We start from the raw sequence: 55576 nt of genomic DNA on the forward strand, positions 1-55576 counted from the left end.
TCATCCTCTAAAACCAGCTATAGATCGTAGGCTTGGTAGGCCATTACCCCACCAACTACCTAATCTAACGCGGGCCGATCCTTTGGCGATAAATCTTTCCCCCGAAGGGCTTATAGGGTATTACTCACCGTTTCCAGTGGCTATTCCCTACCAAAGGGTACGTTCCCACGCGTTACTAACCCGTCCGCCGCTCACCCCGAAGGGCGCGCTCGACTTGCATGTGTTAGGCCTGCCGCCAGCGTTCGTTCTGAGCCAGGATCAAACTCTCAAGTTAAAATGCCGTTACCGGCATTCCATGACAGTCGAACCTCTGCACATCTTTGGTTGCGCTACCGCCTATCCGGCTACTTGAGCACGTTTAAGCGACACCCTCGGCCGGCTAGCCAAGAATACAACCAAAAGTCATCTGTCTGATGTACATCCGTTCCAAAAGAAACGTTGCACCACCAAACAGTGAAGCTGACACTCTATCATCGGGCATAAACCCTAAGAGCGCGATATACAGACATTCAATCCGTCGAAACGAACCAAACCGCCCACATATCTCTTCAGTCATCCATCAATGTCAAACAGCACTGACACCCGAAGGCCAAAAACAAGACCGATGCGCCAATCCCTCAGCGCGCCCGCCCCGCTCATTCCTCGAATGCCGCCGTCTCTCCAGCGTGTCCGGCCGTCTCTCCGACCCGTCCGCAGCACCTCAGCGCCGCCGGTGAAGGGGGTTCTAGGCCCAACCAAAAAGAGTCGCAAGCACAAAAATACAAAAATAGAAAAAAATTGAAAAACAATCTATATGTCTGATTTAATTATACTTTATGGCCTTCGAGTCTAGGAGAACGAGTAGCTGCAGGCTCACCGTTTCGAAATAGTCCAAGCAACCGCTATTCGGGGCCTCGCCAATCCTACCGGCGAAGCGTGACCGCCTGCTCCCCGGCCCCGCCCTTAGGCGGGGCCGGGGTCATTCAGAATTAGATGTCGAACTTCACGCCCTGAGCAAGCGGCAGGTCAGCGGAATAGTTCACGGTATTTGTTTGTCGGCGCATATAAGCTTTCCACGCGTCCGAGCCACTCTCTCGACCGCCACCAGTTTCCTTTTCACCGCCGAAAGCTCCGCCGATTTCGGCCCCTGAGGGGCCGATGTTCACATTGGCAATGCCGCAATCCGACCCCGCCGCCGACAGGAACTGCTCAGCTTCGCGCATGTTCAGTGTGAATACACAAGAGCTGAGGCCCTGAGGGACGTCGTTCTGGATATGAATCGCCTCTTCGAAACTATCATAACCCATCACATAAAGGATCGGCGCAAAGGTCTCGGTCTTTACGGTGGCGCTCTGTCCCGGCATTTCGACGATCGCGGGTTGCATGTAGACACCACCCGCAGGCATGCCCTCGGTGACACGCGCGCCGCCAAAGACAACACCGCCTTCAGCCTGGGCCAGTTTCAGCGCCGCAGTCATCGCGTTGCCAGATGCCTCATCCACCAGCGGCCCAATCAACGTGCCTTCGGTCAGCGGGTTGCCGATCGGCAAACCTGCATAAGCCTTCTTCAAACGCGCGACCAACTCGTCCTTGATCGAGTTATGCGCGATCAAGCGGCGCAGCGTGGTACAGCGCTGACCCGCGGTTCCCACCGCCGAGAACACGATGGCGCGAACCGCCATTTCCAGATCGGCCGAGGGGCCAACAATCATCGCATTGTTGCCGCCCAGCTCCAGAATGCACTTGCCGAACCGTGCCGCCACAATGGGCGCCACGGCACGACCCATGCGCGTCGAACCGGTGGCCGAGATGATCGGCACGTCCTCGCTCTCGACCAATGCCTTGCCCAGATCGGCCCCACCGATCAGGGTCTGCAACAGCCCCTCGGGCGCGTCGCCGAACCGTGCGACCGCCCTGTCAAAGATCTTCTGACAGGCGAGCGCCGTCAGCGGGGTCTTTTCCGAGGGTTTCCAGATCACCGGATCGCCGCAGACAATCGCCAGCGCTGCATTCCAGGACCAGACGGCAACGGGAAAGTTGAAGGCCGAGATCACGCCGACCGGTCCGGCCGGATGCCAGGTTTCCATCATCCGGTGACCGGGGCGTTCGGATGCGATGGTCAGCCCGTAAAGCTGCCGCGACAGGCCGACGGCGAAATCGCAGATGTCGATCATCTCCTGCACTTCGCCCAACCCTTCGGAGGTGATCTTGCCCGCCTCCCAACTGACCAGCGCGCCCAGCGCCTCTTTCGAGGCGCGCAGTTCTTCGCCCAGCAAGCGGATCAACTCACCCCGACGCGGCGCAGGTACACTGCGCCAGATCTTGAAGGCCGATTTGGCCCGGTCCAGCACCGTTCCCATTTCGGACAACGGCGTTTCGTGCACCTCGCCCAGAACACGGCCATCAATCGGAGAGGCGACGCGGATGCTGCCCCCGGTCAGATCGGCGGCACCAAGGCCCAGTTGCTGCAATACGGTTTCAGCAGTCATGACGATATCTTTCATGTTTCAAGCAGCCTTGTTCTGTGCAGTCAGATCGCCCGCCCGATAGAGGCGGCCGAATTCGGTTTCGAGGAAATCGGCGAACTTGACCTGTTCCTGCCGGACAAACCCCTTGGCGGGCAGCGTTCCGGTCCGCATCAGGTCGACCACGCCCAGCACACCGGCGGCGGTGGTGATCTGGATCGCGCTCCAGACCTGGCCGTCGATGACGCGAGAGTAGGACTTGTTGATCAGGCTCTTTTCACGCAGCTGGCCGCCGATCCGCCCCTTGGCGGTGCAATAGACCAGCACCACATCCTGATCGGTGCGCGGCAGCGCCGTTTCGAAAATGTCCTTGAGCAGGTCGCGGCGACGCTCCAGACCCAGATCGTTCAGCAGCAGGCGCAGGATATCGCGGTGACCCGGATAGCGGATCGAGCGGTACGAGACCGCGCGCGCCTTGCCGTCCAGCGTCTCGGGCAGCGTGCCCAGCCCGCCCGAGGTGTTGAAGCATTCGTACTCCACCCCGTCATGGCCGAGGATCTCGTAATCCTCCAGCGGCGCGGTCTTGACCAACTGGCCATTCACGATGGCATCGCAAGGGTTGCAGTATTCATTGATCAGACCGTCGGTGGACCAGGTCAGATTGTATTTCAGCGCGTTGGTCGGATAGAGCGGCAGTGCCCCCACCCTCATATGCAGGCTGTCGATCTCGTCGAATTCAGCCGCCAGCGCCGCCCCGGCGATGCCGACAAAGCCCGGCGCCAATCCGCATTGCGGCATGTACGCGGTCTGGCTGTCCTCGGCCAGGGCGCGCACCGCATTTGTTGCGGCCACATCCTCGGTCAGGTCGAAGTAATGGGCGCCAGCGACCTTGGCCGCCTTGGCGATGACCGGCGTCAGAAAGAACGGTGCGGCCGAAATCACTGCATCGAACCCGCCCAGCGCCTTGGCCAGCCCGGCCTCATCCTTGGCATCCACCTGTTTGGTGGCAACCCCCATCCGATTCAGCACCGCCAGCGCGGCCAGATCATGATCGGCCACGGTGACCGAATAATGGGATGAAGTCTTGAGCAAAGCGGCGATCATCTGGCCGATCTTCCCGGCCCCGACGACACAAATATTCCAGCGCATGGCACGTCTCCTTGATACTGACATCAGGATGGCGTGGCGGCTGTTCGATCTGTAGGGAGCAGAGTGTCGAAACGACTCGGATATCCGTTGTTATGACGGGTTTCTTGACATTATGTCAGGTTCGATCAATCCGCCGCCCAAAGACCACAAATGTATTTGTGCGCAAGATGCCGGGAATGGCCCCAACTTCGTCGACCAGAATGTCCAGATCCTCGATCCGGGGGGCCTCGGCCGAGAGCAGCAGGTCGTATTCGCCATTGATCGACAGGCAGAGTTTGATCTCGGGATAGGATTCGAGCCGCTTGACGATGCGCGTGGTCTCTTTCTGCTGCACTTCCAGCAGCACGACGACCTGAACCTTGCTTTCATCCTGGGGTTCGCGCAGCACCACGGAATAGCCCGCGATCACGCCGCGCGCCTCCATCCGGGTGATGCGTTCGTGCACGGTGGTGCGGGCCACGCCCAGGCGCGCGGCGATCTTGGTGGTCGATTCGCGCGCATTGTGTTGCAGCGCCGCGACGATCTGACGGTCAAGCTGATCCATGCCACTTCCTTGCCCCGCCGGATGGGGCGGCGCAAGGATTATCACGTATGGCTTACAGTTCCAGAATGGTGCTGCCGGTGGTCTGGCGCGCTTCAAGTGCGCGATGGGCATCGGCCACCCGATCCAGCGGGAAACGCTGGTCGATCCGGATCTTGACCTCGCCGCCCGTCACCTTGCCAAACAGACGCCGCGCCATCGCCTGACAGGCGGCATGGTCGGCAATATGGGTAAAGAGCGTCGGGCGGGTGATCTTCAGACTGCCCTTTTGACCAAGGATACCAATGCTGATTGGCGGCACCGGCCCCGAGGCATTGCCAAAGGAAATCATCATGCCCAGTGGCTTGAGGCAGTCCAGCGACCCTTCGAACGTGTCCGCGCCGATCGAATCCATCACCACGTCGACACCCTTGCCATCGGTCAGCTCTCGTACCCGATCGGTGAAATTCTCGGTCCGGTAATTGATGACATGCGTCGCGCCATGCGCCTTGGCCAGCGCGCATTTCTCGTCGCTGCCCGCTGTGCCGATCAGGGTGATGCCTTCGGATTTGGCCCATTGGCAGGCGATCAGGCCAACGCCGCCCGCCGCCGCATGGAACAGCACGGTATCGCCCCGCGACAAAGGCGTGGTGCGATGGAAGAGGTAGTCGACCGTCAACCCCTTGAGCATCATCGCGGCCGCCTGATCGAAGGAGATCTCGTCAGGCAGCGGGCAGACCTGCGCCGCCGGCATCACCCGCGCCTCGGTATAGGCCCCCGGAGGGGTGGCGGCATAAGCGGCCCGGTCGCCCGGTTTCAGATGAGTGACCCCCTCGCCCACCGCCTCGACCACACCGGCCGCCTCCATCCCTAGCGCATGGGGAAGCGCCAAGGGATATAGCCCCGTGCGCTGATAGACGTCGATAAAGTTCAGCCCGCAGGCATGATGCCGGATACGCAATTCTCCCGGCCCCGGATCCCCCACGGGCAGGTCACGCAATTGCAGAACCTCGGGGCCGCCAAAGGCCTCGATCACCACGGTTTTTGCCGTCTCGCTCATCTGGGTCCTCCCTCGTTCGGAATAACCCTAGCAGGCGCGCCCGCCGGGACAAGCCGGACGGGCGGGGTTTCAGGCGACCTTGAGAACGATCTTGCCGATATGGCCCGAACTTTCCATCCGCGCATGGGCGGCGGCGGCCTCGCTCAGGTCGAACTCGCTGTCCATGACCGGTGCAACCCGCCCCGCGTCAAGCAGCGGCCAGACCGCCTCGCGCAGGTCGCGGGCGATATCCGCCTTGGCCAGATCGCTTTGCGGACGCAATGTGCTGCCGGTCAGGGTCAGCCGCTTGACCATCATCAGGGCAAAGTTCAGCTCGACCACAGGCCCCTGAAGGAAAGCGATCTGCACCAGCCGTCCATCCTCGGCCAACGCCTTGACATTGCGAGGAATATAATCGCCGCCCACCATGTCGAGGATCAGATCGGCGCCACCCTCGGCCCGCATCACCTTGACGAAGTCCTCGTCGCGATAATTGATTGCCCGCTCGGCACCCAGGTCCAGGCAGGCGCGGCATTTGTCATCCGATCCGGCCGTGGCAAAGACCCGCGCGCCAAAGGCATGTGCCAGCTGAATCGCGGTCGTGCCGATCCCGCTGGACCCGCCATGCACCAGAAACCGCTCGCCCGCCTTGAGCCCGCCACGGGTAAACACATTGGACCAGACGGTGAAATAGGTCTCGGGCAGGCAGGCCGCCTCGCGCAGGGCCATGCCTTGCGGCACCGGCAGGCAATGGGCGGCGGGCGTGACCACATAGTCGGCATAGCCACCGCCGGGCAGCAGCGCGCAGACCTTGTCGCCCACGGCGACATCTTCGGCGCCGGGACCCACGGCGATCACCTCGCCCGAACATTCCAGCCCGGGCAGGTCGCTGGCACCGGGTGGCGGATCATAGGCCCCGGCCCGCTGCAACGCGTCGGGCCGGTTCACGCCGGCATAGGCGACCTTGATCAGCACCTGGCCATGGCCCGGTTCGGGCCGCGGGCGCTGGGTCAGCTGCAGAACCTCGGGCCCGCCGGGCTTGCTGATTTCAACCGCACGCATCTGCTGGGACATGGAAACTCCTGTAGTTTGCTATTTGCAATCATCGCGGCCGTGCGCTCATCAAGCGCTTGCGGGCGTTCTTCGCGCGTCAGCCCAGCGAGCCGGGCAGATCATCCTTGGCCCGTGGCGCCCGCATCTGCGAGGCCAACCAGTTGGGACCAGCCAGAAACGGTTTCAACAGCGGGTTCTTCTGCACATCCGCCTTAAACTTTTCGAACTGCATCACATTGTCGATGCGCCGGTCGAGGAATTCCCAAGTCGCCTCGTGCGCCGGGCTCTCATCCCCCAACCAATAGAGCACGGTCGCCGAATAGACCGCCGATAGCGTTGCACGTTTGGTATACCAGTTCACGTCGTCCGAGGTATCGCCCAAGGCGGTCCAGATCGCATCGCAGGTCTGCCAGATCGCCTTTGCCCCTTCGCCCGCATGGGCGGGCAGGGCAAAGAGGGTCACACCACGGCGCACCGCCTCTTTGTCCTCGACCGCCTCAAGCCGGAACCGCACCGCCGTCGCAATCCGATCGCGGAATCGGAGGTCCGAAAGATCTTCGGAGGCCAACCGCTCCAGCATCGCCGCATCGCCCCGCGCATGATAGGCCAGCGCCAGATCGACCGCCCCACGCGGGCAGATGGCGCGGGCGAAATCCATGTCCAGCCCGGCATCGGCGACCGCCGCACGAAAGGTTTCCTCGGTCCAGCCGTCAAAGGCGACATGGGCCAGCGCCGCATCCAGCAGGCGGTTCCGGGCCTCTTCATAGGTCAGGGACATGGGTGATCTCCTTGTTCTGATCCCTATCTAGACAACTTGGTCCCGCTTTGCTATACGGCGGGCTCCTGCAAATCCTTGCAACTCAACTTAGAAAGGTGGTGAAAACCACATGCAGGTTAGTGTTCGCGACAACAACGTCGATCAGGCGCTTCGTGCCCTGAAGAAAAAGCTGCAGCGTGAGGGTGTCTTCCGCGAGATGAAGCTCAAGCAACATTTCGAGAAGCCGTCCGAGAAAAAAGCGCGCGAGAAGGCTGAAGCGATCCGCCGTGCCCGTAAACTGGCACGCAAGAAAGCCCAGCGCGAAGGCATGCTCTAAGGCATTCGCTCTCGTCCAGCTTTGGATGACACTATTTGACGACCCCCGTGGCCCGGCCTCGGGGGTTTGTCGTTTTTTGGGGTTTTGACCGTTTTGTACGGGCCCCGGCATCACATTTCAGCCGCTCTTGCCGCGTCGTCTCTGGTGCAAAAGACCTGACGCGCCGCGCGAGATTGGGCTAGGCTGGGCGCATTCGATCAAGGAGGCGCCGGATTTGGCGGAGGTTCAACCCGAGTTCACATCGCGATTGCCGCGCTGGCTGGCGTGGTATCTGGACTATGGCCTAAGTGGGCACGGCGAGCGCGAGAAACGGCAACGTTTTATGTGCAACGCGACCATGATGTTTGCTTCATTTGCATCATTTCTACACGTGTTGGGATTCGTCGCTTTGACGAAACTGCCGTGGCCTCCGATTGCTATCTCGACACTTATCCTTCTTCTTTTTTTCCTGTTGCCATTCTTTCTCTATTTGAATGTTCCGCTATTTACGATCTTCTTCACCTCGGCTCTTACCGGCTTGTTCAGCTTTCAGACCTTTCTTCTGGGTTCTGGAACCGGCATGCACCTCTATATATTCACTGCTCCGATGATTTTGCTTCCGCTCTTGGGCCCGCGTCGCATTGCCCTCATTTTTGTGGCAACGATTATTTCGATTTTCTGCATTCAGATTGCGTTGTTTTTTGCAAGAGAACCAATTCTAGAAGAAGCAAAAGACCCGCTGTTTTCGAGTGTGATGCTATTTGCAGCCTCGGCATGGACCGCTGTGTTGTTACTGTTGATTGGGTATCTAGCCTTTTCCCGCGCCGAACGCGCCGAAGACGCCCTCGAAGCCGAACACGCCCGCTCCGAGGCCCTGCTCTACAACCTGCTCCCCACAGAGATCGCCGCCCGGCTCAAGGACGCCCCCGACCAGACCATCGCCGACAGCCTCGACCACACCGCGATCCTGTTTGCCGATATCGTCGATTTCACCCCGCGCTCGGCCCGGATGGCACCCGAGGAGCTGGTGAGCTTTCTCAACCGTATCTTCTCGACCTTCGACGAATTGGCCACCAAGCACGGGCTGGAAAAGATCAAGACCATCGGCGACGCCTACATGGTCGCTGCCGGTCTGCCCCAGCCGGTCGACTGCCCCGTTCATCGGGTGGCCGAAATGGCGTTCGACATGCTCGCCGCCCTGCGCGCCCTATCGGACGAGATCGGCGAGGCGATCGAGATACGCATCGGCCTGCACGCTGGCCCCGTGGTCGCGGGCGTGATCGGGCACCAGAAGCTGTTCTACGACGTCTGGGGCGACACCGTAAACACCGCCAGCCGGATGGAAAGCCACGGCCAGCCTGGCCGTATCCAGGTCACCGCCGCCGCGCGTGAGGCGCTGAAGGACGCCTATGACTTCGAACCGCGCGGGGCGGTCGAGATCAAGGGGATCGGCAGGCTGGAGACCTGGTGGCTGACCGCGCGCGGGGCGCCTATCGCTGACGCATGACGCCGAGGCCGCGCCGACGGACGATGCGGCGACCGCGCATCGTCTCGCGGAACAGGATCAGAAGGCCCGAGCCAACGATCAGCAAGAGCCCGATCCAGGTGGACATCAGCGGCAGCACCCCGAACACCACATAGCCCCATAGCACCGCCCAGGGCAGGTAGGTGTATTCGAACGGGGTGACGACGCTGGCCTCGGCCATGCGATAGGCCTGGCTGAGCGCGAAGAAGCCGATGCCCGAGGTCACGCCAAGTGCCGCCAGCGCCAGCCAGTCCATCGGCGCGGGTGCGATCCAGTCGCGGTAGAGGAAGGCAAGGCTCGGGTGCGGCGAGGCAGTCTCGAGTCCCGAGAACACCAGCCCCAGCACGGTGCCGCCGACGATATAGACCAGCAGGGTCACCAGCGTCATGGTGCCACCATTGGTGCGGTTGCCCAGTCGCCGGGTGGCGATGATCGAGACGGCATAGAACAGAGCCGCCGCCAGTGCCAGCAGGGCTGCCGGTTCGAACACCGCCGCCCCCGGTTGCACGATCACCAGCACCCCCGCCATGCCGAGAAGCACCGCCAGCCAGCGCCAGATGCCGATCCGCTCGCCCAGGAACACCGCCGCCAACAGGGTGACAAAGATGGGGGTGGAGAAGGTAATGGCGGCGGTCTCGGCCAGACCGATGGCGGCCAGCGCCATGTAATAGACGAGATAGGAGGAAAACGCCGCCACCGCACGGGTCAGTTGCAACGGCCACGACCCGATCTTGAGTGGCCAGAGCGCGCCTTCGTAACGGGCCATCGCAAGCGCAACCGGCAGGGCAAAGACCGAGCGCCAGAACACGATCTGATGCACTGCGAAATCGTTGCTGAGGCTCTTGATGATCACGTCCTGGATCGGAAAGATCGTGGTGGCGAGCAGCAGGAACAGGATACCTCTCAGCGTGGTCGCGCCCTCGGGCTGGTCCGCCCCCGCGGAGAGATTCGGATCGGCGGCGGTCATCGTGCATGTCTCCTGAGGCTACCGTCATCACGCCCCAGATCGAATCGCCGGTCTTGTCGCGGGGCGACAGGAGGGTCGCGAACCGGCCCCGTCCTGGCCGCCGGAGCCGGTTTTCTGCCGAACACAGGGTCGTGCGCGCGCGACGCTCCGCCGGGGCCGGATACGGGGTGTTGGCCGTGCACCTTCCCGCGCAGCGGATCGGCATCCTCTGGCAAGGCGGCGCCGCGAATCCCCCTTGGAAGCTGTCCGTCTATGCCGCCGCGCGCTCCTGCGCCAAGACGTAGCCACTCAACACAGCAACAGGACTTTTGACCATGTCACAGGCAAGTACTCTCGAAAGAGAAATGCTGGAACTTATCAATAACGAGCGGACATCGCGGGGATTGAACCCCGTCCAGCTCGAACTCAAGCTCAACGACGCTTCCGAGGATCACAGCCAGTGGATGCTGGACCGTGATGTGTTCTCGCATACCGGCGTCAATGGCAGCTCGCCGGGGGATCGTATCGAAAAGACCGGTTTCAAGTTCGAAGGCAACTCGATCTGGGCCGAGAATATCGCCTGGCAGAGCGAGCGCGGCGCGCCGGGCCTGTCGGATGATGTGAAGAACCTGCACGAATCGCTGATGAACAGCCCGGGACATCGGGCCAACATCCTGAATCCCGATGTGACACTGGTGGGGATTGGCATCGAGCGCGGTGAATTCGAAGGCTATGACGCTGTCATGGTGACTCAGAATTTCGCGCGTACCGATGCCGAGGTGGAATTGGATACAGGTGCGCCGACGCCCGCGCCCGAGCCGACGCCTGAACCGACACCTGAGCCGGAGCCGACACCCGAGCCGGAGCCGACGCCCGAGCCGGCGCCGACACCCGAGCCGGAGCCGACGCCCGAGCCGGCGCCGACGCCCGAGCCGGCGCCGGAGCCCGAGCCGACGCCGGAACCCGAGCCGACGCCGGAACCCGGAAACGCTTGCGACGGGGGCGATGGGCCGGATTTGATCATTGCCGATAAGGCCGGCGGACAGGCCCGTGGCAATGGCGGCAACGATATCATGATCGGTAGTCGCGGCATGGACATCTTCTGGGGTGATGCGGGCGATGACATCATGATCGGTGGCCACGGCAAGGACAAGCTTGCTGGGGGTGACGGCGATGACATGCTCTTTGGCGGCCGGGGCAAGGACATGCTCGCCGGTGGCAAGGGAGATGACTTCATAGCCGGTGGTCGCGGCAAGGACGTGATCGATGGCGGCGAAGGCGACGACCACATGCTGGGCGGCGCAGGGGCGGATACCTTCCACTTCTCGACCGGCAAGGATGTTGCACGCGATTTCGGCGCGAGGGGGCAAGCCGATCAGATCGATCTGGGCAAGGCCGATGGTATCGCCGATTTCGATGATCTCAGGGCTAACCACCTGACCGAGGTGGATGGTGATGCGGTGATCACCGATGCGGCGGGCAACAGCCTGACCCTGTGCGGTGTCCAGATGGACATGCTGGACGCGCAGGACTTCCTGTTCTGATCAATCCTCCCGCGGTGCCGGTTCCCAGCGAACCGGCACCGTGATCGGACCTCGGAAGGCCCAGCCGCCGAACCGGGCCTCGCCATCCAGTGCGAGGCCCGGAAACCGCTTGAAGAGGAGCGGCAGCGCCACTTCTCCGATCAGCGCTTTTGATGCCCAGGCCCCGGCGCAGAAATGCGGCCCGGCGCCAAAAGAGATCGCCGCAGCAATATCCTGATCCAGGTCGAAGCGGTCTGGATTGGTGAAAACGCTTTCGTCGCGATTGCCCGATCCGAACATCAAAAACACCCGGTCCTCGGGCTCCAGTGTCACACCCTGTACCGTGGCGCGCTGTGCCACCCGGCGCGGCGACATGCCGATGGGCGATATCCAGCGGGCATATTCCTCGAACGCGCGCAGCCAGGCCACCGCGCCCGACCGCAGCCGGGCCAGCGCCTCCGGGTGGCTGAGCACCGCCCAGGCGGTGCCGGCGATGGCATCGCGCGGCTCGTTCTGGCCGCCGGATATGGCCAGCTTGATATTGGCGCGGGTCTGCGCGTCGCTGAGGCCCGCGCGGCGCTGGACCGAGAGCAGCGAATGGTCCGGGGCGGCATCCAGCACCGGGATCATCGCGTCGATATGGGCGTCGATCGAGGCGGTGCAGTCGTGACAGCGCGCCTCGACCGCTGGATCACCCGCGTAATTGGCGCAGCCGTCGATCATGCCCTGACTGACCCGATCCATCTCGGCGGCGGTCATGTTGGTCAGCCCGGTGATCACCTTGAGCGCCTCGGCCGAGACCGGCATGGCATAGTCGCGCACCAGGTCGCAGGCGCCGCGCGGGGCCAGATCATCCAGAACCCGCTCGGTGGCAGCGCGGAACTGCGCGGTCCATACCTGTTTCACCGTCTTGGGCGAGACCGTGGGAAAGATCGCCTTGCGCTCGGCCATATGCGCCGCGCCATCCTTGCGCATCATGTTCTGGCCCATCAGCACGGTCATCAGCCCCTGCGGCTGGTCCGAGGAGAACACCTCGACCCGCTTCTCCTGCTCGAAAATGTCATCGCGCCGGGTAATCAGCGTTGCGCCCAGTTGCGGCACATAGGCGATGGGCGCCTCGGCCCGCATCCGTTTCAGATCGGGATAGGGATCGGCCCAGAAGGCGCCCGGGTCGATCTCGTAGACGGGTGCATCCGACATGGCGCGACTCCCTGTTGTCATGTCAACATATGATCACTCTGCGCAGAGCCTGTTGTCGTGTCAACACAAACGCATTACGGTGCAACGGCATCAGGATCAGGAGCCCATGACCACCGACCTTTCCGACGACCTGTTCCTTGTCCACCCCGACGGAACGGCGGATGGCCCCGCCGCCGCAACGCTCAGTTTTACCCGCTCGCCCACGGTCCTGCTCACCTTTGCCGGTAACCGGTTCACTCGAGCGGCAGCGCGGCATTACCAGTCCGAATTCGGCATCGGCGCGATGGACTGGCGCATGCTGGTGATGCTGACGCGCGAGCCGGACAGCTCGGTCTCGCATGCCGCGCGCACCATCGGCATCGACAAGGCGGCAGTGAGCCGCTCTTTGCGACGTCTGGAAACGCTGGGGCTGGCGGCGGCCCGAGACGGCGACGAACGGCGCCGCCACTGGACCCTGACCGAGGCTGGGCGCCGGATGCATGGCCGTATCCTCGACAGCGCGCTGGAGCGCCAGCGCCGCCTGCTCGACGGCTTCACGCCAGAGGAGGTCGACGCGCTCACCACCTATCTGCGGCGCATCCTCGACAATATCGAAACGCTGGGCGCCACCGACCCCTAAACGCGCCCGCCTCTTCATTTCGCTCAAAATACTCCGGGGGGAGCGCCGCAGGCGCGGGGGGCAGAGCCCCCTGCCCGGCCTATTCCAGCGCCTTGACAAAGGTTGCGGTCAACCGTTCGTCCAGCATCGCATGCGGCGGCGCCGAGGTGCCGTAGTGCAGTTCGGCCAGCGCCACGATACTGTTGAACAGCACCACCGAACCACCGTCGGGCGCGGCATGGACAAAAAGCTTCTGGCAGAAGGCGTCGACCCCGATTGAGGGGAACTTGGCCATGGCCACGCCACCGGGCGCCGGGCCGCCAAAGAGCAGCAGCACTGCGGGCGGCAGATCGACGCCAAGCGCCGCCGCCTCGGCGGTGAAATCGACCTCGCCGAACCAGACGGTATCGGATTGTGCCGCGACGATGGCGCGCAGGCGGGCAACGGTTTCAGGTACGTCATGGGCGCTTTGCAGGGTGAGAATGCCGTAACCGTCGGCCAGACCTTCGGTCGGCACCGGCACCGGCTCGACCCCGTCCAACCCGTCAAGCGCCGGGGCCAACGCGGCATCAAAGGCGGCCAGCGCCTCGGTATCGTCGAGGCCATACCGACGTTTCAGGAAATCACCGGATGTATAGCTCACCTGCACCGCGTCCGCCCCGGCATAGGTCAGCGCCCGGAACGGCAGATCAAGCCCGGTGCTGAGGTCCTGCGCCAACAGGGCCGAGTTGACTGCGGCGTCCGAGAACAGTTGGACCCGAGAGGGCGGCATCTCGACCCCCGCTTCGGCAGCGAGGCGGGCGTGGTCGATATCGACAACCGGTTCAAGGCCAGCTCGGCTCACACCCGCAGCAATCTGTTCGAATGTCCGATCCACGGCCTCTTGTGCCGGCGCCGCAAATGCCGGCGCCAGAAATGCCCCAAATGCCAATCCAACGATGGCCACCTTGCTTGCCTGAAACATGCGCGTTCTCCCGGTTTGATCGCTCCGATCCGCCTGTGGCGGTGGCGCGAGTTGACAAGGACATTCGAGGCAATGAAACGCTCTGGGTCAATACACCTTTGGAACGTAAAGCTCGTCCGGCAGCACCTGGCGCTCGTAGTCGGGGTTATAACGGCGGTCGGGCAGCGTGACCTTTTCGTGCGGGATGTCCTCGTAGGGTATCTTGGACAACAGGTGCTCGATACAGTTCAGCCGCTCGCGCTTCTTGTCGTTGCCCTCGACGATATACCACGGCGCTTCGGGGATATTGGTACGCGCGAACATCTCCTCCTTGGCCTTGGTATACTGTTCCCAGCGGATCCGGCTCTCCAGGTCCATGGGCGACAGTTTCCACTGTTTCATCGGGTCATGCACCCGCATCAGGAATCGCAGCTGCTGTTCCTCGTCGGTGATCGAGAACCAGTATTTCAGCAGGATGATCCCCGACCGCACCAGCATGCGCTCGAATTCGGGAACGTCCTGGAAGAATTGTTCGACCTGATCCTCGGTGGCAAAGCCCATCACCCGCTCGACCCCGGCACGGTTGTACCAGGACCGGTCGAACAGCACCATTTCCCCGCCCGAGGGCAGATAGGGCACGTAGCGCTGGAAATACCACTGGCTCTGCTCGCGGCGCGACGGGGCGGGCAGCGCGACCACCCGTGCAACACGGGGGTTCAACCGCTGGGTAATCCGCTTGATCACCCCGCCTTTACCGGCCGCGTCGCGGCCTTCCATGATGATCAGCACCTTGGAATTCGTATGCTGCACCCAATCCTGCAGCTTGATCAGTTCGGCCTGAAGCCGCAGCAGGTTGCGAAAATAGACCTGACGGTCGAGCAGATCGGGGCGCTGATCCTTGTAGATCCGGCGGATTTCCATCGACAGCATCGGCTCGCTGAATTCGATCTCGAAATCCTCGTCCAGCGAATCCTCCAATTCGGCCTCGAGCCAATCCAAGCTGGGGTCGTCGGATTCATGGGTCAAAATGCGCTCCTCTCAATACAGTTGCTCCGTCTGCCCTTGCTGGGCGCGTATGACCCTTGCATGTCACAAACAGATGGCAATTTCGTTGCGGGAAATCAAAAACCGGCCACTGTTGGTGCAAATATGCGCCTGCTCCTTGCGGATGCAAGGGTGCTGCAATGCTCAGACCGGTAGCGCCGTTGTCTTGAAGACGGTTCGAAGTGCGAACGAGCTTTGCATCTGCGCCACCCCCGGCAGGCGGGAGAGGTGCTGGCGGTGAATGCGGGCGAAATCCTCGGTGTTTTCGGCCACCACCTTCAGGATGTAATCCGCCGTGCCGGCCATCAGGTGGCATTCCAGCACATCGGGGATGCGGGCCACCGCTTTTTCGAAGGCGTCCAGCACTTCGTCGGCCTGACCTTGCAGGGTGATCTCGACGAAAACCGTGGTGGGCAGGCCCATCTTGCGGGCATCCAGCAGGGCCACGTAGTTGCGGATATAGCCCTCGGATTCCAGCCGCTGGACCCGCCGGTGACAGGCCGAGGGTGACAGGTTGGCCTTGTCGGACAGTTCGGCATTGGACATCCGGCCCTTCACCTGAAGGGCGGTGAGAATCTTTCGATCTGTCGCGTCCAGGCTCATTGGCGCACATCCTTTGCAACACTTGGCTCAGAGTTCGAAGAATATCCCGAAAACTCTCGAAATGGCGAGTGGAGTTTCACAGAAATTGTTTCCCGTATCTGCCACATATTTGGGCAGATTGCGAACGGAGGACGCAGAAATGAAAATCGGATGCCCCAAGGAGATCAAACCTCAGGAGTTCCGTGTCGGCATGACCCCGAATGCAGCGCGCGAGGCTGTCTCGCACGGGCATGAGGTCATCATCGAAACCAATGCCGGTGCCGGTGCCGGGTTCGACAACGCCGCCTATGTCGATGCCGGCGCCCGGATCGTCGACACCGCGGAAGAGGTGTTTGCCACCGCCGACATGATCGTCAAGGTCAAGGAGCCGCAGGCCATCGAGCGCAAGATGCTGCGCGAGAACCAGCTGCTGTTCACCTATCTGCACCTGGCACCCGATCCGGACCAGACCCATGACCTGCTGGCCTCGGGCGCGACCTGCATCGCCTACGAGACAGTGACCGACCGCAATGGCGGCCTGCCGCTGCTGGCCCCGATGTCCGAGGTTGCCGGCAAGCTGGCGCCGCAGGTCGGCAGCTGGACCCTGCAAAAGGCCAATGGTGGCCGTGGTGTGCTGATGGGTGGCGTACCCGGTGTGGGCCCGGCCAAGGTTGTTGTGATCGGCGGTGGTGTTGTCGGCACCCATGCGGCACGTGTGGCCGCTGGCATGGGCGCGGATGTGACCGTACTGGACATGTCGCTGCCGCGTCTGCGCTATCTTGACGACACCATGCGTGGCGAGTTCAAGACCTCGTATGCCTCCAAAGGCAACACCGCCGAGCTGGTGTCCGAGGCCGACATGGTCATCGGTGCAGTCCTGATCCCCGGTGCCGCGGCGCCCAAGCTGATCAGCCGCGCGCAACTGTCGACCATGAAGCCGGGTGCCGCCCTGGTCGATGTGGCCATCGACCAGGGCGGCTGCTTCGAGACCTCGCGCGCCACCACTCATGCCGACCCGATCTACGAGGTCGACGGCATCATGCATTACTGCGTGGCCAACATGCCGGGTGCGGTCGCGCGCACCTCGACCATCGCGCTGGGCAATGCCACCATGCCGTTCATGCTGGCGTTGGCCAACAAGGGCTGGAAACAGGCCTGCGCCGACGATGTGCACCTGCTCAACGGTCTGAACGTCCATGCCGGCAAGCTGACCTATTACGCGGTCGGCGAGGCGCTGGGTCTGGACGTCGTTTCTCCCAGTCTGATCGTGAAACAGGCGGCCTGATCGTCTGATCCCGATTGGTTCTCACTCCCCCCGTCGGCCCCGGCCGGCGGGGTTTTTCTTGGTCACGAGACGCTCGGCATGAAACCAGACAGATTTCAAACGGCAACGAGGTTCTCGGGCGCATGTGAACCAGGATTCAAAATCTCACCCCTTGATCCTTTTGCTGGTCACTGGCGCTCATGTGTTCGCGCGCGCGTTTTTCGGCCTCGACAATCTCGTCATAGGTCATCTCGTCTTGGATCTCTTCGAGGAAATCTGCCGTGTTACAGCCGTTCGCGTTTGAAATAAGGTACCACATATAGGCAATGGTGCAGTTCTTCGGGACGCTATCACCTACCGCATAGATATGTCCGATCAGGTATTGCGCCTGGGCATAATCTTGTCTCGCTGCCAAATGATACCATCGCAACGCCTCTTGCGCGTCCTGTTGCACATGGTCCGTGCCCCAGTGATACATTTCACCGATGTTCGTCTGGGCATGGGCGTATCCCTGGTCGGCGGCACGCAGATACCACCGCTTGGCCTCTGCCTCGTCTTTGTCCACGCCAATGCCCATGGAGTAGGCAATGGCCAGTGCGGTCTGTGCCCGCGCATTGCCCTGCTCCGCCGCGAGGCGAAACCAATGTGCTGCTTCCCGAGCTTTACTCTTGTTGAACAAGGCGCTGTCTGAGATCAGCGTGCCCAATCCGCATTGGCCGCTGGCATTGCCCTGCTCGGCGGCCAGTCTGTACCATCTCTCCGCCTCTGCCTCGTCCCGATCTGAAAAGCTGATCAGCGGCAAACGTGCGCTTTGCCGGTACTTGTTGTGTTTCATATCGCCAAGATTGACCTGGGCGTCTGCATTCCCCTGCTCAGCAGCCATTCGGTAAAGGTCTTCTGCCTTGGCCTTGTCACGAGGTGTTCCAAGGCCTCTCCAGTACATGTTTCCAAGAGCGTTCTGAGCGGCGCTGTCTCCCAGCTTCGCAAGCTCGGTCAGCAATTGAAACGCGGTCGGAAAATCGCCCTTGTTGCAGGCGCCCATGGCCTTGAGAAAGCGATAGGTGTTACCCTGGGTATCTGGATCTTCCATGAAGCCTGCTCTTTCGTTCTTTGCCTCCAGGCATGAAAACGTAACTTGATGGGAAATCAAAATGAATCCGGCGCTTGACGCGCTTCATCTCCATTTCAACAAAAGCTCTGCATGGCAGAGCAATGCCAGATCAAGCGATCTTCCTCACATCAGAGAGGCCGCCGGCAGATCAGAACATTCCCATCGCCAGACCCGCACCCAGCGCCTGACCCAGGTCGCGGCATTGATCAAGCTCGGCTTCGGGAATGTGCTTGGGCGCCAGAATCGCCTCGGGCGTTTGCGCATGGGTGCACAGGATCAGCGGCGGCTGAACCTCTTTCAGGCGCCAGCCGGTGGCGATGCGCGCCACCTGCCGGGCGGCGTTCTGCCCGTCCGATCCGGCACAGATCATCTGCGCATAGGCACGCCCCTCGATCCGTTCCAGAACGGGGTAGTAGCAGCGGTCAAAGAAATCCTTCATCACGCCCGAAATCGCCGCCAGGTTCTCGGGGCAGCAGAACACATAGCCACTGGCGCGCAGCAGCTCCTCAGGGCCTGCCGCCTCGGCAGTCAGCAGCGTTGTGGCCAACTCGCTCTGCGCGCCTGCGGCGCAGGCTTCGGCCATCTGGCGGCTGCCGCCGGTGCGCGAGTGATAGACGATCAACAGCTCTGCCATAGCTCACACCCGGTGATAGGGGCCGCCGGCCAGGATGGTCGCGGCGCGGTAAAGCTGCTCGGCCAGCATCACCCGAACCAGCATGTGCGGCCAGACCATTGCGCCGAAAGAGATCGAGAAATCCGCCTCGGCCCGCAAGCCGGGATCAATCCCATCGGCGCCGCCGATCACAAGCGCCAGATCCTGACGGCCCGTGTCGCGCCAGTTGGCCAGCCTGTCCGCGAAATCTGGCGAGGATAGCTGTTTGCCACGCTCGTCCAGGGTACACAGAACCGCGCCCGACGGCATCGCCTTGCGCAGCAGTGCCGCCTCGGCGCCCATGCCGGCGTTCTTCTTGTCCTCGACCTCGATCACGCGCGCGGGCCCCAGGCCCAGCGCGCGACCGGTTCTGTCGAACCGGGTCAGGTAGTCGTCGATCAGGGATTTTTCCGGTCCGGCCCGCAAACGGCCGACCGCGAGGATGCTGACACGCATGGGTCATTCGCCCACCGGCCCCGGGATCAGGGCCGGGCGGACGCCTTTAGTTGGCCGATGTCTTGGCGCCCTGCGGCATCCACATCTTTTCCAGCTGATAGAACTCGCGCACTTCCGGGCGGAAGATATGCACGATCACATCGCCGGTATCGATCAACACCCAGTCGCCGGCATCCTTGCCCTCGATCTTGGAGTTGAGGTCGAAATCTTCCTTCAGCCGCTGCACCAGCTTCTCGGCCATGGCCGAGACCTGACGGGTCGACCGTCCCGAGGCGATGACCATGTAATCGCCCATCGAGGTCTTGCCCCGCAGGTCGATCTGCACGAGGTCTTCGGCCTTGTCATCGTTGAGAGAGGTCAGAATGCGGTCCAGCAGCTGTTCGCTGGTATAAGTGCCTTGGGCCATCATTTTGGCCCCTGCATGGGCGGGCATGGCCGCCTCTGTATGAGGTAACAGGACATCGTCCTCCTATAGGGCGCGCCGACCGATCCCCGGCGCTGGGTCAGGTAGAATTTAGCAACCCGTCTGTGACTTTTCAATGAATCGCCATACGGTATGCATGGTACTGGGGTCAATCGGCACCACCCTGTCCGGCTACCGGGACAGGCGTGGCCGCATCCTCCAGCATCCGAACCTCGCGTTGTGGGAAGGGAATCGAGATACCCTCGGCCTGGAACGCATCCCAGAGTGCCAGGAACACATTGCCGCGAATATTGGTCAGACCAGCGGTCGGGTCGGTGATCCAGAAGCGCAGCACGTAGTCCACACTGCTGTCGCCGAAGCCAACGATATGGCAGACCGGGTCGCGCCCGCTTCCGGCCAGGACCCGCCCGACGGACCGCGCGGCGGCAATAGCGACCGCGCGCACCTTGTGCGGGTCGTCGCCATAGCTGGTACCGAAATTCAGGTCGAGCCGGACAAACTGGTCCGAATGCGACCAGTTCACCACCTGGCTGGTGATCAGATCCTCGTTCGGGATCAGGTATTCGCGCCCGTCGCGCGTGACCACCGAGACATAGCGCGCGCCCAGCGCATTGATCCAGCCAAAGGTCTCGCCCAGCGAGATCACGTCCCCCGGCTTGATCGAGCGGTCCATCAGGATGATGATGCCCGAGATCAGGTTCGACACCACCTTTTGCAGGCCAAAGCCGATGCCGACACCGATTGCACCGGACAGAAAGGCCAGCCCGGTCAGGTCGAACCCCAAGGTGCGGATCGCAACGATGAAGACCCAGCCATACAGCAACACCTGCACTGCCTTGGCCAACAGCACCTGCATCGAGGGCGAGATATCGTCGTTGCGGGCCAGCGCGTTCGATGCGCCCTGCGACGCCAGCCGAACCAGTACCAGCAACGCGCCGACCAGCAGCACCGCCTTCATCACTCCCAGTACCGAGATATGCAGCGCGCCGATCTCGATCGATATGCCATCGAGGAAGCGGGCCACATCGTCGGTCAGGTTCAGTGCCACCAGCGTGGCATAGACCCACATCGACCAGCGGAAGACCAGCCGGATGGTGCGATTGCGCACCGCCCGCGCCACCAGCGCGATCACCAGCAGCGCCGTGGCCAGAGTCGCCACCACCCCGATCACATAGCTGCGCGAAGGCCAGGTCATCTGTTGCATGACCAAATAGGTCAGCCAGCTCAAAGCCACGAAATAAAGCAGCGACAGCCGCCGCATCAGCAGCACCAGCGTTCTGAGCCGCCACTTAGGCCAGCCCTCGCGCGAGCGGGCCCAGGCATCCCAATGGGTGCGCGTCAGCAGCGAAAGCAGCAGCGCTGCGCCGATCAGCAGCGCGATGATCAGCAACTGGTACTGGCGCCAGCCGGGCGTCAGGAAAAGACCAACCAGCCTGTGCCCCTCGGTCAGCAGGGTCGCGATCAGTTCGTCCAGCGTGGCCGGGAGAATGTCTTCGTTCATATATAGGCTCCGCCGCCAGCTTGGCAGGCTTGCCGCCGGAAACGCAAGACCTTGCGAGACTCGGGACGGCCATGTATCTGGACAGAATGACACCCCACGACGCCCCGACCATGGACCTGCAAGACCGCGCCCGCCTGCGCGAGCGGTTCTTTGGCGCGACCCGTTCGGTCCTCGCCCGCCTATAGGCCGGGTTCAGCCACGTCTTTACAGCCATTTCTCTAGAACGGGAGAGGACACATGTCCCCCAAGACACTCTATGACAAGATCTGGGATGCCCATCTGGCCCACGAGGCCGAAGACGGCACCTGCCTTCTCTATATCGACCGTCACCTCGTCCACGAAGTGACCAGCCCGCAGGCCTTCGAAGGTCTGCGCATGGCGGGCCGCAAGGTGCGCGCGCCGGATAAGACCATCGCCGTGCCGGATCACAACGTGCCCACCACCGAGGGTCGCGAAGACCCCGCACAGATGACCGAGGAAAGCCGCATCCAGGTGCAGGCGCTCGACAAGAACGCGCGCGATTTCGGCATCCATTATTACCCGGTCTCGGACATCCGTCAGGGCATCGTGCATATCGTCGGCCCCGAACAGGGATGGACCCTGCCGGGCATGACCGTGGTCTGCGGTGACAGCCACACCGCCACCCATGGCGCATTCGGCGCGCTGGCCCATGGCATCGGCACCTCCGAGGTCGAACATGTGCTGGCCACCCAGACGCTGATCCAGAAGAAATCCAAGAACATGAAGGTGGAGATCACCGGCAAGCTGAACCCGGGCGTCACCGCCAAGGACATCACGCTGGCCGTGATCGGCAAGACCGGCACTGCCGGCGGCACCGGCTATGTCATCGAATACTGCGGCGAGGCGATCCGCGACCTCTCGATGGAAGGCCGCATGACCGTCTGCAACATGGCCATCGAAGGCGGCGCCCGCGCTGGCCTGATCGCACCGGACGAAAAGACCTTTGCCTATGTGCAGGGCCGCCCGCATGCGCCCAAGGGCGCCCAGTGGGAAGCCGCACTTGCGTGGTGGAAGACGCTCTATTCCGATGACGACGCCCATTGGGACAAGGTGGTGACGATCAAGGGCGAGGATATCGCCCCCGTCGTGACCTGGGGCACTTCGCCCGAGGACGTTCTGCCGATCACCGCGACCGTCCCCAACCCCGAGGATTTCACGGGGGGCAAGGTCGAGGCCGCGCGCCGCTCGATCGAATACATGGGCCTGACCCCCGGCCAGAAACTGTCGGATATCGCGATCGACACCGTTTTCATCGGCTCCTGCACCAATGGCCGGATCGAGGACCTGCGCGCCGCCGCCGCGATCCTGAAGGGCAAAAAGATCAAGGACGGCATCCGCGCCATGGTCGTACCCGGCTCGGGCCTTGTCCGCGCCCAGGCCGAGGAAGAAGGCATCGCCGACATCTTCAAGGAGGCCGGTTTCGAATGGCGCCTTGCGGGTTGTTCGATGTGCCTGGCGATGAACCCCGACCAACTGGCACCGGGCGAGCGCTGCGCCGCGACCTCGAACCGCAACTTCGAGGGTCGTCAGGGCCGCGGCGGTCGCACCCACCTGCTCAGCCCCGCGATGGCCGCCGCCGCTGCCATTACGGGAAAGCTGACGGATGTGCGGGAAATGATGTAGGCTTCGCTCATACTTCATTTCTAGGGAGAGAATGAAATGAGTGACTGGCTGAAACTGATGCTGCTGGGCCTCTTGTCGGTCGTGTTCGGGGTTATCGTCCTCGGCGCGCCGGTGGTGGCCTCGGTGGCGATCACCACCCTGACCGGGATCATGCTGCTGATCGGCGGCGGGCTTCAGGTCGTGGGCGGCTTTACCGTCGAAGGGGCGGGGAACAAGATCCTGTCGATCATCATGGGCATCATCATGGTGTTCCTCGGCTGGTCGTTCCTGTCGAACCCGCTCGAAGGCACGCTGACGCTGGCCACGGTGGTGATGATCCTGTTCGCCGCCGGCGGCATCGCCCGGATCATCCTGTCGTTCCAGATGCGCGGCACCGGTCTGTTCTTGCCGACACTCATTTCCGGCATCCTGTCGCTGGGCCTTGCCGCCTACGTCATGGCGAATGCAGGGGTCGGTCTGGCGCTCAGCCTTCTGGGTATCCTCATGGGTATCGAGATGCTCTTCAACGGCTTCGGCCTGATCTTCGCCGCGCTCTTCGTGCGCAGCGCGGGAAAACACGCGTAACCGGGGTCACGGGACCGAGGACTGTCCGTCCACGCCTGTGACTCTTTGAAACTGGTGCCGGGCCGCGCGCTTGCGCGGGTCCGGCACCGCTCAGAGATCTAGCGCCCGCATCAAACTCGGGCCCAAACCAGGAGACTGGATATGGACAAGTTCGAAAAACTTCAGGGCATCGCCGCGCCGATGCCGCTTATCAACATCGACACCGACATGATCATCCCCAAGGTGTTTCTCAAGACCATCAAGCGGTCGGGCCTTGGCGTGAACCTGTTCGACGAGATGCGCTATAACGCCGACGGGTCCGAGAACCCCGATTTCGTGCTGAACAAGCCTCAATACCGCGACGCCGAGATCCTGGTGGCCGGCGACAACTTCGGCTGCGGTTCGTCGCGTGAACATGCCCCTTGGGCGATCAAGGATTTCGGCATCAAATGCGTGATCTCGACTTCGTTCGCCGACATCTTCTTCAACAACTGTTTTAAGAACGGCATCCTGCCCATCGTCCTGCCGCAGGAGCAGGTCGATTTGCTGATGAAGGATGCCGAGAAGGGCGCCAATGCCCGCATGACCGTGGACCTGGAAGCGCAAGAGATCACCACCTCGGATGGAGAGGTGATCCCGTTCGAAGTCGACGCCTTCAAAAAGCACTGCCTGCTCAATGGCCTCGACGATATCGGTCTGACCATGGAGAAGGCGACGGCAATTGATGCGTTCGAAGCGCAGGCGGCACAGTCGCGTCCCTGGGTCTGATCCCTATTCGATCGCTGAACCGCGGGGCTGTATCCGGTTGATACAGCTCCGTTTTCAATTCTAGAACCAGTATTACATCGCTCATTAGTGATCGCGGATCGCACAACCACAAAATGTGGTCACCTCGGATAACTTGCCAAAAAATTACACCATCTCTGATGCAAGAAGGCACCAGTTAAGCCATGTTTTTGCCTTAAATCGGGGGTCTCGTGACTCGGTGACTTGAGTGAATGGCCGAATAACGGCACAAATGGGGCCAAAATGAGGCACTCCGCCCAACCGGGTGGACTCAAGTTGGAACAAAGGCTCGGCAACGCATCGGCCTGTCCAGTTTGAAGGGATCGGACAGTGATTGCACGCATCACAGGCGCGGCTCTGCGCGGAATCTTGGTGGCGCTTGTCGTCGTGATTCCGGCGCTCTATTTGCCCAGCGCGGCCACGACATCAACCGAGATCGTCGTCCTTCTGGCGATCCTCGGTTTTGTGCTGACCTTTGCCGAGTACAACTCGACCTTTCCCAGTTTCATCGAATTCAGGGATGCGCCGCCGCTGAACCGGATGCGGTTCATTGCCCTTATGACCATGATAACCATGCTCACCCTGATCAGCAAAGATCGTATTGATCCGACCAATATCACCGCGCTGTTTTCGGGATTTGGCCTGCTTGTCGCACATCTGATCGATTTCCCCTATTCGCCGGTACGGTTGGTGGTGTTGATGCTGCCGCAGGGCGCTGGAGTCGATCTGGTGTACAGTGTACGCGTGGCGGCGGCTGTCGCCTATGTGATTGCATTGCTGACAGTTTTTGCCTTCTGGGTTGCAGTGCGCATCCGCGGCTGGCCCACCGGCAACGGGGCATTCAACGTCTGGATCAACCTGCCGTTGTTCGACCCGACTACGGGCGGCGATGTCGTCGCGCGGCTGCAACGTGACGGCCGGATCAACATGATCCTAGGCGTCCTGTTGCCATTTCTCATTCCTGCCATCGTCAAGATGGCCTCCGACATATTTGATCCGATCAACCTGTACAGTCCGCAAACGCTGATCTGGACTATGAGCGCCTGGGCATTCCTGCCAGCGTCTATGATCATGCGGGGATTAGCGATGATACGGATCGCAGAGTTGATCGAGGAAAAACGCCGTCGCGTCTATTCCAACGCCGAGGCGATGCAGACCGCATGATCCGGCTAGCCGCCCTGGCGGTCCTGTGTCTGTTGCCGGTTGCGGCGACGGCCGAGGCGCTGCGGGTGGCGACGTTCAACACCGAACTCAGCCGTAAGGGGCCCGGGCTTATGCTGCGCGATATTGCCGGTGGCCGCGACACGCAGGTCGCCGCGGTAGTATCGGTGATCGCGTTTGCCCGCCCCGATATCCTTGCGCTTCAAGGGCTGGATTGGGATCACGAAGGCCGGGCGCTGGATGCGCTGGCCGTGCAGTTGGCCGCCGCCGGATGGGAGATGGCACACAGATTTGCCGCCCAACCCAATAGTGGCCGCGCCATCAACTTGGACCTGGATGGCGACGGACGGATCGGCGGCCCGGGTGATGCGCAGGGCTATGGCCGCTTCAGCGGTCAGGGTGGTATTGCGATCCTGTCCCGTCACCCTATTGCGCAGGCCAATGTACAAGATTTCTCTGCCTTGCTCTGGCGCGACCTGCCCGGCGCAACCTTGCCTGAGAGCAACGGTTACCCCTTCCCCACGGCCGAGGCGCAAGCAGTCCAGCGCTTGGCCTCGACCGGGCACTGGCTGGTTCCGATCGACACCGATCAGGGGTGGATGGTGCTGCTGACCTATCAGGCCGGGCCGCCGGTCTTTGACGGGCCCGAAGACCGCAACGGGCTGCGCAACCGGGACGAAACCCGCTTCTGGCAACTGCTGTTGGATGGCGCGGTCGGGACGATGCCGGACCTCCCCTTTGTGCTGGCCGGGGGCGCCAATCTGGATCCGCAGGATGGCGAGGGCCACCATGGCGCCATCGAAACACTTCTGACTGACCCCCGGCTACAGGACCCGGCGCCAGTAAGTCCCGGCGCCGCCAAGGCGGGTTCTCAGGGTCACAGGGGGCCGGATGCACAGGACACGGTCGATTGGCCCGGTATAGGCAGGTTCCGGGTCGATTACGTGCTGCCTTCGATCCATTGGCGCGTGACGGGATCGGGTGTGATCTGGCCAGCGCCGGAGGATCCGAGCGCAGGCCTGGTGTCACAGGCCAGCCGCCACCGCCTGGTCTGGGTGGACCTGATCCGCGAGTAGCTCGACGGGGATCGCAGAAGCAAGCGCTTGCTCGAACGGTGTTGGCACAAACGACGGCAGAACCTTTGCAAACGCGGCCCCGTCCAGACTGTGCGGTGTGTTCCAGAGATAGCGCATCTCCAGCAGTGAACGCGCCATCGGCCAGACGGGCCGGGCCAGATGCAAGGGCAGCCAGTTCATGCGCTTGAGCGTGATGCGTCGGCCCGTTACCTGCTCCAGTGCGGCCGCTATCTGGCGACCTGTCAGCGTGTAGCCGGGATAGGTGAGATCGCAGAACACTGGCAGCGTCTCGTGCTGCTGGGACAGGGTAACGGTGACGCGGGCGAGATCGGGCAGATAGGCCCAGGCATGTGCTATGTCGGGATCGCCCGGATAGATGAACCGCCCCTTGGCGAGCCGCTTGATCATCACCTGATCGAACCAGTTGCCCGAGGCGCAGGTATCGAGGAAATCGCCCGCCCGCAGGACGATGGTACGAACGCCCGAGGCGCGATAGGCGGCCTCCATGTCGTTGCGAATGCGGCCCAGCGGATTGGTCGCGGCATGCGGACTGTCAGGTCCCCAGGGAGCCGGAGTGTTGGGGCCAAAAACATAGACATTTCCGGGGATGATCACCGTGGCGTTCGTCGCTTGCGCTGTTTTGATCACCCGTGCATGCAGGCCGGGAACCGTGGCGGCCCAATCGGGATAGGGCGGGTTCCAGGCGTTCACGATCACCTCGGCACCGCGTGCGGCAATGTCCAGGTCTTCGCGCTTTCGATCAAACGAACGTACGGTCCAACCCGCCCGCCCAAAAGCCTCGGCCGCGTTGCGCCCGAACCGGCCCGAGGCCCCGAGAACAAGAACTGTCTGTGTCATGCTGGCTCTCCATCACTGTTCCTATTTAAATAGTCATTCAAATGTATCGAGAGAATTGCCCAAAAACGTAGATCATGTATTCATCAATGAATGGATGAGCTTTCAGATATTGGTGACTGGTCCCTGATCCAGAGCTTTCTGGCTGTGGCCGAGACCGGCACTTTGTCAGCGGCGGCGCGGCAGCTCGACCGCAGTCAGCCCACATTGGGCCGACATGTGCAGGCGCTGGAGCAGGCGCTGGGCCTGTCGCTGTTCGATCGGCACGCGCGCGGCCTGAAGCTGAGCGCGGACGGCGCCCGGATCCTGCCGCTGGCGCAGCAGGCGCATCGGGCGATGACGGCGATTTCGGTCACCGCCGCCGGGCAATCGCAATCGCTGGCAGGCACCGTGCGCATCACCGCCTCTGTCTTTGCCTCGCATCATATCCTGCCGCCGATCCTGGCGAGTATCCGGGCCGCCGAACCCGCGATCGAGCTGGAACTGGTGCCCAGCGACACCACCGAGAACCTGCTGTTTCGCGCCGCCGATATCGCCGTGCGCATGTACCGGCCCCGGCAGGTGGATATCGTTGCCCGGCATATCGGTGACATACCGCTCTGCGCCTGCGCCGCCACCAGCTATCTGGAGCGCAAGGGTCGTCCCACGCGGGCCGAGGACCTTCTCGATTTCGATTTGGTGGGCTATGACGCGGACCCGATCATCGTCAAGACGATGCAGGCGCTGGGCTGGCCGGCGACACGGCACAGTTTTGCCATCCGTTGCGACAATCAGAGCGCCTATTGGCAGTTGATCCGGGCCGGGTGCGGCATCGGTTTTGGCCAGCGCAGCATCGTCGCCGCCGATCCGCTGGTCGAAGTGCTGCCCTTTGACCTGCCGGTGCCGCCGCTCGAAATGTGGCTCGCCGCACCGCAGGCGATGCGGCTGACGCCCCGGATCCGCCGGGTCTGGGACCTCTTGGCCGAAGGCTTGCTGGCCGCGCCCCTTTGATCCCCGGTTTTCCCCTGTCAGGACAGCGCAGATGACCCGCGCCACATTGACCGCCCGCCTCTGGCGCGCTAGGGCCTTTGCGACGAAACGCAAGGAGAGTTCCATGTCCAATCCCTCGCTCCTCATCCTGCCCGGTGACGGAATTGGCCCCGAAGTCATGGCCGAAGTGCGCAAGATCATCGGCTGGTTCGGCGACAAGCGCGGCCTGAATTTCGACGTCAGCGAGGATCTGGTCGGCGGTGCCGCCTATGACGTGCATGGCGTGCCGCTGGCGGACGAGACCATGGCCAAGGCGCAAGAGGTCGATGCCGTGCTGCTGGGCGCCGTGGGTGGCCCGAAATACGACGATCTCGATTTCAGCGTCAAACCCGAACGCGGCCTGCTGCGCCTGCGCAAGGAGATGGACCTGTTTTCCAACCTGCGCCCGGCCCAGTGTTTCGACGCGCTGGCCGATTTCTCGTCGCTGAAGAAGGATATCGTTGCCGGTCTGGATATCATGATCGTGCGCGAGCTGACCTCGGGTGTCTATTTCGGCGAGCCGCGCGGCATCTTCGAAGAGGGCAACGAGCGGGTGGGCATCAACACCCAGCGCTATACCGAAAGCGAGATCGAACGGGTCGCGCGTTCGGCCTTCGAACTGGCGATGCGCCGCAGCAAGAAGCTGTGCTCGATGGAAAAGGCCAACGTGATGGAATCGGGCATCCTGTGGCGCGAGGTGGTGACCCGCGTGGCCAAGGACTATCCCGAGGTCGAACTCAGCCACATGTATGCCGACAACGGTGCCATGCAGCTGGTCCGCGCGCCGAAACAGTTCGACGTGATCCTGACCGACAACCTGTTCGGCGACATCCTGTCGGACTGCGCCGCGATGCTGACCGGCAGTCTGGGCATGCTGCCCTCGGCCTCACTGGGCGCACCGATGACCAACGGGCGTCCCAAGGCGCTGTATGAACCCGTGCACGGCTCTGCCCCCGATATCGCGGGCCAGGGCAAGGCCAACCCGATCGCCTGTATCCTCAGTTTTGCGATGGCGCTGCGCTACAGCTTTGACCAGGGTGCCGAGGCCGATCGCCTTGAAGCGGCGGTCGAACAGGTTCTGGCCGACGGTGTACGCACCGCCGACCTGCTGGGCGAAGAGGGCGTGACCCCGGTTTCGACCACCGAGATGGGGGCGGCGATCCTGGCGAAACTGGACGCCAGCCTCTAATCCGTTTCTGCCCGCGGCGGCGCGTCTGCCGCGGGCAATCGTGCCGCCGCCGCGCGGTGGTAATGCGCCACCCGTTCGGCATGGTGCAATACCCGGTCCAGCCAGCGCATCGCGTCGGTATGGGCAAAAACCTGGTCCAGCGCAAACAGCCCCGCATGTTCGCCCAGCATCATCGCCCGGCGATGGCGCTTGCGTCGCGCGGCGATCAAGAGACGCAGCCGCTCCAGCCGCTTTCCTTCGGGCACCCCGCCCACTGCCCCGCCAGAGCGCCGCAGCGCCGCCCCGGCCCCAAGGGCAGAGCGCCGCAACAACCTGTCATGCAGCAGGGTGTCGATATTGCCGGTCTGCCGCGCCCGATCCAGCAGCCGGGTCAGATGGTCGATCTGGTGCAGGATGTCCGAAAAGGTCTCGATATCCTGTGCGCGATCGGGTGGCAGCCGGATCTCGGACAGAAAGGCACGTAAATCCTCGAGCGCGCGCGTGCACGGCGTCAGTGCCGCGATGCGCCGGTAATCGGGCGCGGGGGCCAAGCCGGCACCCAGAGCGAGAAACAACCGTTCGGCAATTGTCCGCGCGCCGGACTGTGCCGCCAGCAACGCGGCGTTTGCGTCCTTGAGCAGGCTGCGGTCGGCAACGAACAGCTGTTCGGTCTCGCGTTCGGGCAAGAGCCGCGCCACCAGCCCGGCAAAGCGCCCGGTCAGCGGCAGGAACAGCGCCGTTCCAACCAGATTGAACCCGGTGTGAAAAATCAGCAGAATGCTCAGATCGTCACCCAACTGCGCCGCGCCATCGAAGACCGGGCGCAGAAGAAGCAACATGGGAAAGGCCAGGACCGAGGTCACGATGTTGAAGATCAGGTTCGCCAACGCGGTCTGCCGCATCGGCACCGAGCCACCGGTCGAGGCCAGAACAGCGGTAAAGGTGGTGCCGATATTCATGCCGATCACGATTGCGGCTGCCTGCAACAGTGTGATCGCGCCCCCCGACAGCATCACCAGCGCCAACGCCATCGCCGCGCTGGACGATTGCATGACGATGGTCACCGCTGCCCCCAATCCCACGAGTAGGAGCAATCCTCCGGGCCCGCTTCCCGGCAGGCTTTCGGGCGTCAGAAACGAAGTCAGGTCGCTTGCCCCCGATTGCATCAGGTCGAGCCCGATCAGCAACAAGCACAATCCCGCGACCGTGCGTCCGGCCCGTGCCAGCGCTCCACGCGCCAGGAGATCGGCAAGGGCTGCCGGAAACAACAGCAGCAGCGCCAGATTGCCAAGTTTGAGCTTGAAGCCCAACAGCGACACCAGCCAGCCGGTGGCCGTGGTGCCGATATTGGCGCCATAGAGAATGCCCAATGCCTGCGGCATCGTCATCAGCCCTGCCCCGACAAACCCCACCGTCATGACTGTCGTGGCACTGGACGATTGCACCACGGCCGTCGCGGCGGCGCCGGTCATCACACCGCGTAGCGGCGTGGTGGTGAACCGCGTCAGCACGCCGCGCAACTGACTGCCCGCCGCATCGCGCAAGGCAGTAGTCATCAACTCCATTCCCAGCAGGAACATGCCGATGCCACCAATCAGGTAAAAGAGATTTCCCACCATTTCCCGAGCTCGCCGGACCCTCTCCGGACCCGCAGTCTTGCCAATGATCGGCGCCGGGACAAGTCGATGTTTTTCAAACTGCTGCGGCGGAATCCCTCTTGCATGTCGTCCGGGGCAGGTATAGATCACCCGCCACGGTCGGAGTGTAGCTCAGCCTGGTAGAGCACTGTCTTCGGGAGGCAGGGGCCGGAGGTTCGAATCCTCTCACTCCGACCAATGATTCCAAATACTTAACCCGCTTCGCCATGACCCTTGTTAAGGGTTGGTCCGGATTTGATCCGGATTATGCGGCTTTTGAGGCGGTTTTTGGTGAGTCCAGCCCCCTCAGAAACCGAAAGGCCGCTGACTGGGCTGGCACCCGCGTCAACGGCCAAATCGAAAAGTTTGCACAGAATAGATATCAGATCACGCCCGTGATCACAATCGCGGGAGGGGCCGATGTCTGAGGTTCTCCCTTTCTGCAAGATCAAGCTGCAATACCTGCTGGAAATGGTCACCGACCACGCGCTGGACGACAACGCCCTGCGCGTGGCGCTCTACCTGGCACTGGCACATGCCGATCATGAGACTGGTGAGAGCCGCCCCTCCTTTGAGACCATCGGCGGGGCCATCGGCAAGCATGCCAAATCGGTCAAGCGGGCGCTGAACAAGGTCGAGGCGGCTGGTTACCTGACCGTGGAGCGTGGGACCAACAAGGGGAAATCCTCGCGCTACCGCCCGACCGAAGCGGCCCTGCGGCGGGCCACCGAGCGCCGCAGGGAGGGGGACAAGGTTGTCCCGCTCAGCCGGGCCAAAGGGGGACAATCCTGTCCGCAAAGGGGGACAGACCTGTCCGGCAAAGGGGGACAGGATCACCCCCCGAACAGAGAACAAGAACTTAGAAAAGAACAGGGGCGCGCGTCCGCGCCGGATTTGCCCGATGAAGGGCAATCCGGCGAAACATGCTCGGAGTTGGTCTTTGTCCCGAGGGGTATCTGCTTTGTCCGCGACTGGGATGCGCGGTTGGCCCGAGAAGGGATGGCCACGCTGGAGCGCAGCTTGCCCCTGTCACCGCACGAGCATCACCAGGGCTTCTGGCTTCCGGCGCGAACACCGGCCCCAGAGGACAGCGCAGAATGGCAGGCGCAGTTGCGTCATTTGCGGGATGTCATCCGTCAGGCGCAGGATGGCGAGTGCGCCGCGCCTTCAGTACCCCGCATCGCGTCCTTTGCACCGCATCAGATGCAGCGCGCACCGCGTTTTCCGCAGGATGTTGCCCCGACCGAGGGGGAGAACCGCCATGCGGTCTGAGGAAACAGCAAGGCGACCCATGTCATACGCTGGCGCGGATGACACGGGACCTTGCGAGGGGCGGCAAGCCTCCCCTTCGAACCCCACCGGCACGGGCAAGCCTCGCGCAAAGGAGCCGTTGACGGAGACCTTCGTCTTCCGATGCACGGCGGCCGAGAAGGCCGAGCTGCGCGCTAAGGCTGAGGCCGCTTGCTTGCCCGCCGCAACGCTCCTGCGCGAGGCGCTTGGCCTGACCGAGGCCCGCCGACGCAAGCCCGTGCCGCGCGTCGATCCGGCGCTGGTGCTGGCCGTCGGGCGAATCGGCGGCAACCTCAACCAGATCGCGCGTTGGCTGAACCGTGCGATGCTGGTGGGCCGCACGGACCTCGACAGCTTGACCGTCGCGCGTCGCCTTCTGGTGATCGAACGCCAGCTTGCCCGGCTCCTCGAGGAGGTGCGGCGGTGCTGATCATGTTCTTCCCCAACGGCAAAGGCGCGGGCGCGGGGCCGGTCGGCTACCTCGTGGCGGAGCGCGTGCTGGCCTATGACGGCAACCGCGACCTGATCCGCGATACCGACGGCCAGCCCTTGACCGTGACCCGCGACCCATTGCCCGAGGTGCTGCGCGGCGATCCAGGCCGCACCGAGGCCCTGATCGACGCCAGCCGCCACCAATGGACCTACCGCGCAGGCGTGATCAGCTTTGCCGCCGGGGACGCACCGAGCGAGGCGCAACAGGCCGAGGTCATGGACGCCTTCGAGCGGCTGGCCTTTGCCGGGCTGGACGGTGAGCAATATGACATGCTCTGGGTTCGTCACAGTCACGAGGACCGCGTTGAGCTGCACTTCTGCACCCCGCGCCTGGAGCTGACCACCGGGCGCAGCCTGAACATCGCACCGCCGGGCTACCAGGGCGCCTTTGACTCCTTACGCGACCTGATGAACCAGCGCCACGGTTGGGCCGACCCGATGGAACTGGAGCGCGCCCAGGAGGTCCGCGACACTATTGAGGCCCCGACCCGCGCCCATGGCCGCGACGAGCTGCATGCGTGGATCCTCGATCAGATATCGATGGGTCTGATCGAGGATCGCGCAAGCATGCTCGATGCCCTTGCCGATGCGGGCTTCGATCTGCCCCGCGTCGGCAAGGCCTACCTGACCGCACAGGACCCCGAGACCGGCGAACGCTGGCGCCTGAAAGGAGAGATTTTCCATGAAGACTGGCAAGCCGACCCGGCTGAGCGAGAAATTGAACGCGGAGCTGGACACGATACGCCAGGACTACGCCGCCTCGATGGCATCCCAGCTGAAGAACTTCAGGACCGATTTGATAGCCATTGCGAGCGACGCGCGGCGTACCATCGAGAACGATACACGCCGCTTCCTGAACGAGAACAGGAACTTGTTCGAGACGCGGATCGAACAGATCAGGCGCTGGCTGACGATCTCGCCTTGGGTGATTTCGGGGCTGATCGTGACGGGGATCGCCTCGATGATGGCCGCGAGCTGGTTCTGGACGTCGCTGCTGACGCGCTCGGAACTGACGGAACTGGGCCTGACGCGGATCGACCAAGGGGAGCAGACCTGGCTGACGCTGGACCCCGACAGGACCGAGCTGAAGACCTGCACACTGGCCGGGACGCCGGTCATTTGCATCAAGATCGAGGAGAAATGAATGACGACGCCCCTGACAGCCTTGGAGCGCGACTTGCTCGCCTGCGTCGAGCGGTTGGTGACGGCCTGCGAAACCTCAGCGCAGGAATTGAGCGGCTTGGAAGCGCGCTCGACCAACAGGATCGAGACACAACTAGCTGGCTTGGCCGACTGCGTGATCTTGCTCATTCGTTCGCAGGCCGCATCAATGACGGCCTTGCGGGACTTGTTGAACAAAGCGGCGACCTACAGCGCGCTGGACGCGCAGTTGAACGAGAGCTTGAGGCTAGCGAAGGCCGCCGAAGAGAGGCTGAGACAGAGCTGAACGAATTGCAAATGGAACGAGGCCACAGCCATGGCCTGGGACGTTAACGAGAAAGGAAAACCAATGAGCTTTGCACACGACCATTTCACCATGAGCTATCATCAGGCCCGCGACTACCGCATCGACTATCGCAACTTCGAGAAGGTGGACTACCTGCCCGAAGGTGTTCCGCTCATTGCCATCGCGGGCGTCTGGGGCGATTACCAGAACTTCCGCTGCTTGTTCATGGACGTCGCAGGGAACGGTTACATGCGGAATATTCGCAAGCGGAGCACTGGGTATGTGATCCGGGAGCTGGGCGTGGATGCGAAGGACCTGAGGGTTGGGGAGAACGTGCTAATACCTGCAAGCGCCGTTGCGAATGTGGCTGACAATGCTTAGCAGGCAAAATTGCCAAGCTGTGGTATTGCGCAGTGGCAAATATTGCAATGCTGTGATATTGCAAGTATCGAATCTATGCCATATTTAGGTATTACAAAGAAGACAAAGGTGCAAAACTACAGGTTGGCAAATGTCCGTCTCACGAGCAAAGCAGCGGCAAGCTGCAAGCAAGATCAATCAAGCTGTCCAGATGGCTCAGGCCTTCACTAAGCCATTGGGTGGCTGGATTGCGACTTTCCAGGGGGCAATCGGTATGAGTGCGCCCGCCCTTGCCGAGCGGCTGGGCATGTCCCGTAATAGCGTCTACAGCTCGATCCAGAACGAGCAGGCCGGAACCATCTCTCTAAATCAGCTCGACAAGATGGCTGAAGCCATGGGGGGCAAAGTTGTCTACGCGATCATCCCGCGCGGAGGATCGGTAGAGGAAATTGTCATGGCCCAGGCTCGAAAGAAAGCCAAGCGCATTATACAGCGCACCCGTGCGCACATGGCCCTGGAAGAGCACACCGAAGGCCTGCGCAGCCAGGAAGAGATGATCGAGGAGCTGGCTGGCGAAATTGCCCGCGAGATGCCGAAGGACTTCTGGAAGTGACCTTGGAACTGCACGAACCCACCGGCGCGACACCTCTCACGCCCGACGAGTTACTTGGCCTCAGCCACGGCGGACCGACAACACGCGGGTCAAAGCGCTGGCTCGCGCCTTCCGGTGGAAGAGGATGCTGGAGTTGGGCGAGTTCGCCACCATCGCAGAACGGGCCGAGCGCCAGGGGATCGCACCGTCCTACATGACCCACGTCGTGGGACTGACGCTGCTCGCTCACGACATTGTTGTAGCGATCCTTGACGGGAAGCAGGGGCCGGAGATCACGCTGGCGAATTTGATGGAGCCGTTTACGCTGGATTGGGAGACGCAATCCGATCACTTCGGAAAAAGGGTTAGAGTGGACACTTGATGGCGTCCGCGCCCAGCCAGCATCCAGCGTGAGGCGCTGTAGGACGGCATCAAAGGCGCTACGCTGAGTTACACCTCTTGATGGGACGCGACCTTAAATTTGGGGTATCAGTTGCTTGATACCATTCCGAAAGACCACAACAATGCCAACTAAAGATGTCATGCGATCCTGGGTCGAAAAACACCTCGACGAGTTGTACCCGATACATACGACAGCATTCTGTCGGCTCCTTGTCGAGCTGAGAAAAAATTTTGATGGAGACCTGGATTCGCTGCTGATCCTTGCGCTGTTGTCTGTTGGGACGCAAATGCAGGATTGGCAGGAGATACTGACGGACCGGGAATGGGTCAAAGGACAAAGCAGGCCGACCAATACTCAGTCGATCTCGGACGTCAGCGGCATTCCCCGCGAGTCGGTCCGCCGGAAATTGACGACCCTTCAGAACAAGGGGTGGGTGATGCGCAATGCAGAAGGGAACTGGGAGATCGGCGGGGCCGCGTCCAGGGATCTGTTGCCTTCCACGCACGCTGCCGTCGATTACATCGCAAGCTTGCTTACTGCGGCCGAGGCCGCGGGACGACGGAAAGACATCGACGGATAAACCGGTTCCCGCATCGGTCGGGGGCCGCGCGCGCCCATTCTGGGCGCCTGTAGGCTTGTTCCGATCAAGCGCGATGCTACCCTTTGATGGGAAAGCATTTTCGCGCTGGGAGCGCCCTGATTTGCAAGCTTCCCGCCCGAAGTATTTTTTTTGATCCAGTTTAGTTTCCTTTTCGTAGAAAACTGCAAAGATCGTCGTATTTGGGAGGAGAAGACGCACATGTTCAACGCAAGCCAATTCGAGCTTGAGGACCAGGTAGCGCTGGTGACGGGCGCCGGGGCGGGGATCGGTCGGGGTATCGCCGAGATGTTTGCCGGGGCCGGCGCTGCGGTCGTGGTCAGCGATCTGAACCAGGAAACCGCCGATGCGGTCGCGGACGAGATTGCCAAGGCTGGCGGTCAGGCCGTCGGCATCGCCTGCAACGTGACGAAGGAAGAAGACCTCCAGGCCGCGGTTCAGACCGCGGTAGACCGCTTCGGCAAGCTGACCATCCTGGTCAATAATGCGGGCGGCGGCGGGCCCAAACCCTTCGACATGCCGATGGAGGATTTCCGCTGGGCCTATGAAATCAATGTTTTCGCACCCTTCCGGCTGACCCAGATCGCGGTGCCCCACATGGAAAAGGCCGGCGGCGGCGCGGTGCTGAACATCTCTTCGATGTCGGCCGAGAACAAGAATGTCCGCATGGCATCTTATTCTTCTTCAAAGGCCGCGATCAGCCACCTGACGCGGAACATCGCCTTCGATCTCGGGCCGAAGAACATCCGCGTGAACGGCATTGCGCCCGGTGCCATCCGCACCGACGCGCTGGCCAAGGTTCTCACCCCCGAGGTGGAAAAGACGATGCTGAAACATACCCCAATCAAGCGCCTCGGCGTGGCCGAGGATATCGCCGGCGCCGCGCTGTATCTCTGTTCGCCTGCGGCACAGTGGGTCAGCGGTCAGATCCTGACCGTGTCGGGCGGCGGCGTCCAGGAACTCGACTAACCCCGATCGACAACGTCATACCAATTCTGAGGAACAAACATGAGTATTGATGCATTCGCCGATTTCCGCTTGGACGGCCACAACGTAATCATCACCGGCGCTGCGCAGAACATTGGCGCGCAAGTCGCCAAAACGCTTTCTGCGGCTGGCGCGAAAGTCATGATCTGCGACTTGCAAGCCGAGAAGTCTGCCGACACGGCGTCGGACATCGCAAAGGAGACCGGCAACGAAGTGCGCGGCATGGGTTGCGATGTAACCAAGGATGAGGACATTCAAGCTGTCGTGGATGCCACGGTCGAAGCCTTTGGCGGCATATCCACCCTCGTCAACAATGTCGGCTGGGGTGGGCGCCAGCCTGACCCGGCCGCGATCACGAGAGAAGAGTTTCTGAAGTCCTACAACCTGAATACGGTCAGCGCCTACCGGATGAGTATGGCCTGCCTGCCGCATCTCGAGAAAGCCGAGAATGCTTCGATCACAAACTCCGGCTCCTTCTCGTCGGCGGTGCCTGCCGCCGATATCCTGCCCTATGGGACGGCAAAGGCCGCGCTAAACCAGATGATGGTATCGCTGGCGCATATGCTGGCGACGAAGGTGCGCGTCAATTCCGTCCTGATTGGCACCGTGATCACCCCTGGCTACGCGGATGCAGGGATAACGCCCGAGATGCAGGAACGGCTACAGCACCCCGACAACCTCATCGGCCGCCCGGGCAAACCCGAGGACATCGCGAACGCGATGCTCTACCTCACTTCCCCCGCATCGAGCTGGGTGAGCGGGCAGATCATCAACGTCCACGGCGGCGGCCACGTCGTCCGCCTCTTCGGATAATCCGATCCCATCGCGTCGGTCATGATGTCGCCGAAGAAAGCTCTGGTTGCCTGCGTTGTCGCCCTGATCGGAGCCGGCGCAGGCTATCCCGCACTGGCGCAAGACAACGCTGGCCAGTACGGCGCCTCTGTCTTGCCCCTGGGGCAGTCTGCGACCGGCCACTCGATCTCGCGCGTGGATGTCGTGATCGGGACGTCAAGCGGCGACCCGGCGCGGGACGCGGCCGCTCTGAAGGCCGCGCGCGCGGCAACCAACGCGCTCGTGGGTCGGGCCTATCGTCCAGCGATTGTTGATACCGCGACAGGCTTTCTGGTCTCTCGGGGGCTCGTTCGAGCCGCAACCCATCGCACCACCTATCAGGGCGATCGCGGCGTGCTGGGTGTTGTCGTGTCTCTAGACGTGACGGCCACCCAAACCCCGGATGGCGCCGCGGACGAAACCCGCCCCGGCTTTCCGGTGATCTATCAGGACGACAGGAGCAAACTGACCTTCATATTGAATACCGGTGCTGGTGTTTATTCTGACAGCAGCCCCTGGTTCGGCGCGCCGGCTCTTTTCAACCAGTTCAGCCCGATTGCAGGCAAGTTGCCTGGGCGTGCAACAACGTGGAGCGAAGCCTATCTCGAGTTCGGCCTGGGCGGGGCAACCCAGCTTGGGGACAGCGACTACTACCTGTTTGGGGCCTTGAGCGGGCTGTTCAGCGTGTCGCGCGGGCAGGACATCTTCAGGAACGATGCCCGCAACTTCCTGCATCCCGAGAAAGGATATGTCGGTATCCTCTATGCCGATCCGAAAAGCGGGAACACGGCACAGCTTTCGTTTGGACGGCAGACATGGACTCTCAACAACGGCTTCCTGATTTCCATGGTTTCCGGCTCATCGAATGCGGGAGAGCGAGGCGCGACATATCTCGGACCGCGCAATTCCACGGATTTCTCGGCTCTGGCCACGGGCGAGTTCGGCCGGTCGCGGTTCTCAATGTTCTATATCGACCCCGACGAGTTGGAGAACCTGGAATCCAATACCACGTTTGCCGGTTTGAACCTGGGATATCAGTTCACCGACGCGTTTTCGGCGGACGCGAGCATCATCACCATTCCCACCTCCGATTCGACCTATCGGACGCCGTACGGCGCGTCGCTGGCGCGCAAGGGCACGACGACATGGGGCCTGCATGGTCTTTACCGGCCGACCTCGTCAGACCACCTTTGGCTCGAGGGCGAGGCCTACAGACAGACCAATTCCAACTATGACATGCGGGCGCATGCCTACTATGGTTCCGTCGGTTATATCTGGAGCAGTTTGCCCTGGAGTCCGAGCATCTCATACCGATATGCCAGCTTCTCGGGCGACGATCCCAATACGTCCACCTACGAGCGCTTTGACTCCTTGATGAGTACGGGGCTGGGCAATTGGCTTCAGGGCTTGTCCTTCGGCAAGGTCTATCGCAACGCCAACCTGAACACGCATCGTATCCAGCTCAACCTTGTGCCTCGCAAAGGCATGAACCTGACCTTTGACTGGCACCTTCTGCGCGCCGACGAGTTCAACAACCTGGGCGCAAATCCGGCACTGGCCAATCTCACGTCCCGAGATATCGGAAATGAGTTCTCGGTCGCGCTGCGGTGGAGCCTGGACCGCAACCGATATCTACAGGTCGTCGCATCGCACGCCGTTCCCGGCGATGCGCTTACCAACATCGGTGCTGGCGATCCTTGGACTACGCTGCAGGCCAGCCTCTATGTCAGTTTCTGACATCTAACACTTTATGCCAAGCACAGAAAAGGCGACAGACATGACCGACCCGACTAACCATTCCCCGATGACGCAGCCTGAGATCCTGAAAGGCGCCCTCCTGAGCGGCGTAATCAACGCCGTGATCAACGGTGGCATTCAGGCATGGCTTCTCTCGGGGTCCGGTCCGCTGCCGCTTACGGTCGATGCGATCACCAACGAAGCGCATACTGTATTCGGAGCGGCGGTCCCGCTCGGTGTGAGCCTCGCGATGATCCTAACCGTTGTTGCATACACGACAGTTAAGGGCCCGAAACCTCCCTTCTATCCAACCTTTCTCTGGATGACGGTGAAGAACGGCTTCTTCGTACTCGGCGTTATCGTAACCTTCGCCGTGCTCTGGCAACGGATTGTCGGCTCGGTAACGGTTCCCTTCTGGTTGGGGATCGTCCTGCTGGGCCTCATTGCCGGCGTGATCTCCGCCGTGGTCAATTACATGACCATTCGGGCATGTGCGCCAAAGGCGCTGCAGGAGGCGCCTGGGATCAGGTGACGCGTTGCGAAACTCCTGCAGGGTGCCGTCGATTGCACCCGTTGAGGGTCCTGCGCCTAAAGCGTTTCGGCTTGAACTTGAATCGTGGGGGATTACCAAGCATCCTCGCCTCCCTAACGATGGCGCAAAAGGTACCAAACGTCCGTTTGCATGGCTTTGATCTGGAGCAAGCCATCGTCGCGACAACCGTTACGACCACCAACGTACTACTTGAGCTCGAACCGGAACTTCTCTGCGCCTGAAATCAATGACCGGTTTGAGCCGCTATCGCGTTGATTGAGACGGAATGGATTAAGGTCCGTTTGGTCCCGCATCTTACCAGTTCGCCCCTGTTGAAGCGAACGGCAGGTTTAGGAAAATTGTCCTCGCTCTGAGAAAGTCCCCGCACCAGCTAAATGATACGCGTCTGACGAAAAAATCTGTGGTCAGATGGAAAAAGATCACCGCCGAAGACTGCCTTCGTTCCCGTCAAATCCTGAACATGATGGTGTGACGACACGGTGAGCACTGACCAAAATTCTTCGAGTCTGGCATGCGCGCTCCCGCCGGTGTCTTTCCAGCGCGCGACGAGCGCGTCGATCTGTAGGGCTTTGCTCATGTGAAATTAGCTACTCGGGACGGGAATGCGTTCAGCTAGAAATTGTTCGAAGGTGGCGTTTTCGACCACATAGGCGCTGGCATTGCGTTTCCTGGTAACAACCTTCTCGGTCAGTGCGCACAGGCCAAGAATTACTATCCCCGGAACGAACCACAGCCACGCAACCAGTGGCAATTGCCCGCTGTTGAGCAACGATTGGATAAGTGGCCATATCAAGAAGGGCATGGCGGCTACGGTTGCCCACCTAACCGGCTTCATCTTTTCTTTGGCTTCCACAGCCAACCTGTCATGGGTTTTGGCCAGGTCGTGTTCCCATGCCAGATATTCGTCCATAACTTGGCCTGCGAGGTAGTGGCCGCAACGACAATACTCGCGCGTTATGTACTCGACCTGTCCGCAGGCTGCGCAGCGGAACGCATTGATGCTGTCCGCGTTCGGACGGAGGTTTTTCTTTTGACACTCGCATTCAAGGTTTTCTTCAGCCCGGCAGGCGCTTTCTAGTAGGCGCTCAATATCCTGGCCAAGCCGCAGCTTACGTGGGCGTAGTTTGAGTACATCATCGGGAAATTTTTCATTTAGCATCAGCTTACTAGCCTCAATACACTGTCGATTCTGGTTGTTTCCGGTTCCCCACCTTCAATCGACAGGGCATCGGTGTTCAGGAATTCATCGAAGAGAAATTCGATGGCATCCCATTTCTTTTCGGGGGTCACAGTCAGCCCGCGTTCAATGATCCGGCGCTCGACCGCGATTCCGATTTTGCGATAGGCGGCGGCAATCTCTTCGTGCCTTCGACTCTTGCCGCCTTCCGAGTCGCCTTCGAGCATCCAGAGCGGATCAACATCGAATTCCTCGTAGACTTTTAATAGCAGTGACGCCGTTAAGTCCCGCTGGCTGCGCTCATAGTACTGGTATGCGCTCCGGCTGGTGCCTAGGCGCTGCGCCATCTCCTCTTGGGAGAGACTCGCCATGTTTCGCACTGCCGCAAGGCGATATCCCAAACCGGGAACTGTCATTGACAACCTTTTTATTGGTTGCATTAACCACAATACTGGTTATATGAGTAACATATGACCATAAATCGTGGCAATGCGCTCGATTCACGTAAGATCAGCGTACTTTTGTTTCAATCTGAACGCAAAATGAAAACAACTGCTTCGATTTGTGAGCACACTGTTAAGGAGGCGAAGCGTGCAAAAGCTCTTGGAAACCCCGAAAGAACTGGCCGAGCGCGTCGGCATTCCGGTGTCCAACGTGCGTTACCTGATCCGCGAGGACATGCTGGACCACATCTACACGGCCCCTGGGCGCCGAAATCCGAAGATCCCTTCCGGCGCATGGGAGCGTTACGTTGACAATTTCACGGTGAAGGCATGCCAAGAAGATCATCCCCGCCGCGCCTTGAGCGCGACCGCAAGCGCCCGTCCGAGGGTAACTGGTACATCTACTGGACCGAGGGGGGACGCAGCCGCGAGCACTCGACTGGCACTGGGGATCGCGACCAGGCTGAACTCTACTTCGCAGAGTGGAAGCTAAGACGCTTTAGGCCAGATCGAGCAGTTGAGCCGCACGAATTCTATGTGGCCGACGCAATTTCGCACTACCTGGCAAAACGGCTTGATGACGTCACCGATCCGGAGCGCCTGGCCAATGCGGCCAAGCCGATCATCCGATTCTTCGATGGCTATGCCGTTGGCGATATAAATGATGCACTTATCAAGGAGTATTGCCAGAAGCGACGAAAGGGCCGGGGTGATAAGGGGCTAAAGGACGGCACGCTGAGACGAGAACTCAGCCTGTTGTCGACCGCTATCCGGTGTGCCGAAGAAGATCAGCTGATCACGCGCAAGATAGCCGTTCGACTTCCACCGAAGCCCGAAGGCCGAATCCGGTTCCTGACGTGCGATGAAGCGATAAAGCTGATACAAGCCTCGCGAAGCTTCGATGCCCCTTTGGAAGATGGTGTGCCGACGGAGGCGAAAACCGAACACCTGACTCTGTTTCTCCGTATCGGATTGCTGACGGGCCAGCGGAAGGAAGCGATTCTGTCCTTGCGTTGGTCCGATGTCGATTTCTACAGCAACATCATCTACTGGAACCCGGTTGGACGACGGCGGACCAAGAAGGAGCGCCCGAGCTCAAGGTTGCCCACGCGCCTGAAGAAACACTTGTTGCGCAGGCGGAGGCGATTTCCGGAAGACGAATTCGTTCTCACCCATCGCGGCAAGTCGTTGCAGAATATCAAGCGTGCGTTTCGAACCGCTGTTGTTGCAGCAGGCCTCGAGACCGAGGGAGACCGGAAAGTCGTGCCGCACACCCTGAGGCACACTTGTGCCACCTGGCTCATGCAGAAGGGTGCTCCCAAGTGGGATGCTTGCGGTTTTCTGGGCATGACCCTTGAGACACTCGAAAAGAATTATGGGCACCACCACCCGGACCATCAACGCGGGGCGGCGGATGCAATCTGACGTCCGGATCATTTCCGGAAATAGACCGTCACAAACGTGAACAAAGGAGCAGTCAAATGGCAACGCATCACAATAAATACAGGGGGTTAGGTTCCGGCCCGATCCTTCGGGAGGCAGGGGCCGGAGGTTCGAATCCTCTCACTCCGACCAATAAAACAAGGCGCCCTCGGGCGCCTTTGTTGTTCTTAGTTTATGCCTCAGCCCAACACCGACCTGGTTTCCAGATTATCCCCGGCATGGAGCCGATGGCAGGTAAGCTCTTCAAGATTGAACACCAATCTCAACAAATCTGTTGCATGGTAATAACCCGCCACAGCCCCATTTCGCGATTCATCTAGTATGCAACAGGCTCGGATTGCCTTCTCTTTCTCGAGCTAAGAAAGACATCTTAACCAAGCGCGCATTTCTAGCATTCGGATGCCCAGCATCGCTACGGGGCACCCGAACAATAGAATCAGAAATCCAGGTTCTCTACACTCAACGCATTCTGCTGAATGAACTCGCGGCGCGGTTCTACAGAATCACCCATCAGCTTGGTAAAGATGTCGTCGGCCTCGACCATGTCATTGACCCGCACCTGCAACAGGGTGCGCGCATCGGGATCCAGCGTGGTTTCCCACAGCTGTTCCGGGTTCATCTCGCCCAGACCCTTGTAGCGTTGCAGCGTCAGGCCCTTTTCGCCCTCGTCCAGGATCGCCTTGAGCAGGGTCAGCGGGCCGTGGATCGCCTGCGTCCGGTCGCGGCGCACCAACATCGCGGGCAGGGTATAGATCTCCTGCAGGCTGCGGGTAAAGCTGCCGGTCTTGCGCGCCTCGCCTGAGCGCAGCATCGGGCCGTCCAACGTCCGCACCTCTTCGACGCCGCGCAGGATGCGGGCCAGCCGGATACCGTGATCCTGAGTGATCCGGCCCAGCCAACCGCGCTCATACTCCAGCGCGATCAGGTCGAGCCGCGCGGCAACCTTGTCGGCCACACCTTGCAGGTCGGCGTCGACCGCTCCGGCGACAAAGGCACCGGCCACGGCGGCCTGTTCCAGGATATGGCGGGGATAATGGGTCGGGAAGGCGTCGAGCACGCGTTTCAGCTGCCGCGCCTCGTCCACCACTCGGGCCAGATCCTGGCCGACGATCTCTTCGCCATTGCCAAGCTTCAGTACCGCGCCCTCGACGCCCTGCTGGATCAGATAGTCATCCAGCGCCGCCTGATCCTTGAGATAGACCTCGGACTTGCCGCGCGCGACCTTGTATAGCGGCGGCTGCGCGATATAGAGATACCCGCCCTCGATCAATTCCGGCATCTGCCGGTAGAAGAAGGTGAGCAGCAGGGTGCGGATATGCGCGCCGTCGACATCAGCGTCGGTCATGATGACGATCTTGTGGTAGCGCAGCTTGTCGATGTTGAATTCATCCCGCCCGATACCGGTGCCCAGCGCCATCACCAGGTTGCCGATCTCCTGGCTGCCCAGCATCCGGTCGAACCGCGCCCTCTCCACGTTCAGGATCTTGCCCCGCAGAGGCAGCACCGCCTGCGTACGACGGTCGCGCCCGGTCTGGGCCGAGCCGCCGGCGCTGTCACCCTCGACCAGGAACACTTCGGTCTTGGACGGGTCCTTTTCAGAACAATCCTTGAGCTTGCCAGCGAGGTAGTTCACATCCATCGCTGTCTTGCGCCGGGTCAATTCACGCGCCTTTCGGGCGGCCTCGCGGGCCAGCGCGGCCTCGATGATCTTTCCGACGATCTGTTTGGCCTCGTTCGGGTTCTCCTCGAACCACTCGGCCAGTTTCTCGTTCACCAGGTTTTCGACCGCCGGACGCACCTCGGACGAGACAAGCTTGTCCTTGGTCTGGGATGAGAATTTCGGATCGGGTACCTTCACCGACAGCACACAGGTCAGCCCCTCGCGCGCATCATCACCGGTAAAGTTGATCTTCTCCTTTTTCGCAATGCCGCTTGATTGAGCATAGTTGTTGATGGTGCGCGTCAGGGCACCGCGAAAACCTGCGACATGGGTGCCGCCATCGCGCTGCGGGATGTTGTTGGTAAAGGGCAGTACCGTCTCGTGATAGCTGTCGTTCCACCACATCGCGATCTCGACGCCGATATCGTCGCGCTCGCCCTTGAAATAGATCGGCACCGGCATGACCGGCGTTTTCGAGCGGTCCAGATACTTGACAAACTCGCGCACGCCGCCTTCGTAGAACAGCTCGGTTTCCAGCCGCTCGGCCGGGCGCTCGTCGATCAGGATGATGCGCACGCCCGAGTTCAGGAAGGCCAGTTCGCGCAGGCGTTTTTCCAGCGTCTCGAACACATAGTCGAGGTTCGAGAATGTTGTGGTCGAGGCAAGGAAGCGAACCTCGGTCCCTGTGCGGTCGCCGCACTCTCCGACCACCCGCAGATGTTCGACCGTATCGCCCCGCTCGAACCGGGCGACATGCTCCTTGCCGTGGCGCCAGATACGCAATTCCAGCCAGTCGCTGAGCGCGTTCACCACCGAGACACCCACGCCGTGCAGACCGCCCGACACCTTGTAGGAGTTGCTGTCGAACTTGCCGCCCGCATGCAGCTGGGTCATGATCACCTCGGCGGCCGAGACCCCCTCTTCGGCGTGGATATCCACCGGAATCCCACGACCGTTATCGGCGACGGAAACGCTGCTGTCGGCGTGAATTTTAACCGTCACATGGTCGGCATGGCCCGCCAGCGCCTCGTCGATACCGTTATCGACGACCTCATACACCATGTGATGCAGGCCCGAACCGTCATCGGTGTCACCGATATACATCCCGGGCCGCTTGCGCACGGCCTCCAAGCCCTTGAGAACTTTGATGGAATCGGCACCGTACTCATTTCCGGGTTGCTCGATTTCGGACATTCGCGCCTTCCTTCGTATTTTTGTGATTTTATACGAAACCCGCAGGGGAATGTCACGGCCCGGGCCTGATTTTCAGCAATTGTTTCAGGCCGCTTTTGCACCCATCTGCGCGGCCTTGCGCAGCCACTTCTGGACCCGGTCGCCCTCGGCACCGGTGGCGGGGGCAAATGTCGAGAAGCGGGCCGGCTTGATCCCGACAAAACCCAGGATCTGACGGGCCAGAACTTTCTTGATCGCGTTCGAGTAAAACAGCCCCAACAACATCGCCGGCGTGTCCGATGTCATCAGCACCCGCGCCGTGCGCCCCTTGAGCAGCGGCGCTGGAACCCCCATGAAATTGGTGTTGCGAGTGTCGAAGGCCCGCCCCGGCAACAGTGAACGGTCGAACAGCCCCTTCAGCTTGGCCGGGATCGCCCCCCACCAGAGCGGCGTCGCCAGAACCACATGCTCGGCCCATTCCAGATCGGCCAGAAACGCCTCCAACTCGGGCTCCAGCGGTTTGGTGTTCTTGTACCCACCCTCGCCGTAATCCATGTCGAACCGCATCTGCGACAGATCGTGATAGCGCACTTGGTGGCCGCCCTCGCGTGCCGCGCTGGCATAGGCCTCGCACAGCGATTTCGACAGCGACGACTGACCCGGGTGACCGTTGAGAATGATGATTTTACGTGTGGACATTTTCCTGTTTCCTCTGCAAAAGTGACCTTGGTCAATTTAAATATACAGAAATTGACCAAGGTCAATATATATTTTTGACCCTGGTCATTTTTTTGAAAGGACAGCCATGGCCCGCCCACCGCAGAAACGCCGCCTGGAAACCCGCGCCCGCCTGCTGGCCGAAGCCGCGCGCTTGGTTGACGCTCAGGGATATGCCGGGTTGCGGGTCGAGGATGTGGTCGAGGCCGCCGGCGTTGCCAAGGGTACGCTGTTTTCGCATTTCAGCGACAAGGACGGATTGCTCGCCGTTCTGATCGGGGCCGAGGTGATGCGCCTCATCGACGAGATGGAGAACGCCGCCCCACCCGCCGATCTGCCGCAATTGATGGAACGTCTGGTGCCCCTGCTCGACTTTGTCGCCAGCGACCGGGTGATCTTTGATCTGTTGCTTCGCTATTCCGGCTCGACCGGGGCCGAGCGGGATGAGATTGTGACCCAGGGCTTTTACCGTCAGATCGACCTTTGGGCAGGTTGGATCGTGAGCATGCAAGCGGCGGGCACCGTTCGCGGCGATCATCCCCCTGCCCTTTTGGCCGAGGGCATTCAGGCCTTCCTCAACCAGGTTATCGCGATCCGCTTCTGTCAGGGCGGTCAGCCCACCGGCACGCCAGCCGAGGCGCTCTATCCCTTTCTGGCAGCTTGGCTGATCACGTAAAGGGCAGGATCAACCCGACCACGATCAGCATGCCACCCGCCATCAAGTTCATCCGCCTGAGCGCACGGGGCGAGCTCAACACCCGCCGCACCCGATCGACAAAAGCCGCCAGCATCAGATTGCCCACCAGCGGCACCACCTGCGACACCGCCACGATGGCAACGATATCGGTGGTGGTGACGTTCGCCAGATCGAAGAAACCCGGCAAGATTCCCATATAGAACAGCACCGCCTTGGGGTTGCCCAGGATCACCACCAGCCCCGCCAGAAACCCGGCCCAGATACCAGGCCGGGTCAACCGGTTGTCACTGGCGATGGTCCGATCTGCGTTGCGGATCGTGACGATCCCCAAGGTGACAAAGACCAGCACCGCAACCACCTTGAGCACCAGCGCAATCTGGGTCGAGGCAGCCGTGATCCAGCCGATACCCAGAACCGCCAGAACAGGCCATAGGCTGTCGCCCACCACCACGCCCAGCGTCAGCGGCCAGGCCGCCTGAAATCCGCCCGACAGGGTACGCGCCGTCAATGCCAGCCAGACCGGGCCAGGCGTCAGGAACAGTACGAAAACCGCCCCCGCATAAAGTGCCAGGTCGATTGCCGAAAGCGTCATGTTTCTACCATCTCCGATTCACCGTTATGCTCGACCAGCGCTATGGTCTGCGCTCGCGTGCCGAGTTCGGCAAACAGTTCAGGCCCGGTTCCGGTCATCCAGGCCTGCGCGCCCAGCGCACAGATCTCGTCATAAAGCGCCGCGCGGCGCCCCGCATCCAGATGGGCCGCGATCTCGTCCAAGAGCAACACCGGCGGTGATCCCACCTGTTCGGCCAACGCGCGTGCGTTGGCCAGGATCAGCGAAACTAGCAGCGCCTTTTGTTCGCCGGTCGAACAGTCGCTGGCGGGCACCCCCTTGGCGGCATAGACACCGTACAGATCGCTACGATGCGGCCCCACCAATGTGCGCCCTGCAGCCAGATCGCGAAACCGGCTCTCGGCCAATGCCTCGCGCAGATCGCTCTCGCTTTCGGGCAGCGCACCTTCGGTCTGGGTCAACTCAAGATCGGCGGTAGGAAAGGCGGTTTCGGCCTGGGTCTGCGCTGCGGCCAACGCGGTCAGGGCGCTCTGGCGCGCAGCGTGAATTCGGTGTCCAGCCGCCGCCATCTGGGTTTCCAGCGCCAGATACCAATGAGCGTCCCGCACCTGTTCGCGCAGCAGGCGATTGCGCTCGCGCATGGCCTTTTCATAGGTCAGTACAGCCTCGGCATGATCGGGCTCGAAACTCATGGTCATCCGGTCCAGAAAGCGCCGCCGTCCCTCTGGCCCCTCGATCCACAAACGGTCCATCGAGGGTACCAGCCAGACCATCCGCACCAACCGCCCCAGCGCCACCTGGCTGGCCGCCTTGTCGTCGATGCGCACCTGCCGCGCGGCGCCGCCCTCGGACCAGGTTTCGATCTCGTGGCGCTGATGCCCCGCGACAAGCTCGGCGCTCAGCTTCCAACCCAGCGCCTCGGGGCGCCGGGTCATCTCGGCGGCGCTGGCCCGGCGCATACCGCGCCCGGGCGAAAACATCGACACCGCCTCAAGAATGTTAGTCTTGCCCGCCCCGTTGGGCCCATGGATCGCCACGGGCCGCTCGTCCAGGTTGAGCCGCAGCAAGTGATGCGACCGGAAATGCGAGATCGTGATTGCGGTCAGGGCCAGTGCCATGACCCCTCCCTTCTTCTGTTCGAAAATACCTCCGCCGGAGGCATCGCGCGTCAGCGCGATCAGACGCGCATCGGCATGACCACGTAGACCGCGCTCTGATCATTGCCTTCGCGCATCAGGGTCGGATCCCCCGAGGAATTGAACAGGAACACCGCGTTTTCGCGATCCACCTGGCTGGCAATCTCCAGCAGGTACTTTGCGTTGAACCCGATCTCGAGCCGTTCGTCACCATAGGCAACAGCCAGTTCCTCTTCCGCAGCTCCACTATCAGGTGCATTCACCGACAGGACCAGTTTGTCTTCGTCCAGCTGCAGCTTGACCGCGCGCGAGCGCTCCGAGCTGACGGTAGCAACCCGGTCCACAGCCTTAGCGAACTCCGAGGCGTCCACCTCGAGCCGCCTTGTATTCCCCTGAGGGATAACACGGGTGTAGTCAGGAAATGTACCGTCGATCACCTTGGAGGTTAGCGTTATATCGGGTGTGGCAAAGCGGACCTTGGTCTCACTCACCGACACCGCGATATCCATCTCGTCATCGTCCAGCAGCTTGCGCAGCTCGCCCACGGTCTTGCGGGGCACGATCACGCCGGGCATGTCCGTCGCACCCGCCGGCAGATCGGCGTCGATCCGTGCCAGACGGTGGCCATCGGTAGCAACGCAGCGCAGCACCTTGCCGCCATCGCCATCGGCCACATGCATGTAGACACCGTTCAGGTAATACCGGGTCTCTTCCGTCGAGATGGCGAATTTGGACTTGTCGAACAGACGCCGCAGAACCGCAGCGTTGGCGGTGAAATTCGACTGGTACTCCGACGACGCCATCACCGGGAAATCCTCGCGCGGCAGAGTCGCCAGCGAGAAGTTCGAGCGACCGGCATCGACGGTCAACCGGCCAGCCGCCGCATCTGCGGTAAGGGTGACCAGCGCTCCGTCCGGCAGCTTGCGCACGATCTCGTGCAGCGTGGTGGCCGAAACGGTGGTGGCGCCAGGCCGTTCGATCATGGCAGGCGCCTTGTCGACCACTTCGATATCCAGATCGGTCGCGCGGAACTGTACCCCTTCGCCCTCGGCCTCGATCAGCACATTGGCAAGGATCGGGATCGTGTTCCGGCGCTCGACAACCGATTGCGCTTGCGCAACGGCCTTCAGCAGGGCGCCGCGTTCGATGCTGATCTTCATGTCCCTTCATCCTCCGAATGGGCCGGGAAGGGCAAACTAGCGGGTTCCCCCTTCGACACAAGGCTTTTTTGGTTTTCTCGGGCCTAACGCCAACAGCGTCAAGAGGGCGCCCCCAGATGGGACGCGATTATGGCATGGTTGCAATTCGGGAAAAGCGCTCGCGTAGCAGAAGCCCAATGGGCTTGCTGCGCGCACAGCGAAGTGCGGGATGGCCTTGCGGCCACCCCGCCTGGCCTCACGCCTCCAGCGCGCGACGCAGCATTTCGACGTCTTCGGCAATCTGACCGTCGGTCAACTTCAACTCTTCGATCCGCTTTACACCGTACATCACCGTGGTGTGGTCACGGCCGCCAAAGCGCCGCCCGATCTCGGGCAGTGACCGGCTGGTCAGCTGCTTGCACAGATACATCGCCACCTGACGCGGCCGTGCGTAAGAGCGCAAACGCTTAGGCCCAATGATATCGCTCAAACGGATATTGTAGTAATCTGAAACCTTGCGCTGGATCTCTTCGACCGTGATCTTGCGTTCCGAGGCGCGTAGGACATCCGCCAAACAATCCTGGGTCAGCTCCATGTCGATCTCGCGCCCAACCAGCGAGGCAAAGGCAAAGAGACGGGTCAGCGCCCCTTCGAGCACGCGCACATTGGTCGAGATTCGATGCGCCAGGAATTCCAGCACCCCATCCGCGATGACCAGATCGGGATAGGTGGTACGATACATCTGCACCTTGGTTTGCAGGATGCCCAAGCGCAGTTCGTAATCTGTGGGATGCAGATCCACCACCAAGCCGCATTGCAAACGCGATTTCACCCGGTCTTCGAGATCCTTGATCTCGCCCGGCGCGCGGTCGGCCGAAATGATGATCTGCTTGTTCTGGTCAACCAGCGCATTGAAAGTGTGAAAGAACTCTTCCTGAGTGCTGTCCTTGCCGGCAATGAACTGCACATCATCCACCATTAGAACATCGACCGAGCGGAACAGATGCTTGAAATCCATCATCCGGCGCTCGCGCAGCGCCTGTACGAAACGGTACATGAACTGTTCTGCCGACAGGTAGAGCACGTTCAACTCGGGGCACTTGGCCTTCAGCTCCCAGGCGATGGCATGCATCAGGTGGGTCTTACCCAGTCCTACCCCGCCATAAAGCACCAGTGGGTTAAACGTGACCGGCCCGCCCTCGGAAACCCGGCGCGCTGCCGCATGGGCCAGCTCGTTCGGTTTGCCAACCACGAAACTATCAAAGGTGAAGCGCGGGTCGAGCGGTGCGGCCTGCAACCCATCTAGCGGCTCGGAAATCTCGGCAAACCGCCGGGGGGACATTTCGGACGCAGCGGCAGGAATAGCGGCTGGCTTGGCTGTTTGCGCCGGGCGCGCCGGCAAATTCGCCGCCACACGAAACGCCAAACGCCGTGCGGGTTCGCCGGCATTGTTTAGCTCGTACAGGATAAGGTCAGAGAAGTTCTGGCTTACATAGTTTCCCATAAAATTGGTCGGGACCGTAAAGACCGCAACCCCATCCTCAAGCGCCTGAAACTCAAGCGGTTCGATCCAGGTCGTGAAATTGTTCTGCCCCACCGTCTTGAGCAATTTCTGACATAGCAATCCCCATTTTTCTTGTGTCATCCAGCGCCTCACGCCATCCCGTTATTTGGCCGACTTTCGGCCTTATTACCCATCATTTCTGAGCCATGCCTGGCCTCACGATCCACTTGTGCCGCACGTAACAAAAACAGTCGCCCCGAAAGGAACGCCAGTCATCCGACGAACAATTGTCATGCATAGCAACCTGGTCCCGGACTGCCCCGACAAGGCACAGCTCAAAACCAGATACCAACATAACACACTCAAATAGACAGGGTGGTAGCCCGAGCAGCTCGAACCCCACAGAGATCGAAAGCGATAGTGACAAAGCGCTTTCGACCATCTTCACAAAGCCCGATGCCCGTCGGACCGTGCTGAAGAGTGCCTGTCCCCCCAAGCGAGTGAATCGCTGAGACAGTGGTAGCAAGTCGGTCTGCGGAGCGGCAACGAAACTATGATGTTGACTCGGGATTCACCTGCAAAGAATCTCTTGCCGCCGCTGTAACGGGGCCTGGTTGCAACAGGCACGAAAAAAGGCGCTGCCATTGCAGCGCCTTCTTGAAAACCCCTTTTTGGGGGGATTCGGGGCCGTCTTAGCCCAGCGCTTTGACGCGCGAGGACAGGCGGGACATTTTGCGGGATGCAGTGTTCTTGTGGAACACACCCTTGCTGACGCCGCGCATCAGTTCGGGCTGAGCCGCGCGCAGAGCTGCGGTTGCCGCGTCCTTGTCGCCCGAGGCGATGGCCTCTTCGACTTTGCGCAGATAGGTGCGGATGCGCGAACGACGGGCTTTGTTGATGGCGAAGCGTTTTTCGTTCTGACGGGCACGCTTTGCTGCCTGGGGCGAATTTGCCATGTTTTCTGACCTTTATTCGGGTTCGGTTCTGTTCATGTCACGCAATGACGCCCCTCTCCCGGATCAGTCTCACCGGTGTGATTCTAGCCAGAGCGGGCCCCACGCGCATGTATGACGGCGGCATTTAGCGAAAAAGGCGGCAAAAGCCAAGCCCCCATCCGCCGAAACGCAAACAGGCGGGCATGCGCCCGCCTGCTGCACTGATTCCATAACGCGACGTCACTTGTCGCGAAACTGGGCGGCGCGTTTTTCCAGGAACGCGGCCATGCCCTCTTTCTGGTCCTCGGTGGCGAACATCGAATGGAATACGCGGCGCTCGAACAGCAGCCCCTCGCTCAGCGTGGTCTCGTAGGAGCGGTTGACCGCTTCCTTGACCGCAAAGGCGCTAATCATCGACTTCTCGGCAATCTTCTGGGCCGCGCTCAGCGCCTCCTCGACCAGCTTCTTGGCAGGCACCACGCGACTGACCAGCCCGGCGCGCTCGGCCTCTTCGGCATCCATGAAGCGCCCGGTCAGATTCAGGTCCATCGACTTGGACTTGCCCACCAGCCGGGTCAGGCGCTGGGTGCCGCCAATACCGGCGATCACGCCCAGATTTATCTCGGGCTGGCCGAACTTGGCGGTGTCCGCCGCAATGATGAAATCGCACAGCATCGCCAGTTCACAGCCACCGCCCAGCGCGTAACCCGCCACTGCCGCGATGATCGGCTTGCGGATGGCGCTGACGCGGTCATTGGCGGCCGCGAACAGGTTCTCGCTATACACCTCGACATACGTCTTCTCAGACATCTCGCGGATATCGGCCCCGGCGGCAAACGCCTTGTCGCTGCCGGTGATCACGATGCAACGCACCTTGTCATTGCCATCGGCCTCTTCCAGCGCGGTGCAAAGCTCGCCCAACAATTGCGTGTTGAGCGCGTTCAGCGCATCGGGACGGTTCAGCCTGATCAGGGCTACGTGGTCTTCAACTTCGACGATGATCGTCTCAAAGGCCATGGGGCTTTCGCTCTCGGTTGTTCCGTTTCGAAACGATTCCTTATCATGGGCGAGAGATGGTTCAAGTTATCTTTGGCATTGCGCGCAGTAGAAGGATGAGCGACCCGACTGGGTGATTCTCTGCACCGTGCCGCCGCAACCCGGACGGCGACAGGGTTCCCCCTCGCGCCCGTAGACGTCGAAACTGTGCTGAAAATATCCAAGCTCGCCATCGGCTTGCCGAAAATCCTTCAGCGAGGATCCACCCGCTTCAATCGCCTCGGTCAGCACCTGACGGATGATTGGCACCAGCGCGGCCACACGGACGGCAGCGATCTGTCCCGCCTTGCGACGCGGCGACACCCCAGCGCGGAACAGCGCCTCGCAGACATAGATATTTCCTAGCCCCGCGACGATTCTCTGATCCAGCAGGGCGGATTTGGCTGGGGTGTTCTTGCCCTTGAACGCGGCAATCAGGTGGTTTTCGTGGAAATCGTTGCCCAACGGCTCAGGTCCCAGCACCATCAACAGCTTGTGATCTTCGGCGGTCGCGGTCGGCATCAGGTCCATCGCGCCGAACCGGCGCGGGTCGTTGAAGGTGATGCGGGCACCGTTGTCCATGTGAAACACCACATGGTCATGTTTCTGCGCCTCAGGGTGGGTGTGCACGAACTGCCCCAGCGGATCGCCCGAGACGGTCATCCGCCCCGACATGCCCAGATGGATCAACAGCGTCTCGCCCCCCGACAGATCGGCCAGGATGTATTTCGATCGCCGCCGCAAGCGTTCCACCCGCTGACCGGTCAGCCGCTCGGCCATCCGCGCAGGAAAGGGCCAGCGCAGGTCGGGCCGGTTGACCTCGGCCCGCGCGATCACCGCCCCCTCCATCGCGGGGGCCAATCCGCGCCGCACGGTCTCGACCTCGGGCAATTCAGGCATTAGACGCTCCTCATCCAAAGGGCCGCATTGTGCCCCGGTCTCAGCGCCCTATAAGAAGGGGCGAAATGCGAGGAACGGCAAGACCCATGTCCGACACATCCGACAAGACCACCCATTTCGGCTTTGAAACCGTGCCCGAGCATGAAAAGGCGGGACGGGTACAGGGCGTGTTCGGCTCGGTCGCCTCGAAATACGATGTCATGAACGATGTGATGTCGATGGGCATCCACCGGGTCTGGAAAGACGCGATGATGGACTGGCTGGCGCCGCGCCCGGGCCAGCGGCTCTTGGATGTGGCGGGGGGGACCGGCGATATCTCTTTCCGGTTCCTGAAACGCGCGGGCCATGGCCATGCCACCGTTCTGGATCTGACCGAGCCGATGCTGGTCGAAGGCCGCAAACGGGCCGAGGCCGAGCGCATGGCCGACAGTCTCGACTGGGTGGTGGGCGACGCCATGGCGCTGCCGTTCGAGGATAACACGTTCGACGTCTACACCATCTCTTTCGGCATCCGGAACGTGACCCGCCCACAAGAGGCCCTGAACGAGGCTTACCGCGTGCTGCGCCCCGGTGGACGCCTGATGGTGCTGGAGTTCAGCCAGTTGCCCAATGACGGGCTGCAAAAGCTCTATGACCTTTACAGTTTCAACGTGATCCCGCGCATGGGTCAGCTGATCGCCAATGACAGCGCCAGCTATCAGTATCTGGTGGAATCGATCCGCAACTTCCCCGATCAGGAAACGTTCCTGGGCATGGTCAAGGCGGCGGGTTTCGGCAATGCCAAGTACCGCAACCTGAGCATGGGCATCGCCGCGCTGCATTCCGGCTGGA

Annotated in this window: 56 protein-coding genes, 1 tRNA gene and 1 rRNA gene (1 of these 58 cut by a window edge); 28 read left to right on the plus strand and 30 right to left on the minus strand. The window is 61.4% G+C overall.

All coding sequences use genetic code 11. The features are described from left to right. From AC2FNY_RS09070 to AC2FNY_RS09100, 7 genes are all read right to left on the minus strand, one after another. Positions 1-274 (minus strand): 16S ribosomal RNA (locus AC2FNY_RS09070); the annotation flags it as partial. Between the two features lie 694 nt (positions 275-968). After that, on the minus strand, positions 969-2483 hold the full coding sequence (amaB, locus tag AC2FNY_RS09075; protein WP_496802247.1) for an L-piperidine-6-carboxylate dehydrogenase: 1515 nt from the start codon (positions 2481-2483) through the stop codon (positions 969-971). A 3-nt stretch (positions 2484-2486) separates the two neighbouring features. Then, on the minus strand, positions 2487-3593 hold the full coding sequence (locus AC2FNY_RS09080) for a saccharopine dehydrogenase family protein (protein ID WP_496802248.1): 1107 nt from the start codon (positions 3591-3593) through the stop codon (positions 2487-2489). Positions 3594-3708: 115 nt separating this feature from the next. Then, positions 3709-4137: an Lrp/AsnC family transcriptional regulator gene (locus AC2FNY_RS09085; protein ID WP_234140441.1), complete on the minus strand. Its 429-nt coding sequence runs from the start codon at positions 4135-4137 to the stop codon at positions 3709-3711. 52 nt (positions 4138-4189) lie between these two features. Beyond that, entirely contained in the window at positions 4190-5173 is a 984-nt protein-coding gene (locus AC2FNY_RS09090) for a quinone oxidoreductase family protein (protein ID WP_496802249.1), read from the minus strand. Positions 5174-5242: 69 nt separating this feature from the next. Next, positions 5243-6226, minus strand: a complete 984-nt coding sequence (locus AC2FNY_RS09095) for an NAD(P)H-quinone oxidoreductase (RefSeq protein ID WP_234178033.1) — start codon at positions 6224-6226, stop codon at positions 5243-5245. A gap of 76 nt (positions 6227-6302) precedes the next feature. Then, the gene (locus tag AC2FNY_RS09100; RefSeq protein ID WP_496802250.1) at positions 6303-6983 is read right to left on the minus strand and encodes a COQ9 family protein; all 681 of its coding nucleotides are present in this window, start codon (positions 6981-6983) and stop codon (positions 6303-6305) included. Between the two features lie 109 nt (positions 6984-7092). Between AC2FNY_RS09100 and rpsU the strand changes: the two genes are divergently transcribed. After that, a complete protein-coding gene (gene rpsU / locus AC2FNY_RS09105; RefSeq protein WP_008207378.1) occupies positions 7093-7299 on the plus strand; it encodes a 30S ribosomal protein S21 in 207 nt (68 codons plus the stop codon). A 214-nt stretch (positions 7300-7513) separates the two neighbouring features. After that, a complete protein-coding gene (locus AC2FNY_RS09110) occupies positions 7514-8785 on the plus strand; it encodes an adenylate/guanylate cyclase domain-containing protein (protein ID WP_496802251.1) in 1272 nt (423 codons plus the stop codon). On the opposite strand, the gene AC2FNY_RS09115 is transcribed toward AC2FNY_RS09110, so the two are convergent. Then, positions 8769-9770, minus strand: a complete 1002-nt coding sequence (locus tag AC2FNY_RS09115; protein WP_496802252.1) for a DMT family transporter — start codon at positions 9768-9770, stop codon at positions 8769-8771. The genes AC2FNY_RS09110 and AC2FNY_RS09115 overlap by 17 nt on opposite strands. A gap of 344 nt (positions 9771-10114) precedes the next feature. Between AC2FNY_RS09115 and AC2FNY_RS09120 the strand changes: the two genes are divergently transcribed. Then, positions 10115-11293: a CAP domain-containing protein gene (locus AC2FNY_RS09120; RefSeq protein ID WP_496802253.1), complete on the plus strand. Its 1179-nt coding sequence runs from the start codon at positions 10115-10117 to the stop codon at positions 11291-11293. Here AC2FNY_RS09120 and AC2FNY_RS09125 read toward each other — a convergent pair whose 3' ends face one another. Continuing rightward, positions 11294-12472 carry a cytochrome P450 gene (locus tag AC2FNY_RS09125; protein ID WP_496802254.1) on the minus strand — a complete coding sequence of 393 codons (1179 nt, stop codon included), beginning with the start codon at positions 12470-12472 and terminating at the stop codon, positions 11294-11296. Positions 12473-12578: 106 nt separating this feature from the next. Here AC2FNY_RS09125 and AC2FNY_RS09130 point away from each other — a divergent pair, with 106 nt between their 5' ends. Continuing rightward, positions 12579-13091, plus strand: coding sequence for a MarR family winged helix-turn-helix transcriptional regulator (locus tag AC2FNY_RS09130; RefSeq protein ID WP_234164923.1), 513 nt, complete (start codon positions 12579-12581; stop codon positions 13089-13091). A 79-nt stretch (positions 13092-13170) separates the two neighbouring features. Here AC2FNY_RS09130 and AC2FNY_RS09135 read toward each other — a convergent pair whose 3' ends face one another. The 3 genes from AC2FNY_RS09135 to AC2FNY_RS09145 all read right to left on the minus strand — a co-directional run bounded on the left by AC2FNY_RS09135 (position 13171) and on the right by AC2FNY_RS09145 (position 15660). Further along, positions 13171-14034, minus strand: coding sequence for a DUF302 domain-containing protein (locus tag AC2FNY_RS09135; RefSeq protein WP_496802255.1), 864 nt, complete (start codon positions 14032-14034; stop codon positions 13171-13173). A gap of 87 nt (positions 14035-14121) precedes the next feature. After that, positions 14122-15039, minus strand: coding sequence for a polyphosphate kinase 2 (ppk2, locus tag AC2FNY_RS09140; protein WP_234140417.1), 918 nt, complete (start codon positions 15037-15039; stop codon positions 14122-14124). A 162-nt stretch (positions 15040-15201) separates the two neighbouring features. Beyond that, on the minus strand, positions 15202-15660 hold the full coding sequence (locus tag AC2FNY_RS09145; RefSeq protein ID WP_234140414.1) for an Lrp/AsnC family transcriptional regulator: 459 nt from the start codon (positions 15658-15660) through the stop codon (positions 15202-15204). 139 nt (positions 15661-15799) lie between these two features. On the opposite strand from AC2FNY_RS09145, the gene ald reads away from it, so the two are divergent. Beyond that, complete coding sequence (ald, locus tag AC2FNY_RS09150) at positions 15800-16924, plus strand: alanine dehydrogenase (protein WP_234142370.1); 1125 nt, start codon at positions 15800-15802, stop codon at positions 16922-16924. A gap of 136 nt (positions 16925-17060) precedes the next feature. Here ald and AC2FNY_RS09155 read toward each other — a convergent pair whose 3' ends face one another. The 5 genes from AC2FNY_RS09155 to AC2FNY_RS09175 all read right to left on the minus strand — a co-directional run bounded on the left by AC2FNY_RS09155 (position 17061) and on the right by AC2FNY_RS09175 (position 21047). Continuing rightward, the gene (locus AC2FNY_RS09155) at positions 17061-17993 is read right to left on the minus strand and encodes a tetratricopeptide repeat protein (protein WP_496802256.1); all 933 of its coding nucleotides are present in this window, start codon (positions 17991-17993) and stop codon (positions 17061-17063) included. 169 nt (positions 17994-18162) lie between these two features. After that, complete coding sequence (locus AC2FNY_RS09160; protein ID WP_234140411.1) at positions 18163-18648, minus strand: flavodoxin family protein; 486 nt, start codon at positions 18646-18648, stop codon at positions 18163-18165. Between the two features lie 3 nt (positions 18649-18651). Next, entirely contained in the window at positions 18652-19122 is a 471-nt protein-coding gene (rlmH, locus tag AC2FNY_RS09165) for a 23S rRNA (pseudouridine(1915)-N(3))-methyltransferase RlmH (protein WP_496802257.1), read from the minus strand. 46 nt (positions 19123-19168) lie between these two features. Continuing rightward, on the minus strand, positions 19169-19531 hold the full coding sequence (rsfS, locus tag AC2FNY_RS09170; RefSeq protein ID WP_496802378.1) for a ribosome silencing factor: 363 nt from the start codon (positions 19529-19531) through the stop codon (positions 19169-19171). Positions 19532-19694: 163 nt separating this feature from the next. Beyond that, positions 19695-21047, minus strand: a complete 1353-nt coding sequence (locus AC2FNY_RS09175) for a mechanosensitive ion channel domain-containing protein (RefSeq protein ID WP_234178043.1) — start codon at positions 21045-21047, stop codon at positions 19695-19697. An 86-nt stretch (positions 21048-21133) separates the two neighbouring features. Here AC2FNY_RS09175 and AC2FNY_RS09180 point away from each other — a divergent pair, with 86 nt between their 5' ends. The 6 genes from AC2FNY_RS09180 to AC2FNY_RS09205 all read left to right on the plus strand — a co-directional run bounded on the left by AC2FNY_RS09180 (position 21134) and on the right by AC2FNY_RS09205 (position 26257). Then, on the plus strand, positions 21134-21232 hold the full coding sequence (locus AC2FNY_RS09180) for an isopropylmalate isomerase (protein ID WP_234140406.1): 99 nt from the start codon (positions 21134-21136) through the stop codon (positions 21230-21232). 52 nt (positions 21233-21284) lie between these two features. Then, complete coding sequence (leuC, locus tag AC2FNY_RS09185; protein WP_496802258.1) at positions 21285-22691, plus strand: 3-isopropylmalate dehydratase large subunit; 1407 nt, start codon at positions 21285-21287, stop codon at positions 22689-22691. A gap of 36 nt (positions 22692-22727) precedes the next feature. Next, a complete protein-coding gene (locus tag AC2FNY_RS09190; protein ID WP_496802259.1) occupies positions 22728-23255 on the plus strand; it encodes an HdeD family acid-resistance protein in 528 nt (175 codons plus the stop codon). Between the two features lie 141 nt (positions 23256-23396). Continuing rightward, entirely contained in the window at positions 23397-24002 is a 606-nt protein-coding gene (gene leuD, locus AC2FNY_RS09195; RefSeq protein ID WP_234140400.1) for a 3-isopropylmalate dehydratase small subunit, read from the plus strand. 348 nt (positions 24003-24350) lie between these two features. Beyond that, positions 24351-25184: a hypothetical protein gene (locus AC2FNY_RS09200; RefSeq protein ID WP_234140398.1), complete on the plus strand. Its 834-nt coding sequence runs from the start codon at positions 24351-24353 to the stop codon at positions 25182-25184. Next, on the plus strand, positions 25181-26257 hold the full coding sequence (locus tag AC2FNY_RS09205) for an endonuclease/exonuclease/phosphatase family protein (RefSeq protein ID WP_496802260.1): 1077 nt from the start codon (positions 25181-25183) through the stop codon (positions 26255-26257). Before AC2FNY_RS09200 ends, AC2FNY_RS09205 begins: the two co-directional genes overlap by 4 nt. On the opposite strand, the gene AC2FNY_RS09210 is transcribed toward AC2FNY_RS09205, so the two are convergent. Then, positions 26207-27115 (minus strand): Rossmann-fold NAD(P)-binding domain-containing protein, encoded by a 909-nt coding sequence (locus AC2FNY_RS09210; RefSeq protein WP_496802261.1) that lies wholly within the window; start codon positions 27113-27115, stop codon positions 26207-26209. The genes AC2FNY_RS09205 and AC2FNY_RS09210 overlap by 51 nt on opposite strands. Positions 27116-27205: 90 nt before the next feature. Between AC2FNY_RS09210 and AC2FNY_RS09215 the strand changes: the two genes are divergently transcribed. Both AC2FNY_RS09215 and leuB read left to right on the plus strand, forming a co-directional pair. Beyond that, a complete protein-coding gene (locus tag AC2FNY_RS09215; RefSeq protein ID WP_234217403.1) occupies positions 27206-28102 on the plus strand; it encodes a LysR family transcriptional regulator in 897 nt (298 codons plus the stop codon). Positions 28103-28205: 103 nt separating this feature from the next. Beyond that, complete coding sequence (gene leuB, locus AC2FNY_RS09220; protein ID WP_496802262.1) at positions 28206-29309, plus strand: 3-isopropylmalate dehydrogenase; 1104 nt, start codon at positions 28206-28208, stop codon at positions 29307-29309. On the opposite strand, the gene AC2FNY_RS09225 is transcribed toward leuB, so the two are convergent. Continuing rightward, complete coding sequence (locus tag AC2FNY_RS09225) at positions 29306-30907, minus strand: Na/Pi cotransporter family protein (protein WP_496802263.1); 1602 nt, start codon at positions 30905-30907, stop codon at positions 29306-29308. The two genes, leuB and AC2FNY_RS09225, sit on opposite strands and share 4 nt — an antisense overlap. A 139-nt stretch (positions 30908-31046) precedes the next feature. Here AC2FNY_RS09225 and AC2FNY_RS09230 point away from each other — a divergent pair. From AC2FNY_RS09230 to AC2FNY_RS09285, 12 genes are all read left to right on the plus strand, one after another. Beyond that, positions 31047-31123, plus strand: a tRNA-Pro gene (locus AC2FNY_RS09230). A 222-nt stretch (positions 31124-31345) separates the two neighbouring features. Continuing rightward, positions 31346-32197 carry a helix-turn-helix domain-containing protein gene (locus AC2FNY_RS09235; RefSeq protein ID WP_234184652.1) on the plus strand — a complete coding sequence of 284 codons (852 nt, stop codon included), beginning with the start codon at positions 31346-31348 and terminating at the stop codon, positions 32195-32197. 118 nt (positions 32198-32315) lie between these two features. After that, positions 32316-32645 (plus strand): plasmid mobilization protein, encoded by a 330-nt coding sequence (locus AC2FNY_RS09240; RefSeq protein ID WP_234184651.1) that lies wholly within the window; start codon positions 32316-32318, stop codon positions 32643-32645. Between the two features lie 2 nt (positions 32646-32647). Then, positions 32648-34201 carry a relaxase/mobilization nuclease domain-containing protein gene (locus AC2FNY_RS09245; protein ID WP_234184761.1) on the plus strand — a complete coding sequence of 518 codons (1554 nt, stop codon included), beginning with the start codon at positions 32648-32650 and terminating at the stop codon, positions 34199-34201. Positions 34202-34217: 16 nt separating this feature from the next. After that, positions 34218-34535, plus strand: a complete 318-nt coding sequence (locus tag AC2FNY_RS09250; RefSeq protein ID WP_234184650.1) for a hypothetical protein — start codon at positions 34218-34220, stop codon at positions 34533-34535. A gap of 130 nt (positions 34536-34665) precedes the next feature. Beyond that, positions 34666-35127 (plus strand): helix-turn-helix domain-containing protein, encoded by a 462-nt coding sequence (locus AC2FNY_RS09255; RefSeq protein ID WP_234184762.1) that lies wholly within the window; start codon positions 34666-34668, stop codon positions 35125-35127. Positions 35128-35251: 124 nt separating this feature from the next. Next, positions 35252-35488, plus strand: a complete 237-nt coding sequence (locus AC2FNY_RS09260; protein ID WP_496802264.1) for a hypothetical protein — start codon at positions 35252-35254, stop codon at positions 35486-35488. Positions 35489-35630: 142 nt separating this feature from the next. Further along, positions 35631-36089 (plus strand): hypothetical protein, encoded by a 459-nt coding sequence (locus AC2FNY_RS09265; RefSeq protein ID WP_496802265.1) that lies wholly within the window; start codon positions 35631-35633, stop codon positions 36087-36089. 219 nt (positions 36090-36308) lie between these two features. Then, positions 36309-37076 carry a 7-alpha-hydroxysteroid dehydrogenase gene (gene hdhA, locus AC2FNY_RS09270; RefSeq protein ID WP_234184648.1) on the plus strand — a complete coding sequence of 256 codons (768 nt, stop codon included), beginning with the start codon at positions 36309-36311 and terminating at the stop codon, positions 37074-37076. 39 nt (positions 37077-37115) lie between these two features. After that, positions 37116-37907: an SDR family oxidoreductase gene (locus AC2FNY_RS09275; RefSeq protein WP_234184647.1), complete on the plus strand. Its 792-nt coding sequence runs from the start codon at positions 37116-37118 to the stop codon at positions 37905-37907. A 21-nt stretch (positions 37908-37928) separates the two neighbouring features. Then, positions 37929-39662, plus strand: a complete 1734-nt coding sequence (locus tag AC2FNY_RS09280; protein WP_234184646.1) for an alginate export family protein — start codon at positions 37929-37931, stop codon at positions 39660-39662. A 40-nt stretch (positions 39663-39702) separates the two neighbouring features. Then, the gene (locus tag AC2FNY_RS09285) at positions 39703-40194 is read left to right on the plus strand and encodes a hypothetical protein (RefSeq protein WP_234184645.1); all 492 of its coding nucleotides are present in this window, start codon (positions 39703-39705) and stop codon (positions 40192-40194) included. 604 nt (positions 40195-40798) lie between these two features. Here the strand turns inward: AC2FNY_RS09285 and AC2FNY_RS09290 are convergent. Both AC2FNY_RS09290 and AC2FNY_RS09295 read right to left on the minus strand, forming a co-directional pair. Beyond that, positions 40799-41374 carry a hypothetical protein gene (locus tag AC2FNY_RS09290; RefSeq protein ID WP_234184644.1) on the minus strand — a complete coding sequence of 192 codons (576 nt, stop codon included), beginning with the start codon at positions 41372-41374 and terminating at the stop codon, positions 40799-40801. Continuing rightward, on the minus strand, positions 41374-41808 hold the full coding sequence (locus tag AC2FNY_RS09295; protein ID WP_275671106.1) for a helix-turn-helix domain-containing protein: 435 nt from the start codon (positions 41806-41808) through the stop codon (positions 41374-41376). The genes AC2FNY_RS09290 and AC2FNY_RS09295 overlap by 1 nt, the downstream gene beginning before the upstream one ends. Positions 41809-42372: 564 nt before the next feature. Between AC2FNY_RS09295 and AC2FNY_RS09300 the strand changes: the two genes are divergently transcribed. Next, entirely contained in the window at positions 42373-43260 is an 888-nt protein-coding gene (locus AC2FNY_RS09300; RefSeq protein WP_496802266.1) for a tyrosine-type recombinase/integrase, read from the plus strand. 454 nt (positions 43261-43714) lie between these two features. Here the strand turns inward: AC2FNY_RS09300 and gyrB are convergent, their stop codons facing one another. Further along, positions 43715-46132 carry a DNA topoisomerase (ATP-hydrolyzing) subunit B gene (gyrB, locus tag AC2FNY_RS09305; protein WP_496802267.1) on the minus strand — a complete coding sequence of 806 codons (2418 nt, stop codon included), beginning with the start codon at positions 46130-46132 and terminating at the stop codon, positions 43715-43717. Positions 46133-46216: 84 nt separating this feature from the next. Continuing rightward, positions 46217-46810: an NAD(P)H-dependent oxidoreductase gene (locus AC2FNY_RS09310; RefSeq protein WP_496802268.1), complete on the minus strand. Its 594-nt coding sequence runs from the start codon at positions 46808-46810 to the stop codon at positions 46217-46219. A 106-nt stretch (positions 46811-46916) separates the two neighbouring features. Here AC2FNY_RS09310 and AC2FNY_RS09315 point away from each other — a divergent pair, with 106 nt between their 5' ends. After that, positions 46917-47504, plus strand: a complete 588-nt coding sequence (locus AC2FNY_RS09315; RefSeq protein WP_234140382.1) for a TetR/AcrR family transcriptional regulator — start codon at positions 46917-46919, stop codon at positions 47502-47504. Here the strand turns inward: AC2FNY_RS09315 and AC2FNY_RS09320 are convergent. The 7 genes from AC2FNY_RS09320 to mutM form a co-directional block, all read right to left on the minus strand. Further along, positions 47497-48117, minus strand: coding sequence for a LysE family translocator (locus tag AC2FNY_RS09320; RefSeq protein WP_496802269.1), 621 nt, complete (start codon positions 48115-48117; stop codon positions 47497-47499). The genes AC2FNY_RS09315 and AC2FNY_RS09320 overlap by 8 nt on opposite strands. Then, on the minus strand, positions 48114-49214 hold the full coding sequence (recF, locus tag AC2FNY_RS09325) for a DNA replication/repair protein RecF (RefSeq protein WP_496802270.1): 1101 nt from the start codon (positions 49212-49214) through the stop codon (positions 48114-48116). Before recF ends, AC2FNY_RS09320 begins: the two co-directional genes overlap by 4 nt. 59 nt (positions 49215-49273) lie before the next feature. Then, on the minus strand, positions 49274-50392 hold the full coding sequence (gene dnaN / locus AC2FNY_RS09330; protein ID WP_234140379.1) for a DNA polymerase III subunit beta: 1119 nt from the start codon (positions 50390-50392) through the stop codon (positions 49274-49276). Positions 50393-50627: 235 nt separating this feature from the next. Then, on the minus strand, positions 50628-52016 hold the full coding sequence (gene dnaA / locus AC2FNY_RS09335; protein WP_234140377.1) for a chromosomal replication initiator protein DnaA: 1389 nt from the start codon (positions 52014-52016) through the stop codon (positions 50628-50630). A 551-nt stretch (positions 52017-52567) separates the two neighbouring features. Next, positions 52568-52831, minus strand: coding sequence for a 30S ribosomal protein S20 (rpsT, locus tag AC2FNY_RS09340; protein WP_234140376.1), 264 nt, complete (start codon positions 52829-52831; stop codon positions 52568-52570). Positions 52832-53050: 219 nt separating this feature from the next. Then, positions 53051-53827, minus strand: a complete 777-nt coding sequence (gene acuK / locus AC2FNY_RS09345; RefSeq protein ID WP_234140375.1) for an acryloyl-CoA hydratase — start codon at positions 53825-53827, stop codon at positions 53051-53053. 66 nt (positions 53828-53893) lie between these two features. Next, on the minus strand, positions 53894-54745 hold the full coding sequence (gene mutM / locus AC2FNY_RS09350; protein ID WP_496802271.1) for a bifunctional DNA-formamidopyrimidine glycosylase/DNA-(apurinic or apyrimidinic site) lyase: 852 nt from the start codon (positions 54743-54745) through the stop codon (positions 53894-53896). An 86-nt stretch (positions 54746-54831) separates the two neighbouring features. Here mutM and ubiE point away from each other — a divergent pair, with 86 nt between their 5' ends. Then, on the plus strand, positions 54832-55576 hold the 5' portion of the coding sequence (gene ubiE / locus AC2FNY_RS09355) for a bifunctional demethylmenaquinone methyltransferase/2-methoxy-6-polyprenyl-1,4-benzoquinol methylase UbiE (RefSeq protein ID WP_496802272.1). The gene runs 8 nt beyond the window's last position; 745 of the gene's 753 nt are visible here — the first part of the coding sequence; it begins with the start codon at positions 54832-54834; the stop codon falls past the right edge of the window.

It is taken from the genome of Ruegeria sp. BHSC223 (genome assembly GCF_059613025.1).

Bases quoted from the DNA above. Each gene is read 5' to 3' on its own strand.
- amaB (WP_496802247.1), bottom strand. From the start codon at position 2,483: ATGAAAGATATCGTCATGACTGCTGAAACCGTATTGCAGCAACTGGGC.
- AC2FNY_RS09080 (WP_496802248.1), bottom strand. From the start codon at position 3,593: ATGCGCTGGAATATTTGTGTCGTCGGGGCCGGGAAGATCGGCCAGATG.
- AC2FNY_RS09085 (WP_234140441.1), bottom strand. From the start codon at position 4,137: ATGGATCAGCTTGACCGTCAGATCGTCGCGGCGCTGCAACACAATGCG.
- AC2FNY_RS09090 (WP_496802249.1), bottom strand. From the start codon at position 5,173: ATGAGCGAGACGGCAAAAACCGTGGTGATCGAGGCCTTTGGCGGCCCC.
- AC2FNY_RS09095 (WP_234178033.1), bottom strand. From the start codon at position 6,226: ATGTCCCAGCAGATGCGTGCGGTTGAAATCAGCAAGCCCGGCGGGCCC.
- AC2FNY_RS09100 (WP_496802250.1), bottom strand. From the start codon at position 6,983: ATGTCCCTGACCTATGAAGAGGCCCGGAACCGCCTGCTGGATGCGGCG.
- rpsU (WP_008207378.1), top strand. From the start codon at position 7,093: ATGCAGGTTAGTGTTCGCGACAACAACGTCGATCAGGCGCTTCGTGCC.
- AC2FNY_RS09115 (WP_496802252.1), bottom strand. From the start codon at position 9,770: ATGACCGCCGCCGATCCGAATCTCTCCGCGGGGGCGGACCAGCCCGAG.
- AC2FNY_RS09120 (WP_496802253.1), top strand. From the start codon at position 10,115: ATGCTGGAACTTATCAATAACGAGCGGACATCGCGGGGATTGAACCCC.
- AC2FNY_RS09125 (WP_496802254.1), bottom strand. From the start codon at position 12,472: ATGTCGGATGCACCCGTCTACGAGATCGACCCGGGCGCCTTCTGGGCC.
- AC2FNY_RS09130 (WP_234164923.1), top strand. From the start codon at position 12,579: ATGACCACCGACCTTTCCGACGACCTGTTCCTTGTCCACCCCGACGGA.
- AC2FNY_RS09135 (WP_496802255.1), bottom strand. From the start codon at position 14,034: ATGTTTCAGGCAAGCAAGGTGGCCATCGTTGGATTGGCATTTGGGGCA.
- AC2FNY_RS09145 (WP_234140414.1), bottom strand. From the start codon at position 15,660: ATGAGCCTGGACGCGACAGATCGAAAGATTCTCACCGCCCTTCAGGTG.
- ald (WP_234142370.1), top strand. From the start codon at position 15,800: ATGAAAATCGGATGCCCCAAGGAGATCAAACCTCAGGAGTTCCGTGTC.
- AC2FNY_RS09155 (WP_496802256.1), bottom strand. From the start codon at position 17,993: ATGGAAGATCCAGATACCCAGGGTAACACCTATCGCTTTCTCAAGGCC.
- AC2FNY_RS09160 (WP_234140411.1), bottom strand. From the start codon at position 18,648: ATGGCAGAGCTGTTGATCGTCTATCACTCGCGCACCGGCGGCAGCCGC.
- rlmH (WP_496802257.1), bottom strand. From the start codon at position 19,122: ATGCGTGTCAGCATCCTCGCGGTCGGCCGTTTGCGGGCCGGACCGGAA.
- rsfS (WP_496802378.1), bottom strand. From the start codon at position 19,531: ATGATGGCCCAAGGCACTTATACCAGCGAACAGCTGCTGGACCGCATT.
- AC2FNY_RS09175 (WP_234178043.1), bottom strand. From the start codon at position 21,047: ATGAACGAAGACATTCTCCCGGCCACGCTGGACGAACTGATCGCGACC.
- AC2FNY_RS09180 (WP_234140406.1), top strand. From the start codon at position 21,134: ATGACACCCCACGACGCCCCGACCATGGACCTGCAAGACCGCGCCCGC.
- leuC (WP_496802258.1), top strand. From the start codon at position 21,285: ATGTCCCCCAAGACACTCTATGACAAGATCTGGGATGCCCATCTGGCC.
- AC2FNY_RS09190 (WP_496802259.1), top strand. From the start codon at position 22,728: ATGAGTGACTGGCTGAAACTGATGCTGCTGGGCCTCTTGTCGGTCGTG.
- leuD (WP_234140400.1), top strand. From the start codon at position 23,397: ATGGACAAGTTCGAAAAACTTCAGGGCATCGCCGCGCCGATGCCGCTT.
- AC2FNY_RS09205 (WP_496802260.1), top strand. From the start codon at position 25,181: ATGATCCGGCTAGCCGCCCTGGCGGTCCTGTGTCTGTTGCCGGTTGCG.
- AC2FNY_RS09210 (WP_496802261.1), bottom strand. From the start codon at position 27,115: ATGACACAGACAGTTCTTGTTCTCGGGGCCTCGGGCCGGTTCGGGCGC.
- AC2FNY_RS09215 (WP_234217403.1), top strand. From the start codon at position 27,206: ATGGATGAGCTTTCAGATATTGGTGACTGGTCCCTGATCCAGAGCTTT.
- leuB (WP_496802262.1), top strand. From the start codon at position 28,206: ATGTCCAATCCCTCGCTCCTCATCCTGCCCGGTGACGGAATTGGCCCC.
- AC2FNY_RS09225 (WP_496802263.1), bottom strand. From the start codon at position 30,907: ATGGTGGGAAATCTCTTTTACCTGATTGGTGGCATCGGCATGTTCCTG.
- AC2FNY_RS09235 (WP_234184652.1), top strand. From the start codon at position 31,346: ATGTCTGAGGTTCTCCCTTTCTGCAAGATCAAGCTGCAATACCTGCTG.
- AC2FNY_RS09245 (WP_234184761.1), top strand. From the start codon at position 32,648: ATGTTCTTCCCCAACGGCAAAGGCGCGGGCGCGGGGCCGGTCGGCTAC.
- AC2FNY_RS09250 (WP_234184650.1), top strand. From the start codon at position 34,218: ATGAGCTTTGCACACGACCATTTCACCATGAGCTATCATCAGGCCCGC.
- AC2FNY_RS09255 (WP_234184762.1), top strand. From the start codon at position 34,666: ATGTCCGTCTCACGAGCAAAGCAGCGGCAAGCTGCAAGCAAGATCAAT.
- AC2FNY_RS09260 (WP_496802264.1), top strand. From the start codon at position 35,252: ATGCTGGAGTTGGGCGAGTTCGCCACCATCGCAGAACGGGCCGAGCGC.
- AC2FNY_RS09265 (WP_496802265.1), top strand. From the start codon at position 35,631: ATGCCAACTAAAGATGTCATGCGATCCTGGGTCGAAAAACACCTCGAC.
- hdhA (WP_234184648.1), top strand. From the start codon at position 36,309: ATGTTCAACGCAAGCCAATTCGAGCTTGAGGACCAGGTAGCGCTGGTG.
- AC2FNY_RS09275 (WP_234184647.1), top strand. From the start codon at position 37,116: ATGAGTATTGATGCATTCGCCGATTTCCGCTTGGACGGCCACAACGTA.
- AC2FNY_RS09280 (WP_234184646.1), top strand. From the start codon at position 37,929: ATGATGTCGCCGAAGAAAGCTCTGGTTGCCTGCGTTGTCGCCCTGATC.
- AC2FNY_RS09285 (WP_234184645.1), top strand. From the start codon at position 39,703: ATGACCGACCCGACTAACCATTCCCCGATGACGCAGCCTGAGATCCTG.
- AC2FNY_RS09290 (WP_234184644.1), bottom strand. From the start codon at position 41,374: ATGCTAAATGAAAAATTTCCCGATGATGTACTCAAACTACGCCCACGT.
- AC2FNY_RS09295 (WP_275671106.1), bottom strand. From the start codon at position 41,808: ATGACAGTTCCCGGTTTGGGATATCGCCTTGCGGCAGTGCGAAACATG.
- gyrB (WP_496802267.1), bottom strand. From the start codon at position 46,132: ATGTCCGAAATCGAGCAACCCGGAAATGAGTACGGTGCCGATTCCATC.
- AC2FNY_RS09310 (WP_496802268.1), bottom strand. From the start codon at position 46,810: ATGTCCACACGTAAAATCATCATTCTCAACGGTCACCCGGGTCAGTCG.
- AC2FNY_RS09315 (WP_234140382.1), top strand. From the start codon at position 46,917: ATGGCCCGCCCACCGCAGAAACGCCGCCTGGAAACCCGCGCCCGCCTG.
- AC2FNY_RS09320 (WP_496802269.1), bottom strand. From the start codon at position 48,117: ATGACGCTTTCGGCAATCGACCTGGCACTTTATGCGGGGGCGGTTTTC.
- recF (WP_496802270.1), bottom strand. From the start codon at position 49,214: ATGGCACTGGCCCTGACCGCAATCACGATCTCGCATTTCCGGTCGCAT.
- dnaN (WP_234140379.1), bottom strand. From the start codon at position 50,392: ATGAAGATCAGCATCGAACGCGGCGCCCTGCTGAAGGCCGTTGCGCAA.
- dnaA (WP_234140377.1), bottom strand. From the start codon at position 52,016: ATGACACAAGAAAAATGGGGATTGCTATGTCAGAAATTGCTCAAGACG.
- rpsT (WP_234140376.1), bottom strand. From the start codon at position 52,831: ATGGCAAATTCGCCCCAGGCAGCAAAGCGTGCCCGTCAGAACGAAAAA.
- acuK (WP_234140375.1), bottom strand. From the start codon at position 53,827: ATGGCCTTTGAGACGATCATCGTCGAAGTTGAAGACCACGTAGCCCTG.
- mutM (WP_496802271.1), bottom strand. From the start codon at position 54,745: ATGCCTGAATTGCCCGAGGTCGAGACCGTGCGGCGCGGATTGGCCCCC.